At 61.1% G+C, this 55,574-nt stretch carries 55 protein-coding genes (1 of these 55 running past the window's edge); 36 read left to right on the forward strand and 19 right to left on the reverse strand.

Annotated elements, in window-relative coordinates:
• Positions 1-36 precede the first annotated feature (36 nt).
• From CDE01S_RS11620 to CDE01S_RS18200, 4 genes are all read left to right on the forward strand, one after another.
• Complete coding sequence (locus CDE01S_RS11620; protein ID WP_066707435.1) at positions 37-1,242, forward strand: PLP-dependent transferase; 1,206 nt, start codon at positions 37-39, stop codon at positions 1,240-1,242.
• Between the two features lie 70 nt (positions 1,243-1,312).
• Entirely contained in the window at positions 1,313-2,137 is an 825-nt protein-coding gene (locus CDE01S_RS11625; RefSeq protein WP_066707438.1) for a DUF2189 domain-containing protein, read from the forward strand.
• A gap of 127 nt (positions 2,138-2,264) precedes the next feature.
• Positions 2,265-2,891 (forward strand): hypothetical protein, encoded by a 627-nt coding sequence (locus CDE01S_RS11630; protein ID WP_066707440.1) that lies wholly within the window; start codon positions 2,265-2,267, stop codon positions 2,889-2,891.
• 62 nt (positions 2,892-2,953) lie between these two features.
• On the forward strand, positions 2,954-3,142 hold the full coding sequence (locus tag CDE01S_RS18200; RefSeq protein ID WP_084382857.1) for a hypothetical protein: 189 nt from the start codon (positions 2,954-2,956) through the stop codon (positions 3,140-3,142).
• 139 nt (positions 3,143-3,281) lie between these two features.
• Here the strand turns inward: CDE01S_RS18200 and CDE01S_RS11640 are convergent, their stop codons facing one another.
• Genes CDE01S_RS11640 through CDE01S_RS11650 form a run of 3 tightly spaced genes read right to left on the reverse strand, consistent with a single transcriptional unit; the run spans position 3,282 to position 5,505 of the window.
• The gene (locus CDE01S_RS11640) at positions 3,282-3,791 is read right to left on the reverse strand and encodes a DUF1993 domain-containing protein (protein ID WP_066707444.1); all 510 of its coding nucleotides are present in this window, start codon (positions 3,789-3,791) and stop codon (positions 3,282-3,284) included.
• Complete coding sequence (gene mnmH / locus CDE01S_RS11645) at positions 3,788-4,864, reverse strand: tRNA 2-selenouridine(34) synthase MnmH (RefSeq protein WP_066707446.1); 1,077 nt, start codon at positions 4,862-4,864, stop codon at positions 3,788-3,790. The genes CDE01S_RS11640 and mnmH overlap by 4 nt, the downstream gene beginning before the upstream one ends.
• Positions 4,861-5,505, reverse strand: coding sequence for an arylesterase (locus CDE01S_RS11650; protein WP_066707448.1), 645 nt, complete (start codon positions 5,503-5,505; stop codon positions 4,861-4,863). The genes mnmH and CDE01S_RS11650 overlap by 4 nt, the downstream gene beginning before the upstream one ends.
• Here CDE01S_RS11650 and CDE01S_RS11655 point away from each other — a divergent pair.
• Both CDE01S_RS11655 and rlmB read left to right on the forward strand, forming a co-directional pair.
• Positions 5,504-6,184, forward strand: a complete 681-nt coding sequence (locus CDE01S_RS11655) for an ABC transporter ATP-binding protein (protein WP_066707450.1) — start codon at positions 5,504-5,506, stop codon at positions 6,182-6,184. The genes CDE01S_RS11650 and CDE01S_RS11655 overlap by 2 nt on opposite strands.
• 34 nt (positions 6,185-6,218) lie before the next feature.
• Positions 6,219-6,953 (forward strand): 23S rRNA (guanosine(2251)-2'-O)-methyltransferase RlmB, encoded by a 735-nt coding sequence (gene rlmB, locus CDE01S_RS11660; RefSeq protein ID WP_066707452.1) that lies wholly within the window; start codon positions 6,219-6,221, stop codon positions 6,951-6,953.
• A gap of 23 nt (positions 6,954-6,976) precedes the next feature.
• Here the strand turns inward: rlmB and CDE01S_RS11665 are convergent, their stop codons facing one another.
• Together CDE01S_RS11665 and CDE01S_RS11670 are read right to left on the reverse strand one after the other, a co-directional pair.
• Positions 6,977-7,249, reverse strand: a complete 273-nt coding sequence (locus CDE01S_RS11665) for a hypothetical protein (RefSeq protein WP_066707462.1) — start codon at positions 7,247-7,249, stop codon at positions 6,977-6,979.
• Positions 7,250-7,262: 13 nt separating this feature from the next.
• Positions 7,263-7,466, reverse strand: coding sequence for a hypothetical protein (locus CDE01S_RS11670; RefSeq protein WP_066707464.1), 204 nt, complete (start codon positions 7,464-7,466; stop codon positions 7,263-7,265).
• A gap of 125 nt (positions 7,467-7,591) precedes the next feature.
• Between CDE01S_RS11670 and CDE01S_RS11675 the strand changes: the two genes are divergently transcribed.
• Positions 7,592-9,181, forward strand: a complete 1,590-nt coding sequence (locus tag CDE01S_RS11675) for an alkaline phosphatase D family protein (RefSeq protein WP_066707467.1) — start codon at positions 7,592-7,594, stop codon at positions 9,179-9,181.
• A gap of 3 nt (positions 9,182-9,184) precedes the next feature.
• Here CDE01S_RS11675 and CDE01S_RS11680 read toward each other — a convergent pair whose 3' ends face one another.
• From CDE01S_RS11680 to mfd, 4 genes are all read right to left on the reverse strand, one after another.
• Complete coding sequence (locus CDE01S_RS11680; RefSeq protein WP_066707470.1) at positions 9,185-9,997, reverse strand: phosphate/phosphite/phosphonate ABC transporter substrate-binding protein; 813 nt, start codon at positions 9,995-9,997, stop codon at positions 9,185-9,187.
• A 211-nt stretch (positions 9,998-10,208) separates the two neighbouring features.
• The gene (serB, locus tag CDE01S_RS11685) at positions 10,209-10,934 is read right to left on the reverse strand and encodes a phosphoserine phosphatase SerB (protein WP_066707472.1); all 726 of its coding nucleotides are present in this window, start codon (positions 10,932-10,934) and stop codon (positions 10,209-10,211) included.
• Positions 10,935-10,946: 12 nt separating this feature from the next.
• Positions 10,947-11,447: a DUF4405 domain-containing protein gene (locus CDE01S_RS11690; RefSeq protein WP_066707475.1), complete on the reverse strand. Its 501-nt coding sequence runs from the start codon at positions 11,445-11,447 to the stop codon at positions 10,947-10,949.
• A gap of 126 nt (positions 11,448-11,573) precedes the next feature.
• On the reverse strand, positions 11,574-15,083 hold the full coding sequence (gene mfd / locus CDE01S_RS11695; RefSeq protein ID WP_066707478.1) for a transcription-repair coupling factor: 3,510 nt from the start codon (positions 15,081-15,083) through the stop codon (positions 11,574-11,576).
• 203 nt (positions 15,084-15,286) lie between these two features.
• Between mfd and CDE01S_RS11700 the strand changes: the two genes are divergently transcribed.
• From CDE01S_RS11700 to ispF, 3 genes are read left to right on the forward strand one after another with little or no spacing between them, the layout of a single operon-like run.
• Positions 15,287-18,748, forward strand: a complete 3,462-nt coding sequence (locus CDE01S_RS11700; RefSeq protein WP_066707481.1) for an MASE3 domain-containing protein — start codon at positions 15,287-15,289, stop codon at positions 18,746-18,748.
• Between the two features lie 51 nt (positions 18,749-18,799).
• A complete protein-coding gene (ispD, locus tag CDE01S_RS11705) occupies positions 18,800-19,534 on the forward strand; it encodes a 2-C-methyl-D-erythritol 4-phosphate cytidylyltransferase (RefSeq protein WP_066707484.1) in 735 nt (244 codons plus the stop codon).
• Positions 19,531-20,007: a 2-C-methyl-D-erythritol 2,4-cyclodiphosphate synthase gene (gene ispF / locus CDE01S_RS11710; protein WP_066707487.1), complete on the forward strand. Its 477-nt coding sequence runs from the start codon at positions 19,531-19,533 to the stop codon at positions 20,005-20,007. Before ispD ends, ispF begins: the two co-directional genes overlap by 4 nt.
• A 31-nt stretch (positions 20,008-20,038) precedes the next feature.
• On the opposite strand, the gene CDE01S_RS11715 is transcribed toward ispF, so the two are convergent.
• Both CDE01S_RS11715 and ompR read right to left on the reverse strand, forming a co-directional pair.
• A complete protein-coding gene (locus tag CDE01S_RS11715; protein ID WP_084382862.1) occupies positions 20,039-21,394 on the reverse strand; it encodes a sensor histidine kinase family protein in 1,356 nt (451 codons plus the stop codon).
• 86 nt (positions 21,395-21,480) lie between these two features.
• Positions 21,481-22,215, reverse strand: a complete 735-nt coding sequence (gene ompR, locus CDE01S_RS11720) for an osmolarity response regulator transcription factor OmpR (protein WP_066707493.1) — start codon at positions 22,213-22,215, stop codon at positions 21,481-21,483.
• Positions 22,216-22,390: 175 nt separating this feature from the next.
• Between ompR and CDE01S_RS11725 the strand changes: the two genes are divergently transcribed.
• A complete protein-coding gene (locus tag CDE01S_RS11725; protein ID WP_066707495.1) occupies positions 22,391-22,675 on the forward strand; it encodes a hypothetical protein in 285 nt (94 codons plus the stop codon).
• A 48-nt stretch (positions 22,676-22,723) separates the two neighbouring features.
• Positions 22,724-23,431 (forward strand): SIMPL domain-containing protein, encoded by a 708-nt coding sequence (locus tag CDE01S_RS11730; protein WP_066707497.1) that lies wholly within the window; start codon positions 22,724-22,726, stop codon positions 23,429-23,431.
• Positions 23,432-23,481: 50 nt separating this feature from the next.
• Here CDE01S_RS11730 and CDE01S_RS11735 read toward each other — a convergent pair whose 3' ends face one another.
• Together CDE01S_RS11735 and CDE01S_RS11740 are read right to left on the reverse strand one after the other, a co-directional pair.
• Positions 23,482-25,710: a RelA/SpoT family protein gene (locus CDE01S_RS11735; protein WP_066707499.1), complete on the reverse strand. Its 2,229-nt coding sequence runs from the start codon at positions 25,708-25,710 to the stop codon at positions 23,482-23,484.
• A 7-nt stretch (positions 25,711-25,717) separates the two neighbouring features.
• A complete protein-coding gene (locus tag CDE01S_RS11740) occupies positions 25,718-26,620 on the reverse strand; it encodes an alpha/beta fold hydrolase (protein WP_066707501.1) in 903 nt (300 codons plus the stop codon).
• Between the two features lie 81 nt (positions 26,621-26,701).
• On the opposite strand from CDE01S_RS11740, the gene CDE01S_RS11745 reads away from it, so the two are divergent.
• Complete coding sequence (locus CDE01S_RS11745; RefSeq protein WP_066707504.1) at positions 26,702-27,478, forward strand: 3-hydroxybutyrate dehydrogenase; 777 nt, start codon at positions 26,702-26,704, stop codon at positions 27,476-27,478.
• 42 nt (positions 27,479-27,520) lie between these two features.
• Here CDE01S_RS11745 and CDE01S_RS11750 read toward each other — a convergent pair whose 3' ends face one another.
• A complete protein-coding gene (locus CDE01S_RS11750; RefSeq protein ID WP_066707508.1) occupies positions 27,521-29,023 on the reverse strand; it encodes a helicase HerA-like domain-containing protein in 1,503 nt (500 codons plus the stop codon).
• A gap of 59 nt (positions 29,024-29,082) precedes the next feature.
• On the opposite strand from CDE01S_RS11750, the gene CDE01S_RS11755 reads away from it, so the two are divergent.
• The 17 genes from CDE01S_RS11755 (at position 29,083) to CDE01S_RS18210 (ending at position 45,087) form a co-directional block, all read left to right on the forward strand.
• Entirely contained in the window at positions 29,083-29,802 is a 720-nt protein-coding gene (locus tag CDE01S_RS11755) for a YebC/PmpR family DNA-binding transcriptional regulator (RefSeq protein WP_066707512.1), read from the forward strand.
• Positions 29,803-29,957: 155 nt separating this feature from the next.
• Positions 29,958-31,238: a phosphoribosylamine--glycine ligase gene (gene purD, locus CDE01S_RS11760; RefSeq protein WP_066707515.1), complete on the forward strand. Its 1,281-nt coding sequence runs from the start codon at positions 29,958-29,960 to the stop codon at positions 31,236-31,238.
• On the forward strand, positions 31,238-31,885 hold the full coding sequence (locus CDE01S_RS11765; protein WP_066707517.1) for a 1-acyl-sn-glycerol-3-phosphate acyltransferase: 648 nt from the start codon (positions 31,238-31,240) through the stop codon (positions 31,883-31,885). Before purD ends, CDE01S_RS11765 begins: the two co-directional genes overlap by 1 nt.
• Before the next feature lie 2 nt (positions 31,886-31,887).
• A complete protein-coding gene (gene hemF, locus CDE01S_RS11770) occupies positions 31,888-32,811 on the forward strand; it encodes an oxygen-dependent coproporphyrinogen oxidase (protein ID WP_066707519.1) in 924 nt (307 codons plus the stop codon).
• Positions 32,802-33,416 (forward strand): nicotinate-nucleotide adenylyltransferase, encoded by a 615-nt coding sequence (nadD, locus tag CDE01S_RS11775; RefSeq protein WP_439648675.1) that lies wholly within the window; start codon positions 32,802-32,804, stop codon positions 33,414-33,416. Before hemF ends, nadD begins: the two co-directional genes overlap by 10 nt.
• Positions 33,416-34,096 carry a ribosome silencing factor gene (gene rsfS, locus CDE01S_RS11780; protein WP_066707521.1) on the forward strand — a complete coding sequence of 227 codons (681 nt, stop codon included), beginning with the start codon at positions 33,416-33,418 and terminating at the stop codon, positions 34,094-34,096. The genes nadD and rsfS overlap by 1 nt, the downstream gene beginning before the upstream one ends.
• Positions 34,097-34,128: 32 nt before the next feature.
• Positions 34,129-34,596 carry a 23S rRNA (pseudouridine(1915)-N(3))-methyltransferase RlmH gene (rlmH, locus tag CDE01S_RS11785; RefSeq protein WP_066707523.1) on the forward strand — a complete coding sequence of 156 codons (468 nt, stop codon included), beginning with the start codon at positions 34,129-34,131 and terminating at the stop codon, positions 34,594-34,596.
• Between the two features lie 14 nt (positions 34,597-34,610).
• Entirely contained in the window at positions 34,611-35,213 is a 603-nt protein-coding gene (locus tag CDE01S_RS11790) for a Maf family protein (protein ID WP_066707525.1), read from the forward strand.
• A 28-nt stretch (positions 35,214-35,241) separates the two neighbouring features.
• Positions 35,242-36,717, forward strand: coding sequence for a ribonuclease G (rng, locus tag CDE01S_RS11795; protein ID WP_066707527.1), 1,476 nt, complete (start codon positions 35,242-35,244; stop codon positions 36,715-36,717).
• Between the two features lie 3 nt (positions 36,718-36,720).
• The gene (locus CDE01S_RS11800) at positions 36,721-37,857 is read left to right on the forward strand and encodes a glycosyltransferase family 4 protein (protein ID WP_066707529.1); all 1,137 of its coding nucleotides are present in this window, start codon (positions 36,721-36,723) and stop codon (positions 37,855-37,857) included.
• Positions 37,854-39,185, forward strand: coding sequence for a glycosyltransferase (locus CDE01S_RS11805; protein ID WP_066707531.1), 1,332 nt, complete (start codon positions 37,854-37,856; stop codon positions 39,183-39,185). Before CDE01S_RS11800 ends, CDE01S_RS11805 begins: the two co-directional genes overlap by 4 nt.
• A 48-nt stretch (positions 39,186-39,233) precedes the next feature.
• Positions 39,234-40,364, forward strand: a complete 1,131-nt coding sequence (gene gmd / locus CDE01S_RS11810; RefSeq protein WP_066707533.1) for a GDP-mannose 4,6-dehydratase — start codon at positions 39,234-39,236, stop codon at positions 40,362-40,364.
• A gap of 5 nt (positions 40,365-40,369) precedes the next feature.
• The gene (gene fcl, locus CDE01S_RS11815; protein ID WP_066707536.1) at positions 40,370-41,335 is read left to right on the forward strand and encodes a GDP-L-fucose synthase; all 966 of its coding nucleotides are present in this window, start codon (positions 40,370-40,372) and stop codon (positions 41,333-41,335) included.
• A 51-nt stretch (positions 41,336-41,386) separates the two neighbouring features.
• Positions 41,387-42,061, forward strand: coding sequence for a DUF268 domain-containing protein (locus CDE01S_RS11820; RefSeq protein WP_218016517.1), 675 nt, complete (start codon positions 41,387-41,389; stop codon positions 42,059-42,061).
• Positions 42,062-42,104: 43 nt separating this feature from the next.
• Complete coding sequence (locus CDE01S_RS18205) at positions 42,105-42,992, forward strand: alpha-1,2-fucosyltransferase (RefSeq protein WP_084382858.1); 888 nt, start codon at positions 42,105-42,107, stop codon at positions 42,990-42,992.
• A complete protein-coding gene (locus CDE01S_RS11825) occupies positions 42,989-44,020 on the forward strand; it encodes a glycosyltransferase family 2 protein (protein ID WP_066707542.1) in 1,032 nt (343 codons plus the stop codon). Before CDE01S_RS18205 ends, CDE01S_RS11825 begins: the two co-directional genes overlap by 4 nt.
• Positions 44,021-44,040: 20 nt before the next feature.
• Positions 44,041-45,087, forward strand: a complete 1,047-nt coding sequence (locus tag CDE01S_RS18210) for a glycosyltransferase family 10 domain-containing protein (protein WP_084382859.1) — start codon at positions 44,041-44,043, stop codon at positions 45,085-45,087.
• On the opposite strand, the gene CDE01S_RS11830 is transcribed toward CDE01S_RS18210, so the two are convergent.
• Genes CDE01S_RS11830 through CDE01S_RS11850 form a run of 5 tightly spaced genes read right to left on the reverse strand, consistent with a single transcriptional unit; the run spans position 45,050 to position 50,547 of the window.
• A complete protein-coding gene (locus CDE01S_RS11830; RefSeq protein WP_157077112.1) occupies positions 45,050-46,411 on the reverse strand; it encodes an O-antigen ligase family protein in 1,362 nt (453 codons plus the stop codon). The two genes, CDE01S_RS18210 and CDE01S_RS11830, sit on opposite strands and share 38 nt — an antisense overlap.
• 14 nt (positions 46,412-46,425) lie before the next feature.
• Positions 46,426-47,313 (reverse strand): DUF6492 family protein, encoded by an 888-nt coding sequence (locus CDE01S_RS11835; protein ID WP_066707547.1) that lies wholly within the window; start codon positions 47,311-47,313, stop codon positions 46,426-46,428.
• Positions 47,310-48,029: a polysaccharide deacetylase family protein gene (locus tag CDE01S_RS11840; protein WP_066707550.1), complete on the reverse strand. Its 720-nt coding sequence runs from the start codon at positions 48,027-48,029 to the stop codon at positions 47,310-47,312. Before CDE01S_RS11840 ends, CDE01S_RS11835 begins: the two co-directional genes overlap by 4 nt.
• The gene (gene msbA / locus CDE01S_RS11845) at positions 48,026-49,795 is read right to left on the reverse strand and encodes a lipid A export permease/ATP-binding protein MsbA (RefSeq protein WP_245636166.1); all 1,770 of its coding nucleotides are present in this window, start codon (positions 49,793-49,795) and stop codon (positions 48,026-48,028) included. The genes CDE01S_RS11840 and msbA overlap by 4 nt, the downstream gene beginning before the upstream one ends.
• Positions 49,759-50,547, reverse strand: a complete 789-nt coding sequence (locus CDE01S_RS11850; RefSeq protein WP_066707553.1) for a glycosyltransferase family 2 protein — start codon at positions 50,545-50,547, stop codon at positions 49,759-49,761. The genes msbA and CDE01S_RS11850 overlap by 37 nt, the downstream gene beginning before the upstream one ends.
• A gap of 105 nt (positions 50,548-50,652) precedes the next feature.
• Between CDE01S_RS11850 and CDE01S_RS11855 the strand changes: the two genes are divergently transcribed.
• The 6 genes in view from CDE01S_RS11855 to CDE01S_RS11880 are tightly spaced (at most 37 nt apart) and all read left to right on the forward strand, a layout consistent with a single transcriptional unit that may run on beyond the window.
• The gene (locus CDE01S_RS11855) at positions 50,653-51,483 is read left to right on the forward strand and encodes a glycosyltransferase family 2 protein (RefSeq protein WP_245636167.1); all 831 of its coding nucleotides are present in this window, start codon (positions 50,653-50,655) and stop codon (positions 51,481-51,483) included.
• Between the two features lie 7 nt (positions 51,484-51,490).
• Positions 51,491-52,765: a Tol-Pal system beta propeller repeat protein TolB gene (tolB, locus tag CDE01S_RS11860; protein WP_066707559.1), complete on the forward strand. Its 1,275-nt coding sequence runs from the start codon at positions 51,491-51,493 to the stop codon at positions 52,763-52,765.
• 34 nt (positions 52,766-52,799) lie between these two features.
• A complete protein-coding gene (pal, locus tag CDE01S_RS11865) occupies positions 52,800-53,324 on the forward strand; it encodes a peptidoglycan-associated lipoprotein Pal (RefSeq protein WP_066707570.1) in 525 nt (174 codons plus the stop codon).
• A gap of 20 nt (positions 53,325-53,344) precedes the next feature.
• Positions 53,345-54,076: a tol-pal system protein YbgF gene (ybgF, locus tag CDE01S_RS11870; protein WP_066707572.1), complete on the forward strand. Its 732-nt coding sequence runs from the start codon at positions 53,345-53,347 to the stop codon at positions 54,074-54,076.
• Between the two features lie 37 nt (positions 54,077-54,113).
• Positions 54,114-55,229, forward strand: a complete 1,116-nt coding sequence (locus CDE01S_RS11875; protein WP_066707574.1) for a YeeE/YedE family protein — start codon at positions 54,114-54,116, stop codon at positions 55,227-55,229.
• A 9-nt stretch (positions 55,230-55,238) separates the two neighbouring features.
• Positions 55,239-55,574, forward strand: partial view of a tRNA threonylcarbamoyladenosine dehydratase gene (locus tag CDE01S_RS11880; RefSeq protein ID WP_066707622.1) — the 5' end (the start) only. Its footprint extends 414 nt past the window's final position; 336 of the gene's 750 nt are visible here — the first part of the coding sequence; its start codon is at positions 55,239-55,241; its stop codon lies off the right edge, out of view.

Genomic DNA, 55,574 nt, shown 5'->3' on the forward strand with positions numbered 1-55,574 from the left:
CCTTAAGCTCTGTCTGGCTATTTCCAAGACAAAGACATGAGCGACAAAAGTACCGAGCTGATCCACCATCCCTACCTGCCGCCAGAAGGTTTTGCCGCGCCGCAGCCGGGCGTGTTCAAGGCGTCGACGGTGATCTTTCCCAACGTGGCGGCGATGCGCAGCCGGGAGTGGAAAGACAAGACCGGCTACACCTATGGCCTGCATGGCACACCCACCACCTACCTGCTGGAGGAGCGCCTGTGTGCGCTGGAAGGTGGTACGCAATGTGTGCTGGTGCCCAGCGGCTTGGCGGCAATTGCCAATGTCGCTCTGGCGCTGCTCAAGCAGGGCGATGAACTGCTGATTCCCGATAACGCCTACGGCCCCAACAAGGCGCTGGCCGAGGGCGAACTCAAGGACTGGGGCATCACGCATCAGTTCTATGACCCGATGGACCTGCAGGACCTGGCGCGCCGCATCAGCCGCAGGACCAAACTGGTCTGGCTGGAAGCGGCTGGCTCGGTCACGCTGGAGTTTCCCGATCTGCGCGAACAGGTGCGTGTCTGCCGGAATGCGAATGGTGGGGCCGGCGTGCTGACGGCGCTGGACAACACCTGGGGCGCCGGCCTGGCCTTCAACCCGTTCGAGTTGGGCGATGGCCTGGGGGTCGATATCTCCGCCCACGCCCTGACCAAATACCCGAGCGGCGGTGGTGATGTGCTGATGGGCAGCGTGATCACGCGCAACGAGGCGCTGCACATCCGCATCAAGCTCACCCATATGCGGCTCGGCCTGGGCGTGGGGGCCAACGACGTGGAAGCGGTGCTGCGCTCATTGCCCAGCCTGCCGCTGCGCTACTGCGCCCACGACCAGACGGCACGCGCCCTGGCCCGCTGGTGCCAGACGCGGCCCGAATTCGCCCAAGTGCTGCACCCGGCGCTGCCCGACTCGCCCGGCCATGCCCAGTGGCTGGCACTGTGCGGTGACGAGGCAGGCCGCGCGGCGGGCCTGTTCAGCGTGCTGTTTGATGCCCGATACAGCCAGGCGCAGGTCGACGCTTTTTGCGACGCATTGCGCCTGTTCAAGCTCGGGTACAGCTGGGGCGGCCCGATGAGTCTGGTGGTGCCTTACGAGCTGGCCAGCATGCGCCAGGCCTGGCCGGCGCATCTGGCGCCAGGTCATCTGGTGCGTTTTTCGGTCGGACTGGAAGCCGCGACTGCATTGCAGGCCGACCTGGTGCAGGCGCTGGCCGTCTTGGACTGATCGATAACCCTCTGCGGGTTGGTGTTTTCCTGAGTAGCCAAGTCATCGGGTGCTGGGTAGCCTAACAGGCATGACCGAGATCAATTCCTTGCCCGAAGCCGCCGACCTGCCGGTCAATCCCGTCCCTTATGTGCCGCCGCCGCCCGAAGGGCCCAGGCGCCAGATCGCGGTGCTTGGGTTTGCGGAGCCGTTCCGTTGGCTGGCGCGTGGCGCTCAGGACCTGTGGGCCGCCAAGGGAATTGCCCTGTTCTACGGAATCTGCTTCTGGGCCATGGCCATGCTGCTGCAGGCGGTCTTCTTTCGCCTGCCCGAGTACACCATGTCCATCGCTTCGGGCTGCCTGCTGGTCGGCCCCTTCCTGGCCATGGGTTTGTACGACGTCAGCCGTCGGCGTGAGCGGGGCGAGAAGCCCGACATTGTCTATTCCCTGACCTGCTGGGACTCGCACCTCGGCAGCATGGCCATGCTGGTGCTGGTGCTCATCGTTCTGGAACTGCTCTGGGGACGGGCCTCCCTGGTGGTGTTTGCCGTTTTCTTCAACACCGGCATGCCCTCAACGGCTGGCGTGCTGCAGGCCGTCTTCAGCCCAGAGAACTGGGAGTTCGTGATGGTGTACATGGTGGTGGGCGGCGTGTTTGCCGGCCTGGTTTTCGCCACGTCGGTGGTGTCCATCCCCATGATCCTGGACCGCGACACTGACGCCATCTCAGCCTCGATCACCAGCCTGCAGGTCTTCTTCAACAACCTGCCGGTGCTGCTGCTGTGGGGGGCACTGATCAGTGGGCTGGTGCTTGTGGCGCTGATTCCCTGGGGCCTGGGCCTGCTGCTGGTGGGACCTTGGCTCGGACATGCGACCTGGCACGCCTACCGGGGGGCGGTGCGCTGGGAGGCTTGAGGGCCTAGGGCGGCGGACTTTCATGGTGCCTCCATTGAAGGAGGACAAGGCAGATATTGCATCTTGAGCTTGTCTATCGCGCGATTTCGGTGCATCCTGAGGCTGTCGATTTTGAAGGGGTCCCATCATGAGTGATTTGCTCTTCGATCAGTTTCTGCTTCCGTTCTTCGTCCGGTTTTTCTTCGTGTTCAGCCTGATCGGCTTGGCGACGGGGGCTGGGCTGGTTTTCTTTCCCGGGCGCATGCGTGAGGTATTTGAACAGGGGAATCGCTGGCTATCGGTACGGCGCCACATGAAGTGGCTGGAAGTACCGTACGACATCGACACGGCCCTGTACCGCTTCGCGCGCCAGTTGGGGGGCGTTCTGATTGCACTTGCGGTGTACTCGACGTTTGTCCTGGCCACGCAAGTCAATGCCGCTGGCTTGGTGTCTGCCATGGGGGCTGACAAGACGGGCGACCCCATGCTGGCGCTGATCGTCGCTGACACGGTACGCTGGTCGCTTGTCGCGGGGGGCGTATTGGGCATCGTCGTCATGCTTCTGGTGCTTTTTTCTCCGAACCTGATGGGAGGCATAGAGAAACCCGCGGACCGGTGGTACTCCACCCGGAACTGGCTTCGTGGACTCGATCAGATGCGCATGGGCTTTGACACCTGGGTTCAAGGACATCCCCGCGCCATGGGCAGCCTGATGCTGCTGGGATCTCTGGTGGTGAGCCTCCATTTCGGCATCAGATGGTTTGTCCAGGGCTGAAACAACGCGGGATGGTTTGTGAAATGTTAGAGTCTCGCCATTAACTTGAGGGCACTCATACTTTGGCTACACCCAACTACGGATACGAAAAGCGTCAGAAAGAACTCGCCAAAAAGCGAAAGAAGGAAGAAAAACTCAAGAACAAGGCCGAGCGCAAGCTGGGCGGCGGTTCTGAGGATGGTGCGGAGCAGTCCGATGGCCAGCTGTCCGAGCCAGATACGCCGTCGCCGGACCAGCCCGCGCAACCCTGACGCACCGGCCTTGGCCATGCCTGTGGCCAAGGGCTGTCAAGTCCGCCCGCTGCTGGGCCGCGGGCAGCTTTCAAACAATCCCGACACGACATTCGCGCACTGCGCATTCTGATGGTGCCGCATCAGGAGCACAACACGGTCAGTCGTCCGGTCCATACAGGTAGTCGTGCTTGTTCAGCGGAACACCGTTGTGCCTCAAGATGGCATATGCCGTGGTGATGTGAAAAAACAGATTGGGCAAGGCCCACTGCTGCAGATAGTCCTCGCCGCATAACGTCCTGGTTTGGCCAAGACCGGCTGGCATGGTGATGTCCTGATCCGCCATGCCATCCAGTCCGTCTGGCGGCAGGGTGGATAACCAGCTCAAGGTCTGATCAATGCGGGTCTGCAACTGCTCCAGGGCCGTTTCGTCATTGGGGTACTTGGGAGGTTCCAGGCCCTGCATGCGGTGGCCCCAGATCTTGACCACATCACAGGCCACCGTGACCTGCCGTGAGAAAGGCAGCATGTCCGGCGCCAACCGGGCCTGCATCAGAACCTGCGGGGCGTAGCCGCGCGCCTTGGCATCGTTGATGCCTTTTTGCACGATGTGCCGCAGATTGCCCAAGGCCTTGCGGAATACCGGCAGGCTGGCCGAGGACAGCCTCATGCGGCAACCAAAGCCTGCTGCTGGACGGCCAGCTCATCGGCCAGCACCCGCATCGCTTGCACCGATCGGTCCCGTGGGCTGATGGCAAAGGCCTGGGCATACTGCTTGAAGTTGCGTTGCATCGACTGCAAATACACCGGGTCATAGTGATTCAGCAACAGGTCGCGCACCACCGGTTCAATCTGGCCGGCACGAACCTGGGCTTTCCAGCCCTCAACGACCTGCTTGCCGCGCAATTGGGTCAGCGCATCGAGCCGTTCGCAAAAGGCTTCACGGTCGCGCACGAAGAAGTCGTAGTCTTCCAGCAGCAGTGCCACCCGTTGGTCATCGGGCAGCAACAGGTTGAGGCATTGGCCGGCGCGCATGGCGTCGATCAGGGCCGCCGGCACCGCCACATTGCCGACTTTCTTGCTTTCACTTTCCACGAACACCGGGCGTGCCGGGTCAAGCCGGCGCAGCGCATGCCAGATGCGGGTGTCAAAGTGCTTTTGCGACGGCTGCGGCACGCCCGGGATGGCACCCAGGACGGAGCTACGGTGGTTCGCCAGCGCTTCCAGGTCCAGCACCTGGGCACCGGCCTGTTCCAATGCCTGCAGCAGCCGTGTCTTGCCGGAGCCGGTGGTGCCGCAGATCACGCGCCAGTCGAATTTCGGCGCCAGGCGCGGAATGTCTTCCAGCAGCGCGTTGCGGAAGGCCTTGTAGCCGCCCTCAAGCAGGGTGATGCGAAAGCCGATCTGGCTCAGCACCAGCGAGAGCGAGCCGCTGCGCTTGCCGCCGCGCCAGCAGTAGGCCAGCGGTTTCCAGCTTTTGGGCTTGTCCAGCACTTCGCGCTCGATGTGATTGGCAATGTTGCGCGCTGCCATGGCTGCACCACGCTTGCTGGCTTCGAAGGCGTTGACCTGCTTGTACATCGTGCCCACCAGCTTGCGCTCTTCGTTGTTGAGCGTGGGCCAGTTGACGGCGCCCGGCAGATGGTCTTCGGCGTATTCGTCTTCGCTGCGGGCGTCGATGAGGGTATCGAACTCGTCGAGCCGGCGCAGTGCCTCTTCGGCGGAGATGGTGGTCAAACTCATGAAATCAGTTTCTTCAGTTCCGGCCAGACGTTGTCCAGCAGGATGGGTTGCGCTTGCTCGTTCGGGTGGATGCGGTCCGCCTGGAACAGCCGCGCGGCATCCGGTACATCTCCCACGCCCTTGAGCAGGAAAGGCACCAGCAGCGCCTTGTGCGTGCGAGCCACGTTGCGGTACAGCGCAGAAAAGCGGTTGGCGTAATCCTGGCCGTAGTTGGGCGGCATCTGCATGCCCAGCAGCAGTACCCGGGCGCCAGCTTTCTGTGCCGCCTGTGTCATCCAAGCCAGATTGTCCTCGGTATTGGCCAGAGCCAGACCGCGCAAGGCATCATTGCCGCCGAGTTCGATCACCACGATGCCGGGACGGTGCTGTGCCAGCAGGGCCGGCAGGCGAGATCGGCCGCCAAAGGTGGTGTCGCCGCTGATGCTGGCATTGACGACAGTGAACGGCTTCTTCTCGCGTGTCAGCCGCTGTTCCATCTGGGCCACCCAGCCGCTGCCGCGCTTGAGGCCATATTCGGCACTGAGTGAGTCACCCAGCACCAGCACGGTGCGTGAGGTGGGTTCCGCCGCCTGGCAAAACCCTGTAGCAGCGGCCAGCAGGCCGATCGCGATAAAGTAGCGTCGAAACAAAGAAAGCCTCATGTCTGAATCCATCATCTCCGTGGAGCATGTGTACAAGTCGGTCACCGACTCCACCGGCACCCTCGACATTTTGCGCGATATCGACTTCCGCGTGCCGGCACAGCAGACGGTGGCCATTGTCGGCGCCTCCGGCTCGGGCAAGAGCACGCTGCTGTCCATCATTGCCGGGCTGGACACGCCGTCGCGCGGCACGGTGCGCCTGGCCGGTCAGGACCTGTTCGCGCTGGATGAGGACGCGCGTGCCGCGCTGCGGGCGCACAAGCTGGGTTTCGTGTTCCAGAGCTTCCAGCTTCTGGGTCATCTGACCGCACTGGAGAACGTGATGTTGCCACTGGAGTTGGCCGGTCGCCGCGATGCGCGCCAGGCGGCGGCCGACATGCTGGCCCGTGTCGGGCTGGCGCAGCGCCTGGGCCATTACCCCAAGGTGCTGTCCGGTGGCGAGCAGCAGCGCGTCGCGCTGGCTCGCGCTTTTGTCGTGCAGCCGGCGGTTCTGCTGGCTGATGAGCCGACTGGCAGCCTGGACTTTGCCACCGGGGAGAAAGTGATGGAGTTGATGTTCGAACTCAACCGCGAGCAGGGCACCACGCTGCTGCTGGTGACGCATGACGCCGGCATTGCGCGGCGTTGCGAGCGGCGCATCACCATCGAGGCCGGACGCATGGCCGCAGACGCGGCATAAGGACACCGCAGGACAAGGGGGATAATCCATCCCCATGTCCTCGCCCAAAGTCCTGTTCGGCTTCCACGCCGTGGGTGTCCGTCTGAAGACGGCACCGAAATCCATCATCGAAATCTATTACGAGACGACGCGGCGCGATGCGCGCATGCGTCAGTTCCTCGAGAAAGCCCAGGAAGCCGGGGTACGCCTGATCGAGGCGGATGGCCTGCGTCTGGCCAAGCTGGCCGGCAGCCATGGCCACCAGGGGGTGGCTGCACGGGTGGAGCCGGTGGCCCAGGTCCATTCGCTGGATGACCTGCTGGACAGCCTGACCGAGCCGCCGCTGTTGCTGGTGCTCGACGGTGTGACCGATCCGCACAACCTGGGTGCCTGCCTGCGGGTGGCCGACGGCGCCGGGGCCCATGCCGTGATCGCCCCCAAGGACCATGCGGTGGGCATCAATGCCACAGTGGCCAAGGTGGCCAGTGGTGCGGCTGAGACCGTGCCGTACTTCATGGTGACCAACCTGGCGCGGACCCTGAACGAACTCAAGGAGCGCAACATCTGGTGCATCGGTACCAGTGACGATGCACCCAAGACCCTGTACCAGGTGGACCTGAAGGGGCCGGTGGCGCTGGTGCTGGGCGCCGAAGGGCAGGGCATGCGGCAACTCACGCGCAAGACCTGCGATGAGCTGATCAGCATTCCGATGAAGGGTGGTGTGGAGAGCCTGAATGTGTCGGTGGCCAGCGGCGTGTGCCTGTACGAGGCGCTGCGCCAGCGCGGCTGAGACCCGCGAAGGATACCGGCGCGTCAGGCCTGCGTGTTGAGCAGGCGGCCGGTGGTTTCGCCCTGGCTGTTCAGCGTGGTTTGGGTGTCGCTGCGCGGCGCCCCCTTGCCTTCGAGACTGCGAACCTCGTTCTGCGCCTGAGCCGCTTGCTGGCGCGCGCTTTCGGTTTGCGCTTCCAGCGATTGCACCTGAGCCTGAGCCTGTGCCGCCTCGCGCCGCGCCTGCTGCAGTTTGGCCTGGTACAGGCTCAGCTGCGCACTGGGCAGGCCGCTGGAGGTGGGGGCAAGGCCAAACACGGAAACTCCCGATTCACGCCGTGGTGTTGATGATGCGGCCCGTGGTCTGGCCTTGGGTGTTCACCACCGGTTGTGCGTTGCGCCGAGCTTCCTCCTGTGCCCGCTCGGCCGCTTTCTGCTGCTCGGCACGGTATTCCTGTGCGCGGACCTCCTCAGCCTGACGCGCCTTGGGCGGCGGCGGGGTGCTGATGGCTTGGGTGGCGGAGGAAACGGCCATGCGGGACTCCTGAAACTCCAACGATGTTGCTTTTGACTCTAGGGCGGCGGAGCGGCCCTGTCAATGGTGGCTTTGTAACCGGATCCAGTGGCATGATGAGCCGATACCGCCGTTTTCTGAGCTCAATGTTGCCTACCCAGTCTCGCGCTACCGCCCCCGACCGTCGCAAACTGCTCAAGCTGGCGGCTGCCGCGGCCGGCACCTTGTGGCTACCCCGTAGCGCCTGGAGCCAGCCGCGCTGGCCGCGCGATCCCTTTGCGCTGGGCGTGGCCAGCGGTTCGCCGGCGCACGATTCGGTGGTGCTGTGGACGCGCCTGTTGCCGGGTGAACCCTTGCATGGCCCGGTCACGCTGCGCTGGGAAGTGGCGCATGACGAGGGTTTCAGCCGGCTGGCCCGCAGTGGCCAGGTGCAGGCACTGCCGGAGCTGGCCCATGCGGTACACGCCGAAGTCACGGGGCTGGCGCCGGACCGCTGGTATTTCTACCGGTTCATGGCCGGTGATGCCGTCAGCCCCACAGGCCGGACACGAACTTTCCCGGCCCCTGACGCCAACCCCGGCCGGCTGCGGCTGGGTTATGCCTCCTGCCAACGCTGGGAGCATGGTTTCTACAGCGCTTGGCACCACATGCGCGCCGAGGACCTGGACGCCGTGCTGTTCCTGGGCGACTACATCTACGAGTACCCGGGGGCTGTCAATGCCGTGCGTTCCGTGACAGGAGGCTGGGTGCTGACGCTGGATGACTACCGCCAGCGTTATGCCTTGCACAAGAGCGACGCCAATCTGCAGGCCATGCATGCGGTATGTCCTTGGCTCGTGACCTGGGATGATCATGAGGTGCAGAACGATTACGCGGGCCTGCAAGAGGGCAATGGTGTTCTCGGCATGGGTACGGTGCCGGACTTCGCGGCCCGCCGTGCAGCGGCCTACCAGGCCTATTACGAGCACATGCCGCTCAGGGCTTCGGTGCTGACGCAGGCGCTGGCCGGGCTGGCGAGAGGGGCTGAGATGCGCATCTACCGGCAGGTGCCGTTTGGCCGGCTGGCCTCCCTTTATTTGCTCGACGCACGGCAGTACCGCGATCGCCAGCCCTGCCTGAAAGACGGCAAACCAGGCGGCAGCCTGGTCGATCCGGCGCACTGCGCCGACTGGGGCGATCCGCAGCGCAGCTACCTGGGGCGTGAACAAGAGCTGTGGCTCAATGACGCACTGGCCCGTTCCGGCGGCCGCTGGAACGTGATCGGGCAGCAGACGCTGTTGGGCATGCGCGACGCACGTCCTGGGCCGGGACAACGCCTGTGGAACGATGGCTGGGACGGTTATGCGGCTGCCCGTACCCGCTTGACCGATACGTTACGCCACAAGCATGTGGCCAACCCGGTGGTGTTGGGCGGTGATGTGCACGAGAACTGGGTCGGCCACATCAAGGCGGACTACGCCGACGCCGCCAGTCCGAGTGTGGGTGTGGAGTTCTGCGGCACCAGCATTACTTCGCGCGCGGGCGGCGTGGCCCAGGTGGCCGAACGCCTGGCTGAGAATCCGCATTTCGTTTTTGCCGATGCGCAGTACCGCGGCTACGGCGTGGTGGAATTCACACCGGCCCAACTCAGCACCACACTGCGCGCCGTGGAGGATGTAACCAACCCGGCCTCAGGCGTCAAAACCCTTGCGCGTTTTGCCGTGGCGTCCGGGCGCCCGGTGATCGAGCGTGCTTAGGGCTCAGAGACCGAGCCAGAGGATGAGCTTTTTTTCCTGCTCGTCGGACGGCGCGACAAAGCCTTTGTAGCCCGAGGCGGCCAGGGCCCGGCGGCCAGGCTCGGTCTGGTCAAGCCCCAGCAGGGCATCACGCAGCACATTGGCAACAGAGGGGTCGAGTCGGGGGGAGGCAATCCACTGCTTGATGGGCATGGGGCGCGATTCGGCGCAGGTCTTGCCCCCTTTGTCTTTCCATGCCTTGATCACGCTGCCGGAGGCGGTGGCGCCATAGGCCGCAAAGCCGTTTTCGACATAGAAGGGCACGGCATCCTGGTAGCGCGTGGTCTGCAGTTTCACGTCGCTTGGTTTCAGCCTGTGCTCGGCCAGCATGGCGCGCGTCATGACGGCCGTGATGGAGTCTGGATCCGGTGTGACGAAAGCCTTGCCGCTCACCATGGCCCAGTCCTGGATCGGCTGCGGCTCCTTGCACAGCAGGGAAACCTTGTACTCGGTATAGCCGCTGGTCCAGGCCACGGCCTTGAAGCCGTTGCCCTTGATGGCTTCGAAGGCGATGTGGGAGGGGTGGATGAACGCCAGGTCCAGCTGACCTTTCTTCAGGGCGTCGCGCAGACCGTTGTAGCTGCTGATGACCTGCACCTTGACGGGCTGACGGGTCGCAGTACCCAGTACCTTGGCAATGGCGTCAAAGCGGGCTTCGATTTCGTTGTCGGTGGCGCGATAGGTCACGCCCTCCGTAACCCCAATGACCAGGGCCTGGGCTGAAATCAAAGCGCCACAGGCCAGAACTGCTGCAACGATACGCGCAAACAACTTCATCACGAACTCCCCAGAATCAAGAGGTTTGGAAACGCAAGATGGTTTGCAGGACAGTGTAGCTTCAGAAGTTCCGGGCCCCCACAGACGCAGGCGCATGCGGGCTTCGGAGATGTAACCAGCTTCGGCAAAGCGGATGCGACCCTGCGCCTCCAGCGCGATGAAGGCGGAGGTCAGGCCAGAGCCGCCGCCCGCACATGGCAGGGCGCCCGTCTTACCTCAGGATCTCGAGCAGGCGGTCGAGACCGCCGCTGTTGATGGCAACCATGGCCTGTTCGCGCACCTTGGGTTTGGCATGGTAGGCCACCGAGAGGCCGGCTTCGCCCATCATGGGCAGGTCGTTCGCGCCATCGCCCATGGCAATGGCCTGCTGCGGGCTGATGCCCATCTGCTCGCAGGTCTGCAGCAGCATGCGGCGCTTTTCAGCGCCGTCGCAGATGTCGCCCCAGGACTGGTCGACCAGGCGGCCGGTCAGCATGCCGCAGTTCGGGCCGCTCTCGATCTCCAGGACGTTGGAGCGGGTGAAATCGATGCCCAACCGGTCGCGCACGCGGTCGGTGAAAAAGGTGAAGCCGCCGCTGACCAGCAGCACCTTCATGCCGACGGCCTTGCAGGCAGCAATCAGCTCGGCTGCGCCGGGGTTGAGCTGCAGACGCTCGCGGTACACCGACTCCATGTCGGCCACCGTCACACCCTTGAGCAAGGCAACACGGCGGCGCAGGCTTTCCTTGAAGTCGCTTATCTCGCCGCGCATGGCGGCTTCGGTGATGGCCGCCACTTCGGTCTTGCGGCCGACGGTATCGGCAATTTCATCCACACATTCGATGTTGATGAGAGTGGAGTCCATGTCGAAGGCGATCAGCTTGAAGTCCTGGAGCTTCAGCGGAGGCGTGAAGCCCCGGACCGTGAGGCCGGAAGCGAATTCGGTGGCAGGGGTCATGGTGGTAATAAGTCAGGGTTGGTTGGGAGGGATGAGTCGGTTGAGGATCTGCATTTGACGACGTGTGTCGCTACCCACAAGATCCTGCAGGGACTGCTGGTCGCTGGAGGTGGTGAACCCGGCGGCCGAGAGCTTGCTGTGCAGTTCTTCGGTGCTGATGCCGGCTACCTGGGCCAGCACCGGCAAGGGCGCGCGCGCCAGTGCCTGCACAGGGCCGACGAACGGCGGTTTGGACGTCTTGGTGGCCGGGATAAAGCTCAGGACCAGCAGGGCCACGAAAGCCAGAATGACCCAGCGGCCGGTGGCCGTGAGGAAATAACGTTTGAACGCTGTCAGGTTGAGCAAGACATGCAGGCACACGCCAGCCAGCATGGCCCAGCTCAGCCATTCGTGGGCAAGCTTGTTCAGTCCGGTGTCGAGATGGAAGAACATCAGCACGCCGGTGACAGCGGACAGCAGGAAGGCGCCGATGACGAGCGGCGTGATCCAGGGGCGATGCGGGTTGAGGTTCATGAGTGGTGTCCTTCAAGGGTTGATAGCCGTCTTAGTGTCTCGAAGGCAGTTGAAGAAAACCATGGTTTGCATGAACGGTGGGTAAAGCAGATGCGCTGGGGGCATGGGGCTTGATCTGGCGCAAACTCAGGCTGCTTGTTTGTCCGCGAGCGGCTGGCCCAGGGATCGCAGCACGTCGCGCACCAGGTGCGCACGTGATTTCGGGTCGGGCAGCTCGCGCTCGATGCGCAGCTTTTCGTTGCCGGCCAGTTTGATGTGGCGGTTCTTCTGGATCAGTTCGATCACGCGCATGCCGTCGATTGGCGCATCCTTCCGGAAGGTGATGGTGATCAGGTGCGGTGCGGCATCGACCTTGACCACGCCATAGGGCTTGGCAATCACGCGCAGGCGGTGCACGTCGATTAGCGTCTGCGTCTGGGCAGGCAGTTTGCCGAAACGGTCGACGATTTCCTCCATCAGGGCATCAATCTGCTCGGTGGTCTTGGCGGTGGCCAGCTTCTTGTAGAAACTCAGGCGCATGTGCACGTCGCCGCAGTAGTCGTCGGGCAGCAGGGCCGGCGCATGCAGGTTGATGTCGGTGGTGGCGCTCATCGGCGCCAGCAAATCGGGCTCCTTGCCGTCCTTCAGGCTGCGCACGGCCTCGCTCAGCATCTCGTTGTAGAGCTGGAATCCCACTTCCAGCATGTTGCCGCTCTGGTTTTCGCCCAGCACCTCGCCAGCGCCGCGGATTTCCAGGTCGTGCATGGCGAGGTAGAAGCCGGAGCCGAGTTCCTCCATCTGCTGGATCGCGTCCAGTCGCTGCGCCGCCTGCTTGGTCAGGCCATCCTTGTCGGGCACCATCAGGTAGGCATAGGCCTGGTGGTGGCTGCGGCCGACACGACCGCGCAGCTGGTGCAGCTGTGCCAGGCCGAACTTGTCGGCACGGCTCATGACGATGGTGTTGGCTGTCGGCACGTCGATGCCGGTCTCAATGATGGTGGAGCACAGCAGCAGGTTGTAGCGCTGGGCCACGAAGTCGCGCATCACGGCCTCCAGCTGGCGCTCGGGCATCTGGCCGTGTGCCACGGCAATGCGTGCTTCCGGCAGCAATTCTTCCAGCTTGGCGCGGCGGTTTTCGATCGTTTCCACCTCGTTGTGCAGGAAGTAGACCTGGCCGCCGCGCTTCAATTCGCGCAGCACGGCCTCGCGGATGACGCCATTGCCTTCGGTCCGCACAAAGGTCTTGATGGCCAGGCGCCGCTGCGGTGCGGTCGCGATCACACTCAGGTCGCGCAGCCCCTCCAGTGCCATGCCCAGCGTGCGCGGGATGGGGGTGGCGGTTAGCGTCAGCACATCCACCTCGGCGCGCAGTGCCTTCATGGCTTCCTTGTGACGCACGCCAAAGCGGTGCTCCTCGTCGATGATGAGCAGGCCCAGGTTCTTGAAATGCGTGTCGGGGCTCAGCAGCTTGTGGGTGCCGACGACGATGTCGATGGTGCCGTCGGCGATGCCCTTCATGGCGGCCGTGATTTCCTTGGCCGAACGAAAACGGCTCATCTCCGCCACCTTCACCGGCCATTTGCTGAAGCGGTCTGCCAGCGTCTGGTAGTGCTGTTCAGCCAGCAGCGTGGTCGGCGCCAGGAAGGCCACCTGCCGCCCGCCGGTGACGGCGATGAAGGCGGCGCGCAGCGCCACCTCGGTCTTGCCGAAGCCGACGTCGCCGCATACGAGCCGGTCCATCGGGCGCGGCGAAATCATGTCCTGGATCACCGCGTGGATGGCGGCGCGCTGATCGGCTGTTTCTTCGAAGCCGAAATCGTTGGCGAACACCTCGTAGTCCTTGGCCGAGAAGCGGAACGGGTGGCCTTCGCGCGCGGCACGGCGGGCGTAGATGTTGAGCAGCTCGGCTGCGGCGTCGCGGATCTGCTCGGCCGCGCGGCGCTTGGCCTTTTCCCACTGGCCGGAGCCCAGCCGGTGCAGCGGCGCCTCGTCGGCGCTGACGCCGGTGTAGCGGCTGATCAACTGCAGCTGGCTGACCGGCACGTAGAGCACGGCCTTGTCGGCGTATTCGAGGTGCAGGAACTCCTGCATCTCGGGTGTGCCATCGTCCTGCAATTGGCCCACGCTCATGTTGACCAGGCCACGGTAGCGGCCGATGCCGTGCGCAGAATGCACCACCGGGTCGCCCACATTGAGTTCGGACAGGTCCTTGATCAGCGCCTCGACGTCGCTGACCTGTTCCTGCTTCTTGCGCCGGCGCGTGGTGGGGCCGGCGGCGAACAGCTCGGTCTCGGTGATGAAGTCCAGCCCTTCATCGAGCCAGCCAAAGCCGCTGGTCAGGGCCGCGGTGGCGATGCCGACCTTTTCCTCGCTGGCCAGGAATTCCTGCAGTGAATCGAAGGCTGGCGGAATCAGGCTGCTGGCGCGCAGGAAGTCGAGCAGGCTTTCGCGCCGGCCGTCGCTTTCAGCCAGCAGCAGCACGCGGTGCTGCGTGTTGCGGATGTGCGCTTTCAGGCGGGCCAAGGGGTCTTCGGCGCCGCGCACCACCGCCAGTTCCTCCAGTTTCTGGAAGGTCGCGTCCCAGGCGTGACCCTCGCCGTCGGGCTGTTCGCCGGTGCGCAAGGCCAACTGGGCATGGCTGTTGGCCTGGGCGTAGAACTGCTCGGCATTGAGGAACAGGGTTTCGGGCGGCAGGGCAGGGCGGTCCGGGTCGCCCTGGGCCAGGCGAAAGCGCTCCTTGGCATCCTGCGAGAAACGCTGGAAGGCCGGTTCCAGATCGCCATGCAACACCACGGTGGCGTCCGCACCCAGGTAGTCGAACACCGTGGCCGTCTGTTCGAAGAACAGCGGCAGGTAGTACTCGATGCCGGCAGAGGCCACGCCGTTGCCGATGTCCTTGTAGATGCGGCTCTTGGTCGGGTCGCCTTCGAGCAGCTCGCGCCAACGCTGGCGAAACAGCTTGCGCGCGGCGTCGTCCATCGGGAATTCGCGTCCGGGCAGCAGGCGCACTTCCGGCACCGGGTAGAGGCTGCGCTGGCTGTCAGGGTCGAAGGTGCGGATGGAGTCGACCTCGTTGTCGAACAGGTCTACCCGGTAAGGCACGGCTGAGCCCATGGGAAAGAGGTCGATCAGGCCGCCGCGCACCGCGTATTCGCCGGGGCTGACCACCTGGGTCACATGGTTGTAGCCTGCCAGCGTCAGCTGGGCCTTGAGCTGCGCTTCATCGAGTGTCTGCTTGACCTTGAACTCGAAGGTGTAGGCGGCCAGAAAGCTCGGCGGCGCCAGCCGGTACAGCGCGGTGGTGGCCGGGATGACGACCACGTCCGCCGTCTCGTGGCTGTCACCGGAGCGTTTGCCGTGGTTGTACAGGCGCCAGAGCGTGGCCAGGCGTTCGCTGATCAGGTCCTGATGTGGCGAAAAGGTATCGTAGGGCAGGGTTTCCCAGTCCGGAAACAGCGCACAACGCAGATCGGGTGCGAAGAAGGCGATTTCCTCAATCAGGCGCTGCGCGTCGGTGGCGTCGGCCGTGACAAGGGCCATGAGCCTGCCGGCGGTTTTTTCGCGTCGTCCCAGCGAGGCCAGCAGCAAGGCGTCGGCCGAGCCTGCCGGGCGGGTCAGGGTAAAGCGTTTGCCGGTCTGGAGTTTGGGCAGGTCCATCAGGGATACAAATAGAAAACACCCCCCGGTGCATGGAGCGGGGGGTGTTGAAAGACGATCTGGCAAGATTTTACTTGGAGCTTGCTCGGCAGTTCGGTTGTTCTCCGGGCTTGATCCAAAGATAAAATGATAAAAATGGCAGACTGCGATAAAGCGCTATAAAGACATTGGCCCAGGCGGACAATGACGGAGCAGGATTTGATATGAGCCATCAAGACATCGACGATCAGGGTGATTTCCTTTCGACCGAGCGCATGCCTTCCTTGGCAACTGTGGCAAGGGTTTTTGTCCCCCCGATTCTCATCTCGGCCATCAGCGTTGCGGCGGGTCAGTTGAACTACCTGCTGTTCCATACCCTGGCGGAGGTGTTCTCCATCGTCATCGCCTTCACGGCGCTGGTGGTTGCGACGACGTCCCGCCGCTTTACGCACAACCATTTCACAGTCTATCTGGCCGTGCTCATCGGCTGGTGTGCTGCGCTGGACCTGATCCACGCCGTGTCCTACAGGGGGATGGATCTTCTGAGGGTGGATGAAGCCAACGTCGCCACCCAGCTATGGATAGCCGCACGTTTCATCCAAGCCGTGGGGCTGCTGAGTTCTCCGCTGTTTTTGAGCCGCCGCGTGAGCATTGATTACCTGCATCTTGGTTACGGGTTGGCGGCACTGGGTGTCACCATCTGGATTTTCTCGGGGTATTTCCCCACCGCCTTTGTCCAGGGCCAAGGACTGACGCCGTTCAAGATTTATGCCGAGTACGTGATCATCGCCATGCTGACGGCGACCGGCGTTCTGTATTGGAGGCAGAGGCGCCTGATGTCTCCCATTCTGTTCGGGAGCATGCTGGTGGCCTTGGTGGCCATGATCCTGTCCGAGTTTGCTTTCACGCGTTATGCCAATGTCTATGGCCTGTCGAACGAGATGGGGCATGTCGCCAAGATTTTTGCCTACTGGTTTGTTTATCTGGCGCTGGTGCAAAGCACCCTGCGCGAGCCGTTCAGCATGCTGTCGCGCACGGCCAGCACCTACGATGCGGTCCCCGATCCGGCGATCGTGATTCACCAGGATGGCCTGATTCATCAGGCCAATCTGGCGGCAGCTGCTTACGCTGGCATGAAGGCGGAAGAGTTGATCGGCCTGTCTTCGCATGCCATTTTCCATGCGCCGACCGTACCGGTCGGTGATTGTCCGGTGTGCGCCCGTCTGGCGGGGGGAGAGTCCCGCTTTTCGGTCGAGATCGATCGTGGTGGCTCTGCGGGCATCGTCGAATGCCAGATCGCTCCGTTCATCGTCGAGGACCGTGAGCGCAGCTATGTCCAGGTGGTACGTGACATCACCGATGAAAAGCAGCTGCTGGCCGAACGCGAGTTGCTGGTGCATGACCTGGGTGAGCGCGTCAAGGAGTTGCGTTGCCAGTATGCAATTTCCAACATTCTGGAAAAAGTGGATATCGAGGTCCCCAGTTTGCTGACACAGGTGGTGGATGTCTTGCCGGCCGGATTCCTGTTTCCTGCGCACGCGAGGGCTGCCTTCGTGAGTGATTGGGGGACGTTTGGCAGTCAAGGCGCTGAACAGGCCAAGCTCAGCCTTGTGCATGAGCTGTACGTCAATCAGCGAAGCGTTGGCTCTCTGAGCGTCTTTTATTCGGCTGAACTGGTGCAGAACGCCGATCCCTTCATTCCCGAGGAGCGTGAACTGCTGAGAACCGTGGCGCTGCGGGTGGGACAGGCGATCGAACGGATTCAGGCGGGTGTGCAGGTCAAGCGCCTGACGTATCTGTATGACATGCTCAGCGCCACCAACCGGGCCATCGTGCGTTGCCGCAGCAGTGACGAATTGCTGGCGCGCGTGTTTGAGACGCTGATCCAGCACAGTACGTTTCCGCTGCTGTTTGTCGCCATGTCCGATGCGGGGAAGATGCCTTTGCGTATCGTCCATGCCCATGGCATTGACGAGGCTGCACGGGAAGAACTCCATGCCATCCTGGCCGACCCGCAAAGCACGTTCGGTTTGGCGTTCGATGAAGAAACCAGCAAGGGCAAGGTGTACGCGATCGGCATGCAGACACTGGACACCCACACCCGGTGGCATGACTACCTGCGTCGGCATGCGGTCACCGAAAGGGCCATTCTGCCGATCATGCGCGAGGGGCAGCTGTTCGGTGTCATCGGGTTGTACGCGCAAGGGCCGGGCGCTTTTGACCAGGCGCAACTCAATCTGCTTCACGAGATGGCAGAGGACCTGGAGTTTGCCCTGAATGGCATGGCGCAGAATGAGCGGCGGCGCTTGGCCGAGGAACGCGCTGAGATGTCAGAGTTCCGTTTCCGTGAAGTGTTCGAAGCCTCGCCGACGCCGATGCAGATTCAATCGCTCTCGACTGGGGCTATGCGGGCTGTCAACCGCGCGCACAGAGAGTGGTTGGGTTATGCGCCGGAGGACATCGCCACATCGGAGCGTTGGTTCGCGCAGGCCTATACCGATCCTGGGGTTCGGGAGGTCCTCCAGAAGAGCTGGCTCCAGTCCGTGGAGGAAGCCAGGAAGTCCGGCAACATGGTTCGCTCACCCGAACTCAGTCTGTATGGCAAGGATGGCCGCGAGCGTATTGCCGTCGGCACCATGACGGTGGTGGGTGATGACGCGATCGTCGCCTGGGAGGACCTGACAGAGATCAGGCACAGCGAGCAGGCGCTGCGCGAGAGCGAACAGCACTTCCGCACCATGATCGAAGAAACCATGCTGGGCATCTATGTGCGGCGCGACGGTCGTTATGTCTATGTCAACCCGCGTTATTGCGAGATGACGGGCTGGCCGCGCGAGCATTTGCTCGGCCAGGAGGTCTGGCGCTTCACCACCGCCGACCCAGAGAACGTCCGGCATATCCACGACGCCTGGGACCGGCTGGCGGCAGGGGAGCACAGCGTGCACTACAACGTGCCGCTGCTGTGCAAGAGCGGCGAGATCCGGGAGTTGGCACTGCATGCCAGCAGCATCCGCTGGGATGATGCGCCGGCCACCATCGTGATGGCGGAGGACGTCACCGAGCGCCAGCAGGCGGAGGCGAAGCTGGCCGACTATGTGAAGCAGTTGGAAGCCTCGATGCGCGGCACCTTGCAAGCGGTTTCCAACATGATTGACCAGCGTGATCCGTATACCGCAGGCCATGAACGGCGCGTCGGCCTGATTGCCGGCGCCATCGGGCGCGAGATGGGCTGGCCCGAGGAGCGCTGCACCCGGATGGAACTGGTGGGGCTGGTGCACGATATCGGCAAGATCAGCGTGCCGGCTGAAATCCTGACCAAGCCCGGGCGTCTGACCGACCTGGAGATGCGGCTGGTGCGCGAACATGCCCAGATCGGCTACGAGATCCTGAAAGACATTCCGTTTCCGTTCCCGGTGGCAGACATCATCCGTCAGCATCATGAGCGTCTCGACGGCAGCGGCTATCCTCAGGGCCTCAAGGGGGATGCCATCCTGCCGGAGTCGAAGGTGCTGGCGGTGGCCGATGTGATCGAATCCATTGCTTCCCATCGTCCCTATCGGCCAGCCCGGGGACTGGATGCAGCGCTTGACGAGCTGGAGCGCGGGCGCAACACACACTACGATCCGGATGTGATTGACGCATTTTCCCGCCTGTTGCACGACAGGGGCTATACCTTGCCGCAGTAGTGCATCAGCGCCGGGGCCGGGCGGCCGGGTCTTAGAATGGCGGCAGTTCGCATGACCGCTTCTTCTTCATCACCGTCGCCTTCACCGCGCTTCTGGGCCCTGATTCCGTGTGCCGGCACCGGTTCGCGGGCGGGTGCCGATGGCCCCAAGCAGTACCGGCCTTTGGCCGGCCAGCCGCTGGTCATGCACACGCTGGCGGCCTTTGCTGCCGTGCCGGGCCTGCACCGCACGCTGGTGGTGCTGGCACCCGGTGATGGTTTCCTGGATGCGCTGGGGCTTCCCTTTGTGGTTGCGAAGTGTGGCGGTGCCACGCGGGCGCAAAGCGTCCTGAACGGCCTGGATGCGCTGCTGGCACTGGGGGCCCAGGAGGCTGACTGGGTGCTGGTGCACGATGCGGCACGCTGCCTCATCACGCCGGCGCAGATCGAAGGACTCATGGCGGCCCTTGCACAGGATGAGGTCGGGGGGCTGTTGGCCCACAAGTTGCCTGACACCCTCAAGCGCGAGGCCAATGGGCGCGTGGCGGCCACGCTTGATCGCAGCGACAAGTGGCTGGCGCAGACGCCGCAGATGTTCCCGCTCGGCCTGTTGCGCCGGGCCTTGGTGCAGGCGGGTGATCAGGTGACCGATGAGTCCAGCGCCGTGGAAGCGCTGGGTCTGGCGCCGCGTCTGGTGGCCGGCAGTGCGCAGAATTTCAAGGTGACCTATCCGGAGGACTTTGCGCTGGCCGAAGCAGTGCTGCGCGGGCGCGCGGCCGGTGTGGCGACCGACAGGAGCAAAAGATGAATATTCGTGTGGGCGAGGGCTGGGACGTGCATGCCCTGGTGGCGGGGCGCAAGCTCATCATCGGTGGCGTGGAGATTCCGTTTCACCTCGGCCTCTTGGGCCACTCGGACGCCGACGTGCTGCTGCATGCCATGACCGATGCCCTGCTGGGGGCCGCCGGCTTAGGTGACATTGGCCAGCATTTCCCGGACACCGACCCCCAGTTCCGCGGTGCCGACTCGGTGGCGCTGCTGCGCGAAGCTGCCCGGCGCGTGCGCGAGCAAGGCTGGCAGATCGGCAATGTGGACAGCACCATCATTGCGCAAGCTCCGAAGATGGCACCGCACATTGCCGCCATGCGCGAGTGCATCGCCGCGGCGCTTGCCGTGGATGCCACGCAGGTCAACGTCAAAGCCAAGACGGCAGAGAAGCTCGGGCCGGTGGGGCAGGGGCAAAGCATTGAGGCGCGTGCCGTAACGCTCCTTTTTCGATAGCTGTTGGCGCATATCCCATAAGGGCTAGAGCCTATTTTTGCTTGAACTGGGGCGCGCGCGGCAGTTTGATGTGGGCTGCCAGGCCGCCCGAGCTGGTGTTGGCCAGCGCAAACCTGCCGCCCATGCGGCGGATGGTTTTTTCCACGATGGACAAGCCCAGGCCAGCGCCGGTTGCCTCGGTGCGGGCGGCATCGCCACGGAAGAAGGGCTTGGTCAGGTTGGGCAGGTGTTCGGGGTCGACACCCGGCCCATGGTCGCGTACCTTGAGCAGCACCGACTGTTCACGTGCGCGCGCTGCGATGTCAACCGTGGTCACGCCGGTGGCCGGTGTCTTGCCGTAGCGGCGCGCATTTTCCAGCAGGTTGGAAATCACGCGGCCGAGCTCGACATCGTCGGCCAGCACCCAGAGCCCGTCTTCCAGGTCGAGCCGGACACGCATGTCGCTACGGTTCTTGAAACCGTAGATGCAGCTGCGGATCACCTCATTGAGGCTGACCGGGCTGAGCTGCACACGGTCTGGGCGGGCGTAGTCCAGGAATTTGTCGATGATGGCGTCCAGCTGTTCGATGTCGGCTGCCATGTGCGCACGGGCATTGCTGTCGCCGACGCTCATTTCGGTTTCCAGCCGCAGCCGTGCCAGCGGTGTGCGAAGGTCGTGCGAAATGCCGGCCAGCATGACCGCGCGGTCCTGCTCGATCTTGGCCAGACGCTGGGCCATGCGGTTGAAGCCGATGTTGACCTGCCGGATTTCGCTGGTGACGACCTTTTCATCCAGGCGGCTGGCGGCGAAGTCACCCTCGCGCACGCGGCTGGCGGCAAACGACAGCTCTTTGAGCGGCCGGTTGATCAGGCGTGCGATCAAGGCGGCACCGGCCAGCGAGAGGGCTGCAGCCGTGAGCAGCCAGATCAGCCAGGTCTTGCCGCCGGTGCGATCGAAGCGGGCGCGGTCGGTCAGCATCCAGTAGTTGTCGCCGTCGATGACGAAGCCGACCCAGAGCCCGGGTTGCTGGTTGACGCTGTCGGCCACCACCGTGCCGGGCCCCAGGCGTGCCATGAGTTCCAGCGCAATGCGCCGGTCCAGCTTGTCATCGTCGAACGGGGCGAAGGTGTCGCCAGGTTCGCGCGGCAGGATGTGCACGCCTTCCTCGTCGCTCATGGTCTTGAGCAGCGAGACCCGGGCAATGGCGTCCGAGTGGACCAGCGCGGCACGACTGAGATTGACCAGCGAGGCGATCTGCTGCGCGGTCTGGATGGCGCGGGGCTCGATCTCCAGGGTGCGCAACGTCTGCAGCCAGGCCACGATGCTGCCCAGCAACAACACGGCGAGCAGGAAAAAGGTGCGCCAGAACAGGCTCAGGCCACGACGCTGGCGCTCCAGATCGGCCATGTCGGGTTCGCTGGCCTCCAGCGGCGTCGGGCTGCTGAGGTCAACGTCTGCGGAGGCCCCCCCCTTGGCTTTGGCAAAGGGAAGCTTCAACCCGCACCGTCCGGAACGAAAACGTAACCCACGCCCCAGACGGTCTGGATATAACGCGGCGAGGCAGGATCGACCTCGATCAGTTTGCGCAGGCGCGAGACCTGCACGTCCAAGCTGCGGTCAAACGGTTCGAACTCGCGGCCACGCGCCAGCTGGGCCAGTTTCTCGCGCGACATGGGTTGACGAGGGTGGCGCACCAGCGCCTTGAGCATGGCGAATTCGCCCGTGGTCAGCGGCAGTTCCTCGCCTTCCTTGCGCAGCGTGCGGGCACCCAGATCGAAGTTGAAGGGGCCGAAGTTCACCACTTCGTTGTCGCTCGAGGGGGCGCCCGGGGCCTCCTGTGTCGGCCGGCGGCGCAGCACGGCATTGATGCGGGCGAGCAACTCGCGCGGGTTGAAGGGCTTGCCGAGGTAGTCGTCGGCGCCGACCTCCAGCCCCACAATGCGGTCCACATCCTCGACCTTGGCGGTCAGCATGATGATGGGCGTCTTGTCGTTGGCAGCACGCAGACGGCGGCAGATCGACAGGCCATCTTCGCCCGGCATCATGAGGTCGAGCACGATCAGGTCCACCGTTTCGCGCAGCAGAATGCGGGTGAGCGCCTTGCCGTCTTCGGCCTGGAAGACCTCAAACCCTTCCTGGGTCAGGTAGCGGCGCAGCAGGTCGCGGATGCGGGCATCGTCATCCACGACCAGGATTTTGTCGGTACGGCTGGTGCTTGAAGTGGCCATGATCTCTCGGCGAATTTGTAACAAGCCCGATTTTGCAGGCCCAAACCGAGATTTCGTGCGATGGAGGGCTGACTTTGACAGTCTGTTACAAATATGCGGGGCCGGGGCCGACCACGCTTGGAACAATGCCTGTGTGGACTGAACCAGAGCCCCAAAGAGTCTTACATTGCAAACCATGAAGATCCAGCGTTACCTGAGCTACCTCCTGTTGTTCAGCAGTTGTGCAATGGCGCAGCCGGGCGAGAACGTCCAGGGGGAGGGCGTGACCGACCCTCAGACACTGCGCGAGCAGCGGCGGACCGAATTGCGCCAAACCCTGCAATCCCAGCGCCATTCGGGTGAGCCGATGCACCCGGCTCCAGTGCAAGGCGGCAGGCAGTTGTCGCCGCAGGAGCGTCAGGCCTTGCGCGAGCAGCTGCGTCAACAGCAGCAGCGGGATGCAGGCCGGCCGCAGCCGTGACGGCTGCGGCCATGGCCTTATGGCAACGTTGATGAATTTGGAGACCACATGAAACCCATTGTGAAAATCTACGCGTCATGCATTCTGTTGACCTTGGCAACGGTCAGTTTCGCCCAGCCCAGCGTCGTACCGCCGCCCCAGAACGTGGTGCAACTGTCGGCCTCGGCGGCGCTCGAGGTGCCGCACGACTGGTTGGCGCTGGCCATGAGCACCAGCCGCGATGGCACCGATGCCCAAGCGGTGCAGGCCCAGCTGAAGACAGCGTTGGATGCCGCCCTGACCGAGGCGCGTTCAAGCGCTCAGCCGGGCGCACTGCAGGTACGCACGGGAAATTTCACCCTCACGCCGCGTCGCGGCCGGGACGGCCACATCAACGGCTGGCAGGGCTCGGCAGAGCTTTTGCTGGAAGGGCGCGACTTCGCCCGCATCAGTGCCGCAGCGGGCCGCATCCAGACCCTGACCGTGGCCAGCGCAGCGTTCGGCCTGAGCCGGGAGCAGCAGGCGGCGGTGGAGTCGCAGGTGCAGGCGCAGGCGATTGAACGCTTCAAACTGCGGGCGACCGATATTGCCAAGGCGTTTGGTTTCGCGGGTTATTCCCTGCGGGAGGTCAATGTCAGCAGCAGCGAACCGAACCAGCCGCGTCCGCGTTTTCTGGCCATGGCGGCCAGCAATGCCTCGATGGACGCGGCGTTACCGGTGGAAGCCGGCAAAGCTACCGTGCAAGTGACCGTGAGTGGTGCGGTGCAGTTGAAGTGAAGCGGCCGCCGGGAATTCCAGGCGGCTGGCGACGGGTCAAGCGTTCGGGTTCAACGCCGGCGGGCTGACCGCACGCCACTCAAACCCGCCACGCTGCCCAAGACCTTGGTCAGCCGGCTGGAATCGGCGACTTCCACCGTCAACGTCATCCAGGCAATGCCTTTGACGGTCTGGGTCTGGGCACCAATGACGTTGAGTTTTTCCTTCGCAAAGACCTCCAGCACATCGCGCAGCAGGCCTTGGCGGTCCAGCGCTTCCACCGAGACGTCCACCGGGTACAGCGGCAGCTCGCCGGCCTTGGAAACACCCCACTCGACGTCGATCACCCGCTCCGCGTTGCGGGCCGCCATTTCGCGCAGATTGGCGCAGTCTGCCCGGTGCACGCTGACGCCCTTGCCGCGCGTGACAAAGCCGCGAATCTCGTCCGGCGGCGCCGGCTTGCAGCATTTGGCAAGCTGGGTGAGCAGCGAGTCGACACCCACCACCAGGACGCCGCCGCGCGAAGTGCCGTCGCTCTTGGACTTCTTGAGATGTGGCTGTTCGTCCTGCGTGGCCGGTGGTGCCGGAGGGCGCAGCAGGATCTCGATGTTGCGCAGCGAAAACTCATCCTTGCCGACCACTTCAAACAGGGCATCCGCCGAACCGAAGCCGAGCTGGGAGGCCAGATCCTCCAGCTTGATCGCGGTCTTGCCTTCGCGCTGCAGCAGTTTTTTCACGGCATCCCGGCCGCGCGCCACGGTTTCGTGCACGGCCAGTGCATTGAACCAGGCCCGTACCTTGGCCCGGGCGCGCGGGCTGACCAGGAAGCCGAGTTCGGGGTTGAGCCAGTCACGTGAAGGGCCGCCTTCCTTGGCTGCCGTGATCTCCACCGTCTGGCCGTTTTTCAGGGGCGTGCTGAGCGGCACCATGGCGCCATCGACGCGGGCACCGCGGCAACGGTGGCCCAGGTTGGTGTGGACGCTGTAGGCGAAGTCGATCGGTGTTGCCCCTTGCGGCAATTCGACAATCGCCGCATCGGGCGTCAGCACATAGATGCGGTCGTCGAAAAAGCCCTGGCCCTGCTGCGGTCCCGACAGGTCACGCTCCCAGGCCAGCAGCTGGCGCAGCACGGCAATCTTGGCATCGTAGGAACTGTTGGCCGAGACGCCGGCATAACCTTTGGAGCCTGCTTCCTTGTAGGCCCAGTGGGCTGCCACGCCATGCTCCGAATGCTCATGCATGGCCTGGGTCCGGATCTGGATCTCGATCGGCCGGCCCTCGGCATCGCGCACGATGGTGTGCAGGGACTGGTAGCCGTTGGGCTTGGGTTTGGCAATGTAGTCGTCGAATTCCTCGGTGACAGGCGTGAACTGGCTGTGCACCCAGCTCAGGGCAGCGTAGCAGTCGGGGATGGTGTTCACCACGATGCGCAGCGCCCGCACGTCATAGACCTGGTCAAAATTGAGCGCCTTGCCGCGCATCTTCTTGACGATGCTGTAGATGTGCTTGGGCCGGCCCTGCACGCGGGCCTGGATGCCCTGGGCACGCAGTTCCGACTCCAGACGGCTGCGCAGATGCTCGACGTAGGCCTCGCGTTCGATGCGTTTCTCGTCAAGCAGCCGCGCCACTTGCCGGTAGGTGTCGGGCTCCAGGAAACGGAAGGACAGGTCTTCCATCTCCCATTTGATCTCCCAGATGCCCAGCCGGTTGGCCAACGGGGCGAACACCTGCAGCGATTCGGCGGCCAATGCCGGCGGCACCGGCAGTTTGGTGACGGCGAAATGGCGCAAGGTCTGCAGGCGCGAGGCCAGGCGCAGCATGACCACGCGCAGGTCGCGCGAGAAGGCCAGCAGCATCTTGCGCACGTTCTCGGTCTGCATCGCTGTCGTCTGCGCCATGGGCACCGGTGTGCCCGAGCGGGCCGCTGCGACCTGGGCGGCACGCGCCTGGCGCTGCACCTGCACCAGTTTGGTCGTTTCGACCGCCAGTTCGGCAAAGCTGTCGCCGAAGGCCTTGGCAATGACTTCCTGTGGCTTGTTCAGGTGGGCGCAGGCATAAACCAGGTAGCTGGCGGCCTGCATGGCTTCCGAGCCGCCGATGGATTTGAGGATGGCTGCGACCGCATCGGCGTGGGCCAGCATGTTTTCGCCGGTGTCCAGGGTCTCGCCGGCCAGCAGCGGTTCGGCAAAAGCCCGTGCCCGCGTGAGCGCGTGGTCCTGCTCCGGCAGGCTGTTTGCCGTGGCGGCAATGACTTGCGGCAGCGGCTCTGCCCCTTGGTATTCGGCTGCGTGGCTTTTCATGGAGGGCTCATGCTTCAGCGAACAGGAAGTCGCTGACCACCTGGACCTGATCCGGGGCGATCAGGGTCGGGGCGTGCCCGACGCCGGCAAATTCCACCAACCGGGCTTTCGGTCCGCGCTGCGTCATGGCGGCCGCGGTTTCAGTCGACAGCAGGTCGGACTGGGCGCCGCGGATGAGCAGCGTCCTGGCGCGGATGGCGTCATACAGGCGCCACAGCACGGCTTCGCCCTGAGTGGCGGCTTCTTGCGTCAAGGCCTTGAAGGGCAGGGCAATGGCCGGGTCGTAGTGCAGCACGAAGCCGCCCGCGGCATCCGTGGCCGGTTTGATCATGGGACGCGTCAGGGCCAGCCACTGTTCACGTGTGTGCGGCCCGAAGCTCGACGAGATGACCCACAGGGCGTCGGCCGCCTGTTCCAGCGACTGGAAGCGAACCGGTTGTCCCAGGTAGCTGCCGATGCGCTGCAGCGCCTGCCACTGGACCACCGGACCGACATCGTTGAGCACCAGGCGCCGGATTGGCGCCGGCAACGGCAGCTCGGGTTGGCCGCTCAGTCCCAGACCGATCAATCCGCCCATGCTGGTGCCGACCCAATCGAGCGTGGCCGGCTGCAATTGCTGGAGCAGCACCAGCATGTCGGCGGCATAGGCCGGCAACTGGTAACCCATCGGGTCCTTGAGCCAGTCGCTGCGGCCGCGCCCCACCACGTCGGGGCAGACCACGCGCACATCGTCCCTGCCGCGGGCGCACAGGGCCTGCGCCAGCACATCGAAGTCGCGGCCCTGGCGCGCCAGACCGTGTACGCACATCACCACATGGCCGGCCTGGGGTTTGCCCCACTGCCAGTACGCCATGCGATGGCCGCCATGGGCATCAGGGCAGGATACGTAGTTCAGCGTAGGCTCGGGCATGGTGAAATCTTGTGGCTGAAGATAATGACAGCAGTACCGTGATCCTAATTCATCAATCGCACCCCTGATCGGAGAAACACCATGCTCAAAGGCAAAACCGCCCTCGTGACCGGCTCCACCAGCGGCATCGGCCTTGGCATTGCCAAGGCGCTGGCACGCCAAGGCGCTGACATCGTGCTCAATGGCTTTGGCGATGTCGAAGGCCCGAAGGCCGAGATCGCTGCGCTCGGTGTCAAAGTGGCCTACCACGGGGCCGACATGAGCAAGCCGACCGACATCGAGGACATGATGACGTTCGCCGCCGGCCAGTTCGGCCGTCACCGGGTGGATGTGCTGGTGAACAACGCGGGTATCCAGTACGTGGCGCGCGTCGAGGACTTCCCCCCCGAGCGCTGGGACGCCATCCTGGCGATCAATCTCACCAGCGCCTTCCACACCTCGCGCCTGGCATTGCCGGCGATGCGTGCCGCCAACTGGGGACGCATCATCAACGTGGCCTCGGTGCACGGTCTGGTGGCCTCAGCCGAAAAATCGGCCTATGTGGCGGCCAAACACGGCATCGTCGGGCTGACCAAAGTGACTGCGCTGGAAAACGCGACCAGCGGTGTGACCTGCAATGCCATTTGCCCGGGTTGGGTGTTGACGCCGCTGGTGCAAAAACAGGTGGATGCCAAGGCTGCGGCGCTGGGGCTGTCCAACGACGAAGCCAAGAAATTGCTGCTGGGCGAGAAAGAGCCTTCGCTGCAGTTCACCACCCCCGATGAACTGGGCGAACTGGCCGTGTTCTTCTGCTCGCCGGCGGCCAACAATGTGCGTGGGGTGGCGTGGAATATGGACGGGGGCTGGGCCGCCCAGTAAGCGCTGAGTGGGCAGATGCCGGGGTGCCTGCCGGTGGCGGAGCTACTTCCGCTTTGAGCCACCCAGGATACTGCCCAGAACCCCGCGGATGATCTGTCGCCCGACCTCCCGGCCGATGGAGCTGGCGGCACTCTTGATCAACTGCTCTCCAGCACTGGCGCGTGTCCGTTTGGCGCCACCGCCGAGCAGGCCGCCCAAGGTGTCGAGCAGGCCGCCACCAGTGGATTCATGTGCGGGTGTTTCGGCCTGGCCTTTGCCCATGCGCGTTTGTGTGCGGCCCGACAGCAATTCGAAAGCCGACTCGCGGTCCACCGTTTTTTCATAAACACCGGCCACCACCGAGTTGGCGATCAGGGCCTTGCGCTGTTCCGGTGTGATGGGGCCGATCTGGCTGCCCGGCGGCAGCACATACACGCGTTCGGTGATGCCGGGGCGGCCTTTGTCGTCCAGGAAACTCACCAGCGCCTCGCCCACGGCCAGCTCCGTGATGGCGGTGGCGATGTCGAGCTTGGGGTTCTGCCGCATGGTTTCGGCCGCGGACTTAACGGCCTTCTGGTCGCGTGGCGTGAAGGCACGCAGGGCGTGCTGCACGCGGTTGCCGAGCTGGCCCAGCACGCTGTCGGGGATGTCGAGCGGGTTCTGGGTGACGAAATAAACCCCCACGCCCTTGCTGCGCACCAGCCGCACCACCAGTTCGATGCGTTCCAGCAGGGCCTTGGGGGCGTCGTTGAAGAGCAGGTGGGCCTCGTCAAAGAAGAACACCAGCTTCGGCTTGTCCAGATCACCGACTTCGGGCAGGTGCTCGAACAGCTCGCTCAGCAGCCAGAGCAGGAAGGTGGCGTACAGGCGTGGCGCGTTCATCAGTTTGTCGGCCGCCAGGATGTTGACGACACCCCGGCCTTGGCCATCGGTCTGCATGAAATCGGCGATGTTGAGCATGGGCTCGCCGAAGAACTTGTCGCCGCCCTGGGCCTCGATCTGCAGCAGGCCGCGCTGGATGGCGCCAATGCTGGCGGCACTGATGTTGCCGTACTGGGTGGTGAATTGCGAGGCGTTGTCACCCACGTGCTGACACATGGCGCGCAGGTCCTTCATGTCGAGCAGCAGCAGGCCCTGGTCGTCGGCGATTTTGAACACCAGCTGCAGCACGCCTTCCTGCGTCTCGTTCAGGTTGAGCATGCGGCCCAGCAGCAGAGGGCCGAGGTCGCTCACCGTGGCGCGCACCGGATGGCCCTGTTCGCCGAAAACGTCCCACAGGGTGGTCGGGCATGCTATCGATTCAGGAGCGGCCAGCGCACGTTCCGTGAGGACTTTGGCCAGTTTTTCGCCGATAACGCCGGCCTGCGAGATGCCGGTGAGGTCGCCTTTCACATCGGCCATGAAGACCGGGACGCCGATGCGCGAGAAACCTTCGGCCAGCGTTTGCAGCGTGATGCTCTTGCCGGTGCCGGTGGCCCCGGTGATCAGGCCGTGGCGATTGGCCTTGTCGGGCCGGATGAAGCACTGTGTGTCGTTGTGCTGGGCAATCAGGATCGGATCAGCCATGGCATTCCCAAAAAGTACAATTCACTCCCCATAGCGTAACGAACTTTTAAGGAATCCCCATGGCTGGACACAGTAAATGGGCCAATATTCAGCACCGTAAAGGCCGCCAGGACGAGAAGCGCGGCAAGATCTGGACCCGCATCATCCGCGAAATCATGGTGGCGGCACGCCAGGGCGGCGGCGATCCGAATGCGAACCCGCGCCTGCGTCTGGCGATTGACAAGGCCAAGGCAGCCAACATGCCGGCCGATAACATCAAGCGCAACGTCGACAAGGCCACCGGCAACCTTGAAGGCGTGACCTACGAGGAAATCCGCTACGAAGGCTACGGCATCGGTGGCGCGGCCATCATCGTCGACACCATGACCGACAACCGGGTGCGTACCGTGGCCGAGGTGCGCCACGCCTTCAGCAAGCACGGCGGCAACATGGGGACCGAGGGTTCGGTGGCTTTCCAGTTCAAGCATTGCGGCCAGATGATCTTTGCGCCGGGTACTTCTGAAGACAAGGTGATGGAGGTGGCGCTGGAGGCTGGCGCCGAGGACGTGGTCACGGATGAGGACGGCGCCATCGAGGTGCTGACGTCGCCGGGTGACTTCGAAGCCGTGAAGAACGCGCTGGAAGCTGCCGGCCTCAAGCCCGAGGTGGCGGAAGTCACCATGCGGCCGGAGAACACGATTGAACTTGGCGGCGATGATGCGGCCAAGATGCAAAAACTGCTGGACGCGCTGGAAGACCTGGACGATGTGCAAGAGGTCTACCACAACGCAGGGCTGTAAGGCTCACCCCCAGGCTGCGCGCACTGCGTGTCGCTTCGCCACCCCCCTTGCAGGGGGCGGGCACCAGCGGCCCGGCGAAGCCGGTTCCGCGGTGTCCCTTGGGCTTGTCATGTTTGCACGCGTAGATTCAGTGCGAAGGCGAAATAAGGATTGATATGAAAGTACTCGTGATTGGTGGCGGCGGCCGGGAACACGCGCTGGCTTGGAAACTGGCCCAGTCTCCCAAGGTGCAGGTGGTCTATGTGGCGCCTGGCAACGGGGGTACGGCGCGTGATGCGCGCCTGCAGAACGTGCCCATCACGGATGTGAAGGAACTGCGGGCTTGGGCTTTGGCCGAGAAGATCGGCCTCGCGGTGGTGGGGCCGGAGGCACCGCTGGCCGCTGGCGTGGTGGACGAGTTCCGTGCCCATGGGCTACGCGTCTTCGGTCCGACCCAGGCCGCAGCCCAGTTGGAGAGTTCCAAGGCCTTTTCCAAGGCCTTCATGAAGCGCCATGCGATTCCGACGGCCGCGTACGACACATTCACCGACCCAGTGGCCGCCCATGCCTATGTGGAGAAGATGGGCGCTCCTATCGTGGTCAAGGCCGACGGCCTGGCGGCCGGCAAGGGCGTGGTGGTGGCCATGAGCCTGGCCGAGGCGCACGAGGCGATTGACTTCATGCTGCTGGACAACAAACTCGGTGTCAGCCACAACGAGGGCGGTGCACGTGTGGTGATCGAGGAATTCCTGCAGGGCGAGGAAGCCAGCTTCATCGTGCTGTGCGACGGCAAGAACGTCACGGCACTGGCCACCAGCCAGGACCACAAACGCCTGCTGGATGCCGACCAGGGCCCCAATACCGGTGGCATGGGCGCCTATTCGCCGGCACCGGTGGTCACGCCCGAGGTGCATGCGCGCGCCATGCGCGAGATCATCCTGCCCACCATCAAGGGTATGGAAAAAGACGGCATCCCCTACACCGGTTTCCTCTACGCCGGCCTGATGATCGATGCCTCGGGTGCACCGAAGACGCTGGAGTTCAACTGCCGCATGGGTGACCCGGAGACCCAGCCCATCATGATGCGCTTGAAGAGCGATCTGGTGGATGTGATGCAGGCCGCCACCGATGGCAGGCTGGACCAGATCGAGCTGGAGTGGGACCGCCGCGTTGCGTTGGGTGTGGTGATGGCCGCGTATGGCTACCCGATGAACCCGCGCAAGGGTGATGCCATCACCGGCTTGCCGGCGGATGCGGACGACGCCATGGTGTTCCATGCCGGCACGACCATGAAGGACGGCCAGGTGCTCACCTCCGGTGGCCGCGTGCTGTGCGTCACGGCCCTGGCCGACAGCGTGAAGCAGGCGCAGCAACGGGCCTACGAGGTGATCAAGGGCATCCACTTCGACGGCATGCAGTACCGCGGCGACATCGGCTACCGCGCCATCAAGGGCTGATGTCCCACGGCGACTTTCCCCGCCCGTTCCCGGTGCAGTTTGCCGGCAGCGCTGTGGCGCGCTGGCTGCTGCGCCGCATGGGCTGGACGGTCCATTTCGACGGCTTGCCGGGCCTGCAGGGTGTGCTGGCGGTCTACCCGCACACCAGCAACTGGGATTTTGTGGTGCTGGTGATCGTGAAGTGGGCGGTGGGCATCCCGGTGCACTTCTGGGGCAAGGACAGCCTGTTCCGCATCCCGCTGTTCGGCCGCTGGCTGCGTTGGCTTGGCGGGATTCCGGTGGAACGCACGTCGTCCAAGGGCGTGGTGGGCGATACGGCGTCCCGCATGCAGGCTGCGCGTGCGCAGGGTGAGTATTTCTGGCTGGCGCTGGCCCCGGAGGGTACCCGCAAGCACATCCCGGGTTGGCGCAGCGGCTTCTACCGTACCGCGGTGCAGGCCGGGGTGCCACTGGGCCTGGTGAAGGTCAACTATCCTCGACGCGAAGTGACGGTGCAGGCGTTCCTGATTCTCAGTGGCGACGAGGCGGCCGATTTTTCGCGCATTGCCGCCGCCCTGGACGGCGCCGTCGGCTGTAGGCCAGGCAATGCGGCGCCGATCCGTCTGCTGGACACCTCGGTGCCGCGCACTGAAACCATCGTGAAATAACCATGAACGCAAACACATCCCATGTCAGCACCGTGCGCGACTACCTGCAAGGTCTGCAGCAGCGCATCACCGACGCCATCTCCGCGGTCGATGGCAGCACTTTTCTGGCCGATGCCTGGGAGAAGGCGCCGGGCGAGCCGCTGCAGGGCAGCGGCCTGACCAAGATCATGGAGGGTGGCCGGGTGTTCGAGCGCGCCGGTTGCGGCTTTTCGCATGTGCAGGGGCCGAAGCTGCCGCCGTCGGCCACTCAGCACCGGCCGGAGCTGGCTGGTGCGCCCTTCGAGGCCATGGGCGTCTCGCTGGTGTTCCACCCGCGCAACCCTTATGTGCCCACGGTGCACATGAACGTGCGCATGCTGGCGGCCAAGGGCAAAGACGGGCAGGAGGTCTGCTGGTTCGGCGGCGGCATGGACCTGACGCCGTACTACGGTTTCGAGGAAGATGCGGTGCATTTCCACACGGTGTGCCGCGATGCGCTCAAGCCCTTTGGCGACGACAAGTACCCGCGCTTCAAGGCTTGGTGCGACGACTACTTCTTTCTCAAGCACCGCAACGAGCAACGCGGCATCGGTGGCGTGTTCTTCGACGATTTCTCCGAGCTTGGCTTCGACGGCAGTTTTGCCATGACGCAGGCCGTGGGTGACGCCTTCCTGGGGGCTTACCTGCCGATCGTGGAGCGCCGGCAGCAGCTGCCCTACGGTGAACGTGAGCGTGCCTTCCAGCTCTACCGGCGCGGTCGTTACGTCGAGTTCAACCTGGTGTGGGACCGCGGCACGCACTTTGGCCTGCAGTCGGGTGGACGTACCGAGTCCATCCTGCTGTCCATGCCGCCGCTGGTGAGCTGGGCCTACCAGCAGCAGCCGGAGCCGGGTTCGCCGGAAGCGGCGCTGTACACGAAGTTCCTACCGCGGTGGGACTGGGTTTGAACGCGCCCTCGAAACGACTAGGTGTCTTTGGTGGCGCGTTTGACCCGCCGCATCTGGCACACCGGGCCTTGGCTGAGGTGGCGCTGTCACAACTTGCACTTGACGAGTTGCGGGTGCTGCCGACCGGGCACGCCTGGCACAAAAGCCGGCAGCTCACGCCGGCACAGCATCGCCTGGCGATGGCGCAGCTGACCTTTGCCGGGTTGCCCGGGCTGGTGCTGGATGATCGCGAGATCCGGCGTGCCGGGCCGTCCTACACACTCGATACCTTGCGGGAGCTACATGCCGAGCAACCGGAGGCGGAATTGTTCCTGGTGATGGGCAAAGACCAGGCCGATGTGCTGCCCAGCTGGCGCGACTGGCAGGAGATCGTCCGTCTTGCTATAATTTGTGTAGCTGATCGCGATGGATTGACGGGCCAAGAGACCCGATTTGTACCCCCGCCCGAGATGGCGGCGCGCTTTCGCAAGCTGCACATGCCCGCCATGGACATCAGCGCCACAGGCATCCGTACCCGAGTGGCGAGCCAACAGGGCATTGCCCCTCTGGTTTGCGAGTCCGTTGCGCGCTATATTGAACACCATCACCTTTACACGACCTCTTGATGACTACCGAAACCGCTGCCAAAAAAGACATTCAGAAACTCCAGCGAGCCATCGTTGATGGACTGGAGGACGTGAAGGCCCAGGACATCCAGGTGTTCAACACCGAGCACCTGTCACCGCTGTTCGAGCGCGTGATGATTGCCTCCGGTACGTCCAACCGCCAGACGAAGGCGCTGGCCGCCAGCGTGCGCGATGCGGTCCGCGACGCGGGTTTTGCCAAGCCCCGCATGGAGGGGGAAGACAACGGCGAGTGGATCATCGTGGATTGCGGCCAGGCCGTGGTGCACATCATGCAACCCAATATCCGCCAGTACTACCATCTGGAAGATCTGTGGGGTGACAAGCCGGTGCGGCTGAAGTTCGGCGCTGACAAGCCGGCGGTCAAGGCACCAGCCAAAACGGCGGCCAAAACCAGCGCGGAGGCCAAGCCGGCCACCCTCAAGCGCTCGAGCGCGGCCAAGAAGGGCGTGAGCGAGGTTTTCCCGTCCAAGGCGCAGGAAAAGAAGGCCGCCGCCAAGAAAGCTGCTGCCAAGACGGCTGCAAAAACACCCGCCAAGAAGACGGTTGCCAGCAAATCTGCTGGCGCCGCCAAGGTGGCGACCAAGGCACCGGCCAAGAAAAGTAGCCAACCCTCTGGCACCAAGCCTGCGGCGAAGAAGACGGCAGTCCGCAAGGCCTGAGGCCAGATAGACACGAGGACGTAGAGGCCTGCATGAGGCTGCTGATCGTGGCCGTTGGCCAGCGGGTGCCTGATTGGGCCCAGACGGCATGGGACGACTATGCCAAGCGCTTCCCGCCAGAGTTGCGGGTGGAGCTCAAGGCCGTCAAGACGGAGCCGCGCGGCTCCAAGACGCTGGAGCAGCTGTATGCGGCGGAGCGAACCCGCATCGAGGCTGCCATTCCCAAGGGGACCCGCATCGTGGCGCTGGACGAGCGCGGTACGGCATTGACCACCGTGGCACTGGCGTCCAAGCTCAAGGCCTGGCAGCTCGAGGGCGATGATGTGGCGCTGGTCATCGGCGGGCCGGACGGTCTCGATCCTGCCTTTCGCCAGGCGGCGCACGAGCGCATTCGCTTGTCGGACCTCACGTTGCCGCATGCCATGGTGCGCGTGCTGCTGGTCGAGCAGCTCTATCGCGCCTGGTCGATCAATGCCAACCATCCTTACCACCGTGAGTGACCAGGGTTTGATGCATGTCTGATTTCATTTATCTGGCCTCTCAAAGTCCACGCCGGCGTCAGTTGCTGGAGCAGTTGGGAGTACGCCATGAATTGCTGCTACCGGATGCGCACGAGGATGCGGAAAGCCTGGAGGCCGTGCTGCCGGGTGAAGCGCCTACGGCCTATGTGCAGCGTGTCACGCAGCTCAAGCTGGAGGCGTCTCTGGCGCGTCTCAAGCGACGCGGTTTGCCGTCGGCACCGGTGCTGTGTTCAGACACCACGGTGGCATTGGGGCGCACCATTTATGGGAAACCAGCCAATGCCGGCGATGCCGCCCGCATGCTGGGTGAACTGGCCGGGCGCACCCACCGTGTGCTGACCGCCGTGGCCGTGGGTACAGCACGGCGGCGTGAGCAGGCATTGTGTGTGTCGCGCGTGACCTTTGTTCCCATGAACCGGCACCAGATCCAGGCTTACGTTGACGGGGGCGAGCCCATGGGCAAGGCCGGTGCCTATGCGGTGCAGGGCCGGGCGGCAGCCTTCATTTCGCATATTTCAGGCAGCTACTCTGGCATCATGGGCTTGCCCATGTACGAGACGGCACAATTGCTGCATACATTCGGCTTCAAGCTCTGAGACATCAAGTTCCGAAACAGGCAAGCCCATGCAAGAAGACATCCTGATCAACTGGTCACCGCAGGAAACGCGTGTCGCCGTGGTGGAAAACGGGGCGGTGCAGGAGTTGCACGTCGAGCGCACTTACGAGCGTGGTCTGGTGGGCAATATCTATCTGGGCAAGGTGGCGCGTGTGCTGCCGGGCATGCAATCCGCCTTCATCGACATCGGTCTGGAACGGGCCGCTTTTCTGCACGTGGCCGACGTCTGGCATCCGCCGGCTGAAGGTGAGTCGCTCAGTGCCTCACGTGCGGCGCAGCCGCAGATCCCGATCGAGAAACAGGTGTTCGAGGGACAGGCGCTGATGGTGCAGGTGATCAAGGATCCGATTGGCACCAAAGGGGCTCGCCTGTCGACCCAGATCAGCATTGCCGGGCGTCTGCTGGTGTTTCTGCCGCAAGACGATCATGTGGGGGTATCGCAGAAGATTCCTCTGGAACAGCGCGATGAACTGCGAACGCGGCTGCAGACGCTGGTCGGAGAGCAGGGCGGCGGTTTCATCCTGCGTACCAATGGTGAGGATGCATCAGACGCCGAACTGGTCGACGACATCGCCTACCTGCGCAAGACCTGGACGCGCATCAAGGAGGCGTCCCTGCGTCTGGCGCCGAAGTCGCTGCTGCACCTCGACCTGAACCTGCTGCAACGTGTGCTGCGCGATCTGGTGGGAGAGTCGACACAATCGATCCGGGTCGATTCAGGGGAACAGTTCGAGGCATTGCGTGCTTTCGGCCGTGAGTTCATGCCGGCCGCCGCAGGGAAACTTCAGCATTACAGGGGTGAGCGCCCGATCTTCGACCTGTTTTCGATTGACGAGGAAATTGCCAAGGCCTTGGGCCGCCGTGTCGACCTCAAGTCCGGTGGTTACCTGATCGTTGACCAGACCGAGGCTCTGACGACGATTGACGTCAATACTGGCGGTTTCGTCGGCGCGCGCAATTTCGATGACACCATCTTCAAGACCAATCTGGAGGCGGCGCAGGCGATCGCGCGACAACTGCGCCTGCGCAACCTGGGCGGCATTGTCATCGTCGATTTCATCGACATGGCACGTGAAGACCATCGCGAGGCGGTGCTGGCCGAGTTCCGCAAGCAGCTGGCGCGTGATCGCGTCAAGACCATGGTCGGCGGTTTTTCTCAGCTCGGTCTGTTGGAGATGACGCGCAAACGCACGCGCGAGTCATTGGCACACATGCTGTGCGAACCCTGCCCGACCTGTGAGGGCAAAGGTATCGTTAAGACGGCACGTAGCGTGGCTTATGACATCCTGCGTGAGATCCTGCGGGAGGCGCGCCAGTTCAACCCGCGTGAGTTCCGTGTTGTTGCCTCGCCCAAGGTGATCGAGCTGCTGCTGGACGAGGAAAGCCAGCACCTGGCCGGATTGAGTGAATTCATCGGCAAACCTGTGTCGTTGCAGAGCGAAACGGCCATGGGGCAGGAACAGTACGACATCGTGCTTCTTTGAGTCATGCGGATTGCCGTTATCAGTCGGGTATTTGCCAAATCTGGCGGCGGGGCCGAAAGCTATTCGGTGGCGCTGGTGCAGCAGTTGGCGGCTCGACACGAGATCCATGTGTTTGCGCAGGAGTCGGATCAGCCGGTGCCAGGCGTGACCTACCACCGGATTTTCTGCCTGGGTCGCAAGCCGCGCTGGATCAACCAATTGTTGTTTGCCATGGCCACCTGGTGGCGTACGCGCACAGGTTTCGATGTGGTTCACTCGCACGAGAACACCTGGCACGGCCAGATCCAGACCATCCATGTGCGGCCGACGCGCTACAACCTGTTCCAGGGGCGAGCGGGTCTGCGCCTGGTGCTGCGTTGGATCAAGGTGCTGCTGAGTCCGCGCTTGATCACCTATGTCTGGCTGGAAGGTGCACGCTTTCGGCCAGAACCAACGCGTCGTGTGGTGGCGACCTCCGACACCCTCAAGGACGAATGTGAGGCGGCCTATCCGGCCAGCCGTCCATGCATGTCGGTCGTGACGCCTGGTACCCAGCTGCCACAGGGGGCTTTGACGAAGGCAGAAGCGCGCCGCCAGCTTGATCTGCCACTTGAGGCACCACTCCTGCTCTTTGTGGCCAATGACTACGCGCGCAAGGGGCTCGACACCTTGTTGCAGGCCTTGGCGAAACTGCCTGCTGACGTGCATCTGGCTGTGGCGGGTCATCCCGCGTCCATTCCGCGTTACCGCCAGCTGGCAGAGCGGCTGGGGCTGTTGGGGCAGGTGCATTTTCTTGGTTCACGAAACGACCTGAACCCTGTCTATCGGGCCGCCGACGGTCTGGTCCACCCCACACTGGAAGACAGCTTTGCCATGGTGGTGCTTGAAGCCATGGCACACGGGTTACCCGTGGTGGTGAGTGGTCCGGCCCATTGCGGTATTTCACGCCAGTTGCAGGATGGCGTGCAGGCCTTGTTGCTGGGCAATCCACGTGACGCCACCGGTCTGGCCGATCGCATCAATTCCGTGTTGACAAACACATTGCTGGCGCAACAGTTGGGGCAGCAGGCACGGGTGTTTGCGCTGGCGCATTCCTGGGAGAGTGCCGCCCTACAATACGAGCGCCTGTATCAGCAGGTTGCTTCCTCTGTCTCTTCATGACCGCACCATTCCAGCAACGCTGGCTGATTCTCGCCCATGCCTTCAACATGGATGGCCGGGCGGCCAGCCAGACGATCACCGACAAATTGCCTCATCTGCGGCGAGCCGGGATTGAGGTGGTGGTGCTCAGTGGTGTTTCTGGCACACACGATACCGTGGTCGAACACCACCAGCTCTGGCCCGCCGGGCCGGCTGGTTTGCGTTTTGAATTGCGGCATGTGCTGCGTCGACGTTTTGGCAGCGGCGTGCTGTACCGTGCCCTGATGGTCCTGGCGTCGTTGCTGCTGTTGCCAGGCATATTGGTCGAGAAGTTGCTGCGGCCGGTGGAAAGCTCCTGGTCCTGGTGGCTCAGTGCCTATCTGAAGGGGCGGGCGCTGGCGCGTCGCCAGCCTTTTGACCTGATTTACTCCACCGGGGGCGCCTTTGCCGCGCACTTGGCCGGCCGGGCGTTGAAGCGTGCCACCGGCATGCCCTGGCTGGCCGAGGTGCACGACCCCTTGGTGATGCCGGGTACCGAGCCCGCAACGCCGCAGCAGAAGATGCAGGCCGAGGTTGAGCGGCTCATTTGCACCGACGCGGACATTGCCATCTGGTTTACCGAGCAGGCCTTGGCGAGCGCACGTCGGCGCCATCCGCAGTTGGGCGAGCGTGGCAAGATGATGCTGCCCGGCATTGATCCGCCGTTCCAGGTGTTGCCGCCTTATCAGCCTGGGGCGAAATTCATCATCGGACATTTTGGATCGCTTTCGGCCACGCGCCATCTGGGTCCGATCGTGGATGCATTGGAATTGTTGCAGGCGCGACGGCCAGATCTGGTGGCGATGACGGAACTGCATGTCTACGGTGGACCGCTCGATCCTGTTTCCAGCGACAAAATTGCATCCTCTTCTGTCCGTGCATGCGTGCGGCATTTCGGCCGGGTTGAGGCAGATCCTCAAACGGGGCTGAGTGGGCGCGAGCAGATATTGCGACGTATGCGCGCCGTTGATGTGCTGTTGCTGCTTCACGGGGAGGAGCCGATTTGTGCAGAGTACATCCCCTCCAAGCTCTACGAGTACTTGTGGATGCAGCGCCCGATTCTGGCCGTGGTGCACAAGAATCCGCAAATGGTCGGCATGTTGCGTGGGCAGGGGCATCCGGCAATACGGACAGGCGAAGATCACAATGCAGCTGGCGCGGCGATTCTTGAACTTGCCAATGCGCTGGAGGAAATGTTTGATCGTTGGCGTGTTGATGGCTTGCCTGACAACCACCGGCTCAGCCCCTATACCACCCAAGCGGCAGTAGGCCAACTGCTTGGGTGGGCCGGAACGCTCACTCGGAACTGACTTCAAAACTGACCGACAATCCTACTATTTCGCGAAACGCAAGAATTCATGACGACCCAACCCAAAGTTGCACTCATCACCGGCATCACTGGCCAGGATGGCTCGTACCTGGCAGAGCTGCTGCTGGAAAAAGGTTATATCGTGCATGGCATCAAGCGTCGTGCCAGCCTTTTCAACACCGCCCGTGTGGACCATTTGTATCAGGATCCGCACATTGATCATCGCAACTTTGTGTTGCATTACGGCGATCTCTCTGACACAAGCAACCTGGTTCGTATCGTTCAGCAGGTCCAGCCTGACGAGGTCTACAACCTGGGTGCCCAAAGCCATGTCGCGGTGAGCTTCGAAAGCCCGGAGTACACCGCAGATGTGGATGCAATCGGCACCCTTCGTCTGCTAGAGGCCATTCGCATCCTGGGGTTGGAAAAAAAGACGCGTTTCTATCAGGCGTCTACTTCCGAGCTGTATGGCCTGGTACAGGAAATTCCGCAGAAGGAGACGACGCCTTTCTATCCGCGCAGCCCGTATGGTGTAGCCAAGCTTTATGCCTACTGGATCACGGTGAACTACCGCGAGGCCTACGGCATGTATGCCTGCAATGGCATCCTCTTCAACCACGAAAGCCCGCGTCGTGGTGAAACCTTTGTCACGCGCAAAATCACACGAGGCTTGGCGAACATCGCCCTTGGACTGGACAAGTGCCTCTATATGGGCAACCTCGATGCGCTACGCGATTGGGGGCATGCAAAAGACTACGTGCGCATGCAGTGGATGATGCTGCAGCAGGAATCTCCCAAAGATTATGTGATTGCCACTGGCATCCAATACAGCGTGCGCAGCTTTATCGAAAAGGCGGCTGCTCAACTTGGCATTGTGCTGCGTTTTGAGGGACAGGGCGTCAATGAGCAGGCCGTTGTCAGCGCTATCCAAGGCGACAAAGCCCCGGCACTCAAGATCGGTGATGTGATTGTGCGTGTCGATCCACATTATTTCCGTCCGGCTGAAGTGGAAACCTTGCTGGGTGATCCCAGTCTGGCGAAGAAGGACTTGGGCTGGATTCCACAAATCACCTTGGACGAAATGGTGCAAGAAATGGTGGCATACGATTTGGAGCAGGCTCGTCAGCACGCGTTGCTCAAACACCATGGCTATACGGTTCCAGTCTCTCGGGAGAAATAAACGTCATGGAACGCAATGCCAGGATTTTTGTGGCGGGTCACCGTGGCATGGTCGGCAGTGCCATTGTGCGGACCCTGTTGACACAGGGTGTCGACGGCAAGTGCATCATCACTCGAGCGCATGCAGAGCTGGATCTGACGGATCAGTGCGCAGTGAATGAGTTTTTCGCCAAAGAAACCCCCGATCAGGTCTACCTCGCTGCAGCCAAAGTCGGGGGCATCCACGCCAATAATACCTATCCGGCCGAATTCATCTACCAGAACCTGATGATGCAGGCCAATGTGATTCATGCGGCGCATGTCCATGGCGTGCAAAAGCTGCTGTTTCTCGGCTCCAGCTGTATTTATCCCAAATTGGCTGCCCAGCCGATGAGCGAGGATGCGCTGCTCAGTGGCAAGCTTGAACCGACCAATGAACCTTATGCGGTGGCTAAAATCGCCGGCATCAAGCTGTGCGAGAGCTATAACCGCCAGTATGGCCGCGATTACCGCAGCGTGATGCCGACCAATCTGTATGGCCCGGGCGATAACTACCATCCGGAAAACAGTCACGTCATTCCTGCACTGCTACGCCGCTTTCATGAGGCAAAAGTGGCTCACGCACCTGAAGTCGCCATTTGGGGCTCGGGTACGCCGCGCCGGGAATTCCTCTACGTGGACGATATGGCTGCCGCCAGTGTTTTTGTCATGCAATTGGCACCACATGAATACGCAGCACAGGTGCAACCGCAACTCAGCCACATCAATGTGGGGTACGGCTCTGATGTGACGATTGCTGAACTGGCAGCTACCGTGGCGCGCGTGGTTAATTATCAAGGGCGTATTACCTTTGATGCCAGCAAGCCGGATGGTGCCCCTCGTAAGCTGATGGACTCCGGTCGACTCATTGCCATGGGTTGGCGTGCCAGGGTTGATTTGGAGCAGGGCCTGCAGCAGGCATATGAAGACATGTTGGCAAGTCAACGTGCTTAAGCAGATGAACAGCAAGGAATGTCCGTGTCATTGAAGTACAAAATCAGATTCTTGAAGGAATACCTGACATTTAAAAAAGCCGGCGGTAAAGTCGATAAGTTTTTTCCAATTTACTCTGACTACAAAGAGCAGGCAGGTTCTGCAACCGGACACTACTTTCACCAAGATCTGTTGGTCGCGAGCTATATCAGTAAAAATAACCCGACTCGACACATTGACATCGGTTCTCGGATAGACGGTTTTGTCGCTCACGTTGCTTCATTCAGACCGATTGAGGTGATTGATGTCCGTGAACTCCATAACACTGGGCATGACAATATCCGCTTTAAACGCATGGATCTGATGAATGCCGATGAAATTGAGCCGGCCATCTGTGATTCTTTATCGTGTCTTCATGCGATTGAGCATTTTGGCTTGGGACGTTATGGCGATCCGATCAACCCCTCGGGGCATCTGACGGGTTTCAAAAACCTCCTGAAAATGCTCAAGCCTGGGGGGACGCTGTACATCAGTTTTCCTATCAGTCATTCTGATCAGCTGCATTTCAACGCCCATAGAGTTTTTAGGCCCGACAGCATCTTGAACTGGCAGAACGAGACGGCCCTAGAGATGTTGAGCTTTTCCTTTGTTGATGATGCGGGTAACTTGCACAGGGAGGTTCCAATTTCTGCCGTTCCGGTTGAAACTGAATATGGCTGTGGAATCTACACATTCAAAAAGATCTGATCGCCATCGTGAATGGTCAAAAATCAAGTCATTGTGATGCGCCATGTGGCCTAAGCAAGTTATTGCAAGAATAGAAGGTGGTCTGGGTAACCAGCTTTTTCAGTATGCTGCGGCTCGGTCCCTGGCTGATCGGCTGGGTTGCGAACTGGCACTGGACTTGCGCGGGCTCGATCACAACGGTGATCGTCCATTTCAGCTTGACCTTTATCGTGTTCGTGCGTCAGTTGCCACTCCGGAGTTATTGGAAGGCTTGCCAGACTGGCGCTCGTCCCGTCTGGGGCGTTTCAAAGCCAATTTGTCACAACTCGCGCCCTCTGTTTTTTCGTTTCCTGTATTCTGGCCAGTCAGCTTCGCGTTTGATGCAAGGTTTGGCAGGATATCTCGGCCAGCTTATCTGGTCGGCTATTGGCAGTCAGAGAAATACTTTGCTTGGAATCGTGAACGTTTGTTGCAAGATATCCAACTGATCGCGCCACTGTCAGCGGATATTCAGCTGCTGGATCTGATTCGTAGCACACCTAGCGTGGCACTCCACATACGACGGGGGGACTACGTTCATAATGCGGCTGCAGCGCAGTTTCATGGACTGTGCGGTATGGATTATTATCAAGCCGCTATCGCGGCTCTCAAGGCGCGCATCCCTGAGATTCATGTTTTCGTCTTTTCAGATGAACCTTCTTGGGCGCGGGCCAACTTTAAGCTTGATGTTCCAACCCACTATGTAGATGCCAATCCGGTGGACATGGGTTATATCGATATGGAGTTGATGTCCCTATGCCGACATCACGTCATTGCTAACAGCTCATTTAGTTGGTGGGGTGCCTGGCGTTGCCAGAGTCCTGAACAATCCGTTTATGCTCCCAGCCGCTGGTTCGCTGATTCTTCCACCGATACGACTGATGTGGTACCGAGCCATTGGATCAAGATATGAATTTCGGTGTTGGTGTCGACGATCAGCCACTCATTTCAATCGTCATTCCAGTCCACAACGGCGCCAAATGGCTAGGTCAGACGCTTCAGTCTTTGTACGCACAAAGTTACCCGCATTTCGAGATTGTCTTGATCGATGATGCCTCGTCTGATGGACTCGAGGATGTCCTGAATGACAGCAAGGATGAGCGTCTACGAGTCGTTCATCTCACGACCAATGTCGGTGTCAGTGCAGCCCGCAATCATGGTATTGACCTGGCCAAAGGCAGTTATATCGCCTTTTGCGATGCGGATGATCTCAGCTTGCCTCAGCGGCTTGAGTTGCAACTGTCCTTTCTCATGCAGCATCCTGATATCGGCCTGTGCGGCAGCGGTTTTACCTGTTTCGATACACAAGACCGAGAAACTATTCAAAATCCGGAGACGGACGAACAGATTCGCAAGGCTTTGATGCGAGGCAATTGCTTTGGCTTATCCACGGTCATGGCGCGAGCGACGGCTCTCAAAGCGCACCATTTCGACCCAAACCTTCAGGTTGCCGAAGATTATGATCTCTGGACCCGGTTGGCATCGACGGGCGTTCGCTTGGCGAATTTGCCGGAGAGTCTTGTGCGTTATCGACTGCACCAGCAACAAGCAAGTCGGGCCAAAAGTGAGAGACTGGACCTCGCGTCACGTCGCATTCGGGGTCTGTATTGTGCAAGCCTTTTAAAGGATGAGCCCTTTTTAAGGCGTCTCAGCAGCGGGACAATTGGTCTGAATGATTTGACGCAGGCGGCTCGTAAAGTTGCAGATTTTTCCAAGTGCCATTCACAGTACACCGTCCAAGACTTTCGTTTCATGTTGGCTTGGTTGTACCAGCAGTTGCCTCATCACGGTTTGATGTCATGGTGGTGCTGGACCCGTATACAGAAACAGATAGGACTTGATCTGGATCGCAATTACAGGGTCAACATCGGACTGCTGGCCATTCTTCCGCATAAGCTGGCGCGTCAGTACTTTGATACGTTGATCAAACTTAAGCGATAGGCGTTTCATTTCACGGTTGCATGTACTGGTTCTTGTTTTTTTGCCGTAAATACATGGTTAAACGAATTGTTCAATTCATAAGTAGTTCTGGACCAGCGTGGCCCTGGCAAAGACAGCTCCCTGATGACACCTGCATTTGGGGGAGTACGCAGTATGAAATTGAGCGCGAGCCAGACAAGCCAATGGACTGGCTGGTCATTTATGAAGGGTGGACGCAGAAGAGTCTGTTTACCCGGATTCCTCGTGAACGGCGTATCTTCATCACGGGTGAACCAGAGAGTTTTTACCAATACCAGCCCAAATTTCTCGACCAGTTTGGGCATGTCATAACAACACAGCGGAAGATACATCACCCCGGTGCCATTTACACCCAAGTCGCCATCAATTGGTTTGTTGGAGTTCGATTTGAGGGAGCAGGTGGTCCTTATGTGCCGGTTTTGCGTTTTGCCGATTTTGAAAAAGGCAATCCGCCAAAATCCAAACTGTGCTCAGTTGTTTGCTCCAATAAGGCGGTGACGCGAGGTCATAGACAAAGATTGGCTTTTGTTCAGAGGCTTCAAGAGGAGTTTGGAGACCAAATTGATGTCTATGGCCGGGGATTTCGTGAAATCTCCGATAAGGACGAAGCACTTGCCGACTATCGCTTTCATATTGCTTTGGAGAATTCGGTGCATCCAGACTACTGGACTGAGAAATTGGCCGACCCTCTTCTGCGTGGCTGTTTTCCGATTTACAGCGGGTGCCAAAATCTAGAGGATTACTTTCCAGCCGGCAGTTATGTCCGAATTGACCTGAACAAACCGGACCAAGCTATCGCAATCATTACGGACGTATTGCAAGGAGAGTTGGACCAATCTAGCGCAAATCAGCGACAGGAAGCAAAACGCCGAGTCTTGTACGAGCACAATATCTTTGCGGTGCTTGAACGGCTATATACTCAATTTGAGCACGGTCGGGGGAAGGATGTTGCTTTAAAGGCAGGATCTTTGGTCCGCCTGTATTCAGATCATGAGGCAAAAGACTTCAAGTTCAGTCGACGTTTGCGCCGCTGGCTTCGTGGCCGCTAGAGAGCGTCAAACCACTGAACATGGCGGTCATGAAAAATAGCAGTTCAATGAAGTGGTCGCTACAGACCTCAGTGGTCAAATAGCTAATGGCGATCACAGGGATTGTCCAGACGGCGTACACACTCCAGAAGTCGGTACGCTGCCTAGCACGCCAGTAACTTACTAAAAGCGGTATCCAAAGTAATAGTAAGCCGGGTATGCCAAATCCAAGAGCGAAATCTAGCCAGCCGCTGTGGGTCGCACCCCGGTTTTTGCCGTTTGGTTTGCGAAAATCTGTCCATTTCTGGATGGCCAGAGCACCGAACGAGTGGTTGATCAGTCCGTAACCCCACGGATTTTCCTGAAGAAGCTTGAGTCCAGCGTAGCCCCACGCAACACGTTCATAAGTGCTTCCATTCACGGGAATGCCGTATTCATTCGATGGAACTGGTGAAATTTGATTTTTCCAATTGGAATGTTTTTCAATTTGAGAACTGATCTTATAGTCGGCAAGAAGGTTGGGCCAAGCAGGATTGTTGTCCAAATGCTTTTTAACTACGTAACCAAAGATGAGCAGGCATGCCAACAGCAGGATATAAATGCCAGTGCGGTGTGTCTTGATATGAGTGTTGCTGGTCAGGACATGAAACAAAAAATAGCCAAAAAGCAGTACGAACATCGCGAAACCATTTTTGGTGTTGGCAAAGTAATACGTTAGCACTGTGGCTAATAAGCCAAGCACGCCATACAGATACCAAATTGGGTGTTCACTTCTTCGAAGTGCTGATAGGATTTTGATGAACATGACGGGCAGAAACAAGCTGCCGAAGATAACAAGAGGTGTTTTCCCTAAGTATGGTGTCATGAAGAAATTTGCATGAATCCACTGACCGGTCTGAATGACTTCATAGGCGTATCGGATGCAAAATATGGTGATTGTTCCGCCGAGGCCCCAAATTAGTATGGTTTGCTGGACTCGCTGTACGCGAGAGGGCAAGTGATGAGCGGGGTCGGAGAGTACGAGACCTAAGGCGAGGCCTATGCTGGCAGCCAAGAAGTTCCGAAGCCAGTCGCCTGTCAATTCGTACCATTGTTCCTCGTGGTTGCCTGACAAGAAGAGAAAGTGAAAGACAAGCCAGATGAAGAATGAAAAAAATATGTAGACGGGCCAAGCAAAAAGGTGTTTCAGCTGCCAAGCATTCTTGGTCAGTATCATCAAAGATGCGAGGAAGCCGATCAGCAATAAAAGATGACGAACACCTATGGTGTTAGGCAATGGCCATATTGCAAGCAGACCAGCAGCTGCAAATAGAAGCACTGCTGCATAAAATTTTTTCTCTGTCATGTGATTTCGAATGATCAAATGCGGCCAGCGGCTCGTCTCAGTTTTCGGCCCAAGCGGGAGAAGAAGTGACCGCCTTCATTTGGCCAATCCATCTCACGTTCCCAAGCTGATTGATATATCGCGCCGCAATAGAATCGCGCTAATTTTTGCGAGGTGATTCCGGCGCGTCGGTCATGATCAAACTGCCAGGCGTAGTGATAGACCTTGAACAGAGCTTGGCAGGGCAGGAGTGGCACGGCACGGTAGGCAAGCAGGGCTTCGCCGTACCAGCGAGACTCAATGGGGGCCAAGGCAATTGCGTCGGCAAAGTTCATGCTTCGTGGCTGCAAAAAAAGTCTATCCAGGCTTTCCCAAACAGCGCGATGCCATACTAACGGGAAGGGGCCAAAGCTGTAGCGTCGACCAGCACGTCCAAAGAGCTGCTGCACTTGGTCGGCTTCTTTTGTGAAGGCTGTTACTACACGTTCTCGCTTATGACGCATAGCATCTTCTAGCAAGTCGTGCGCCTCATCGAGCATCGTATAGGGTGTGCCGTCTGGGGTCATGAAGTCGGCCAGGCCGAACGGCCGAATCAGGACGGCATCCGAATCCAGACACAGGTAAGCCGTAGAGAGCCCCAGGCGCCAAAATTCGGATTTCACAACCTGCTGGGAGACACTGCCGAGCATGCTTTGTACTTGAATCGGATCTATGCGCGGTGAGGCCTTGATGATCTCCTCGTCCGCCAGCAATTCTGCATCCAGCCCGGCGAGGTGCTCGCGAAACAGGGCCAACTCGGCTTGCGGCACCGAAACGTAGAAAGGAAGTTGCTCCACGTTGTAACGCTGGATGGATTGCGCCAGGCGAATCAGCCGCCGGAGGTCGGTGCTGTAGCTTTTGCAATAAAGCGCAAAAGGCTTCATGCCCGCCGATCTTCGTAACAGGTCATCACCTTGGCGGCAAACAGGCCAAGGTGCGTGGCGCGGGCCACCATGATGCGACGCAAAGTGTAGCGATCGTCACCGGCATGCACGCGTCCACGCTGTGTGGTGGTTGCGGTGACGTAGCCGGCTTCTTGCACCATGTGGCGATGTTCTGGTGCGAACCAGCCATAGGGGTAGCAGAAATGGCGAACCTCACAGCCCACGATCTGCTCCAGTTCGTGTTTGGATGAGGCAATCTGCTCACGTGCTTCGTCTGGTGGCAGTTTGGTCAGAGCGGCATGTGTGCGCGTATGGGAGCCGATATCCATGCCTGCATCACGCCAGGTGCGCCAGTCGTCCACGGTCATCAGCGGTTTCTCGGCAATGCCAAGGTGACGGTCCCAGCTATTGGTGCCGCCAATCATGCTGCTGACGCCATAACAGGTGGCGGTGAACCCATGTTGGCTGAGGACGGGCAGTGCATGGTGTACGTTGTTCTGGTAGCCATCGTCAAAGGTCAGTCCGACAACTTTGCCCGATTTTTCCCCTGTCAGGTAAGGTTCCAGGGCCGTCATGGAGAGGCCTTTGTAACCCATCAACTTGAGCAGCATCATCTGGCGCGAGAACGAACGCGGAGATACCACCAGCCCCCGCAATGGGGCGCCCCGTGCAGGTGGCTCGTCAATCTGGTGGTACATGAGGATGGGGATGTTCATGTCTGCATCCGGCTGAGGTTGGCGTAGTAGCCGCCTGCGGCTTGTAGTTCAGCGTGTGTGCCGCTCTCCACGATACGGCCATGATCCAGCACCAAGATTTTGTCGGCATGCTCGATGGTGCTGAGCCGGTGGGCAATCACCAGCGTGGTGCGGTTTTTCATGAGTGTGGCCAGGGCGGCTTGTACTTGGCGTTCGCTTTCTGTATCCAGTGCTGAAGTGGCCTCGTCGAGGATCAAGATGGGGGCATTCTTGAGCAGGGCTCGTGCGATGGCGATACGTTGACGCTGTCCCCCAGAGAGTTTGGCCCCGTCTTCGCCGATCAAGGTGTCCAATCCCTCAGGCATCTGCTGAATGAAGTCCCATGCGTTGGCTGCTTTGGCCGCTGCGATGACGTCTTCACGGCTGCAGATCTCACGTGCGCCGAAAGCGATATTCGCATTCACTGTATCGTTAAATAAAACGATGTCTTGACTTACGAGTGCGATGTTGTGGCGGAGGCTGGTCAGGGTCACGTCATTGATGTCGATACCGTCAATGCGAATTTGACCTGTTGTCGGCCTGTAGAAACGGGGTATCAGCGCGCTGATGGTTGTTTTGCCGCCGCCGGAGGCGCCAACCAAAGCGACTGTCTGTCCAGCTAAAGCGCGAAAGCTGATGTCAATCAGCGCCCGCCGTTCAGAGCCTGGATAGTTGAAACTGACATGGTTGAATTCGATTTCACCGTGGACTTGGCGCAATTCACCTTTCCCCGCATCTTGTTCTGCAGGGGTGTCAAGCAGTTCGAATACGCCTTCGCAAGCGGCCAGCCCACGTTGCATGAGCGGGCTGATGGTGGTCAGTTGCTTGATAGGGGATATCAGCAGCAGCATTGCGGTAATGAATGAAACAAAACCACCCGCCGAAGCGCCGGCCTGTCCTGTGCTTTGACTCAAGGCCAGAAATGTAATGATGGCGATGGCCAGTGATGCCGCAATGTGGGTAATCGGAGTGATGGCAGAGGACGGGACGGCCTCGCGCATCATGGATCGCCGGAAGCGCTCGGTATCCTTGTAAAACCGTTCGGTCTGTTGCGCTTGGCCACCATAGACTTTGATCACCTTGTGTGCGGCGACAGATTCTTCAATGGTGTGTGAAATGGTGCGCATGGCCTCCAGGCTATTGCGGCTTGCGGCACGCATCCGTTGACCGAATCCCTTCACAATGAGTGCAATCAGTGGTGCGATGGCAAGCGTGATCAGCGTGAGTTTCCAGTCGAGATAAATCAGGTAGGCAAGTAAGGCGACTGCGGTCAGACTTTCGCGTACGGCAGACACAAGAACATTGGTAGCGGCCTGATTGACGTTGTCAGCGTCATACAGGAGCCGTGAGATCAACTTGCCAGATGAATGCTCGTGAAACGTCTGTGTCGGCAACACCAATATTTTTGCGAACATCTGTCGACGTAGATCAGCCACAAGACGTGTTGATATCCAAGTCATCAGATAACTGGTGCAGAACGACAAAATGCCCCTGACAAAGAACAGAATCACGATGCCCAACGGAATCAGCCAGATCATGCGGGCATCTTGTGTTTTGAACCCGTTGTCCAGCAGGTACTTCATGATGGCGGGAAACACGGGCTCTGTTGCGGCGGTGCCGGCCATGCCCACAACAGCCAAGGCAAATGCCTTCCAGTACGGCCGCACATAAGACAGCAGCCGAAAATAAAGCGCGCTGTTGCCGGTTTGCATCAGGACCTGGTCGCCGGGGAAGCCGGCGCTTTCCACTCATCGCCTTTTTGAATTTCCAAGGCCTTCACATAGCGATAAAAGGTACCTTCGAAATTGCCCAGCGCAATCATGAATCCGGCCCAGCCATCAAGAAAACCCAGTTTGAAGATGTAATGCTTCACGAAAGACCAGAGACCATGGGCGAGCGCGGTGCCCATGGAAATTTTCTTGTGCTTGATTTTTTCGGCCCCGAGAGTCGAGTAGCGGTTCGCCTTGTGCAGAACCTCGCCCATGTTCTTGAACGGGAACTGCCAGATGGCGTTTTGCAGGGTGCCGATGGGTTTTGTGCTGTGCAGGACGTAGCCCTCGTGAACGGGCTTGAGGTCGTAGCTCATGCAGCCTTTGCGGAACAGCTGCGGCTGTCGGAAGTTCGGATGCCAGCCTGAGTGCCTGATCCACCGACCCATGAAATAGTTACGACGGGGAACGCGATAGACGTCCAGCGATTCTGGATTGTCTGCAATGGCGCGCGCCTCTTGCGCTACTTCGGGTGTGCAGCGCTCGTCGGCGTCAATGCTGAAGATCCATTCGTGGGTGCAGGCGGCAATGGCCTGGTTGCGCAGGTCGCCAAAGCCCTTGAATTCAACCTGGACCACTTTGGCCCCCAGTCGGGTGGCGATTTCAGGTGTGCCGTCCGTGCTCCAGGAGTCGACCACGATCACTTCATCGGCCCAGCGGGCGCTTTCGATGGTGGCCGTGACTTTCTCGGCCTCGTTGTAGGCGATGATGTAGACGGAAATTTTGCTCATCAGGGATGGTAGTATTCGGCGGCCTGTGCGGGTGATGCAGGGCGCTGCGAGCGCGTTGCCAGCCTCGTAGTCTAGTTCAAAATGGATGCTTCTGACCTGATTTCCGTGGTGATCACGACCTACAACCGCTGCGACGCCTTGCTCGCGGTGCTTGACGGATTGTCACGTCAGACGGATCGACGCTTCGAGGTGATCGTCGCCGACGATGGCTCTCGTGACGCGCATCGACAGCCGATTCTTGATGCCGCCGTGGCGCAGGATCTGCATGTCGTGCATGTATGGCATCCCGATGTCGGCTTTACCGCGTCACGTGTTCGCAACCGTGGCGTCGCTGCTGCCCGTGGCCAATACATTGTTTTCCTTGACGGTGATTGCGTGCCTGAGGTTGATTTCATCGCTCGGCATAAATGGCTGGCCCAACCCGGTTTTTTCGTCAACGGCAGCCGCGTGCTGCTTTCGCCCGAGCTGACGCAGCAGGTGGTCAGTGGCCGTGAGCGGGTCAGTGGACGCGGGTGGCGTTATTGGTTCAGGCAGCGCCTGGCAGGGCACGCCAGCAAGCTGACCGGCTTGTTGCGCTTGCCCGACTGGTCGGGGCGGGTGCAGCGCGACTTCACCTGGAAGGGCATCCGTAGTTGCAACATGGGCGTCTGGCGTACGGATTTCGAGCGGGTCGACGGCTTTGACGAGTCCTTTGTCGGCTGGGGGCATGAGGATGCCGACTTCGTGCTGCGTCTTCACCACAGCGGCGTTGCGCGCAAGAATGGCTTTTGTGCCACGGAGGTGTATCACCTCTGGCACAAGGAGGCAGCGCGTGACCATGAGTCGCAGAATGCCCAAACCGTACGAGAGAGAGAGAAGTCCGATGTGGTACGGGCTGCCTTGGGTTATTCGCAGCAGCGTATCCATGACGATGCCGTGATCACAAGATTGGGATAATAGACAAATGTTGAAACGCTCCTTGTTGTGTTTGATGGCCGGCATGATCGCTCTGCCGGCTCTGGCCCAGTTCCGTGTCGAGGTGTCCGGCATCGGTCTGACCCAATTGCCAATTGCCATTGCGCCTTTCCGTGGCGATGACACCTCGCCGCAGAAGGTGGGTGCCATCGTGCAGGCCGATCTGGAGCGCAGTGGTCAATTCCGCCTGATCGATGCCGCGGGCAGTGGTCTGGACGAGAATGCTCGGCCCGACATGTCCCCCTGGCGCCAGAAAGGGGCGGACTCCCTGGCAGCCGGCAGTGTGACGCGCTTGGCTGACGGACGCTACGACGTCCGTTTCCGCCTCTGGGATGCGGTCCGTGGTCAGGACCTGGGCGGCCAGAGCTATGCCGTGACCGTGGGGGACCTGCGGCTGGCTGCGCACCGGATTGCCGACTTCATCTACGAGAAGCTGACAGGCGACAAGGGCGCCTTCTCGACCCGCATTGCCTATGTGACCAAGGCCGGGGCACGCTACAGCCTGTGGGTTGCCGACGCCGATGGTGAGAATGCCCAGGCAGCATTGACCAGCCCTGAGCCGATCATTTCGCCGGCCTGGTCACCGAATGGCGCGCAGCTGGCTTACGTATCCTTCGAGTCGCGCAAGCCGGTGGTCTATGTTCATGACATCGCGACTGGCCGGCGTCGGCTGGTGGCCAATTTCCGTGGCTCCAACAGTGCGCCCGCCTGGTCGCCTGATGGCCGCACACTGGCCGTGACCTTGAGTCGTGATGGCGTGTCACAGATCTATGGTCTTGATGCTGCTGCAGGTGGTGAGCCACGGCGTCTGTCACAGTCGTCCAGCATCGACACCGAGCCGGTCTACTCGCCCGATGGCAAAAGCATCTACTTTGTCAGTGACCGGGGGGGCAGCCCGCAGATTTACCGCATGCCGGCCTCGGGCGGTGCAGCTGATCGCGTGACTTTTACCGGCACTTACAACATTTCGCCCTCCATCAGCCAGGACGGCCGCTGGCTGGCTTACATTTCCCGCGTGAGCGGCGCCTTCAAGCTGCATGTGATGGAACTTGCCAGCGGCAGCACGACTCCCATCACGGAAACCAGTGCCGATGAAAGCCCCAGCTTTGCTCCCAACAGCCGCTTGATCGTCTATGCGACCAAACAGCACGACCGGGAAGCACTGATGACCACGACGCTGGACGGCAAGCTCAAGGCCCGATTGGCCGGGCAGGGCGGGGACATTCGGGAGCCGGACTGGGGCCCGTTCCAGAAGCAGAATTAACCGATTGATCCAACATACTTACAGGAGTTTTTAGATGTCGATGAAAAAATATGCCTTGATCTTGGGCGCAGCCTTGTTGATGGTTGGTTGCGGCTCTTCTGTCAAGCTTGACGATGTGCCCGTTGAAAACCGCTCCGGTGCTTCCGTTGACGGCGCTGATGCCAATGCTGCCGGCAAGAACGGCGTTGCCTCCGTCGATCTCGACAAAAGCAAGCTCGGCGTTGCTCCGGCGGGGCCGCGTGTCGTCTATTTCGACTATGATAGTTATGTCGTCAAGCCGGAATTCCAATCCGTGATCGAAGCCCATGCCCGCCACATCAAGGCGGACAAGAATCGCAAGGTGGCCATTGAGGGCCATACCGACGAACGTGGTGGTCGTGAATACAACCTGGCTCTGGGGCAAAAGCGTGCCGAGGCCGTGCGCCGTGCGCTGGTGCTGCTTGGCGCAGCAGACAGCCAGGTCGAGGCCGTGAGCTTTGGCAAGGAGAAGCCTGCTGTCCAAGGCAGCGACGAAGCGGCCTGGTCCAAGAACCGTCGCGCTGAAATCAGCTACCGCTGAAACTGGCAGGAGATTCGGCTGTGACCCGATATACGCGACTGACAGGCGCGCTGCTGCTGGGCTGGGCCGCCTGCACGGCCCAGGCCGGCTTGTTTGAGGACGATGAGGCCCGGCGCGCCATTGTTGATCTGCGCAGCAGCCAGGAAGACGCGCGCCGCTCCAGCGAGGAAATGCGGCGCAGCATGCTGGATCTGCAAAACCAGATCGAGGCCCTGCGCGCCGATCTGGCCCGGATGCAGGGGCAGAACGAGCAGCTTGCACGCAGTGTGTCGGAGTTGCAGCGCCAGCAGCGTGACGTGATGCAAGGGGTGGACGAACGCCTGCGCAAGTTCGAACCTATCAAGGTCTCGCTGGATGGTCGTGAATTCATGGCCGAGCCGGCCGAAAAACGCGATTTCGAAGCTGCACTTGGCATCTTCCGCAAGGGGGATTTCGCCGCGGCCCAGACGGCCTTCGTTGACTTCACTAAGCGCTATGCCCAAAGCGGCTATGCGCCATCAGCGTACTTTTGGCTTGGCAATGCCCGCTACGCGACACGCGACTACAAGGAAGCAGTGCAGAACTTCCGCACACTGCTGACGCAGGCGCCGGATCACTTGCGTGCGCCAGAAGCCGTGCTGTCGATTGCCAACTGCCAAGTGGAGCTGAAAGACCTGCGCGGGGCACGCAAGACCTTGGACGAGCTGGTCAAGGCCTATCCGCAATCCGAGGCCGCGGCCGCCGCCAAAGACCGTCTGGCCCGACTCAAGTAGGGCGCGCCCAGGAAGCAAGATCGCCTAAAATTCTGGGATGCAAGTCTCTGAATTGTCCGCGCTCAACGCGCAGGTGTTGATCGCCGCTTTTGTTCTTTCCATCATCTTTGGCGCCATCACGCAGCGCACCCATTTTTGCACCATGGGGGCCATCAGCGATGTCGTCAACATGGGCGACTGGACGCGCATGCGCCAGTGGGGTCTGGCAGCCGGTGTCGCCATGGCTGGTTTTGCCCTCTTGGCCTACGCCGGCATCATCGATCCGACCAAGACCCTGCATGCGTCGAACCGCTGGCTCTGGCTCTCCGCGGCCGTTGGCGGTGCGTTGTTCGGCTTCGGCATGGTGCTGGCCTCTGGTTGTGGCAGCAAGACACTGGTTCGTGTCGGTGGCGGCAGCCTGAAGTCGCTGGTGGTCCTGCTGGTCATGGGGTTGGCGGCTTTTGCCACCATGAAAGGCATCACGGCCGTCGTGCGCGTGGCGAGCGTAGACCAAGCCTTCATCGAGTTTGCTTCCATCGCCAACCTGCCGCATCTCGCCGCGGCAGCTTTCGGTGTGTCGCCCGCATTGATGACTTTGGCGCTGGGCCTGCTCATCGGCGGTGCGCTGATCATCTGGGCTTTGCTCGGACGCGAGTTCTGCCGTTTGGACAACCTGCTGGGTGGCCTGGGTATCGGTGCCATCATTGTCGCGATGTGGTGGGTCAGCGGGCATCTGGGTTTTGTTGCCGAACATCCGGAGACGCTTGATGAGGTCTTTCTGGCCACCAACTCCGGCCGTTCCGAATCCATGAGCTTTGTGGCGCCGATTGCCTATGCGCTGGACTGGCTGATGTTATTCAGTGACAAGAGCAAGGTCCTGTCAGTGGGGATTGTTTCGGTGGCGGGTGTCATCGTCGGTTCCGCCATCATGGCGCTGGCCAGCCGCAGCTTTCGCTGGGAAGGATTCCGCGGCACCGAAGATCTGGCCAACCACCTGGTCGGCGCTGTGCTCATGGGCATTGGCGGCGTTACCGCGATGGGATGCACGATTGGCCAGGGCTTGACGGGTATCTCCACCTTGGGTGCTACAAGTTTTGTAGCTGTCGCCGCCATCATGGCGGGCGCAATCGCCGCATTCAAGTATCAGATGTGGCGGCTTGAGCGCGTCGCCTGATTGGGCGCCATGGATGCAGAGCGACGCTTCGGCGGGCTGGCGCGTCTGTACGGCCTCGCCGGCGCGCAGCGCATCCGCGCCGCACACGTTGCGGTCATTGGCATCGGCGGAGTCGGCTCCTGGGCGGCAGAGGCCTTGGCGCGCAGCGGGGTCGGGCGTCTGACGCTGATCGACCTCGATCATGTGGCCGAATCGAACATCAACCGTCAGATTCACGCGCTGGAAAGCACACTCGGTCAAGCCAAGGTACTGGCCATGCGCGACCGCATCGCCCAGATCAACCCGGATTGTGTGGTTCAGTGCATTGAGGAGTTTGTCGAGCCTGACAACTGGCCTGGCTTGCTG

This window comes from Curvibacter delicatus NBRC 14919, from assembly GCF_001592265.1.
Taxonomy (GTDB): Bacteria; Pseudomonadota; Gammaproteobacteria; order Burkholderiales; family Burkholderiaceae_C; genus Hylemonella; species Hylemonella delicata.

Bases quoted from the DNA above. Each gene is read 5' to 3' on its own strand.
- CDE01S_RS11755 (WP_066707512.1), top strand. From the start codon at position 29,083: ATGGCTGGACACAGTAAATGGGCCAATATTCAGCACCGTAAAGGCCGC.
- CDE01S_RS11835 (WP_066707547.1), bottom strand. From the start codon at position 47,313: ATGAAGCCTTTTGCGCTTTATTGCAAAAGCTACAGCACCGACCTCCGG.
- CDE01S_RS11740 (WP_066707501.1), bottom strand. From the start codon at position 26,620: ATGCCCGAGCCTACGCTGAACTACGTATCCTGCCCTGATGCCCATGGC.
- CDE01S_RS18210 (WP_084382859.1), top strand. From the start codon at position 44,041: ATGTACTGGTTCTTGTTTTTTTGCCGTAAATACATGGTTAAACGAATT.
- CDE01S_RS11630 (WP_066707440.1), top strand. From the start codon at position 2,265: ATGAGTGATTTGCTCTTCGATCAGTTTCTGCTTCCGTTCTTCGTCCGG.
- CDE01S_RS11730 (WP_066707497.1), top strand. From the start codon at position 22,724: ATGAAACCCATTGTGAAAATCTACGCGTCATGCATTCTGTTGACCTTG.
- purD (WP_066707515.1), top strand. From the start codon at position 29,958: ATGAAAGTACTCGTGATTGGTGGCGGCGGCCGGGAACACGCGCTGGCT.
- CDE01S_RS11825 (WP_066707542.1), top strand. From the start codon at position 42,989: ATGAATTTCGGTGTTGGTGTCGACGATCAGCCACTCATTTCAATCGTC.
- CDE01S_RS11725 (WP_066707495.1), top strand. From the start codon at position 22,391: ATGAAGATCCAGCGTTACCTGAGCTACCTCCTGTTGTTCAGCAGTTGT.
- CDE01S_RS11800 (WP_066707529.1), top strand. From the start codon at position 36,721: ATGCGGATTGCCGTTATCAGTCGGGTATTTGCCAAATCTGGCGGCGGG.
- CDE01S_RS11790 (WP_066707525.1), top strand. From the start codon at position 34,611: ATGTCTGATTTCATTTATCTGGCCTCTCAAAGTCCACGCCGGCGTCAG.
- CDE01S_RS11680 (WP_066707470.1), bottom strand. From the start codon at position 9,997: ATGAAGTTGTTTGCGCGTATCGTTGCAGCAGTTCTGGCCTGTGGCGCT.
- rlmB (WP_066707452.1), top strand. From the start codon at position 6,219: ATGTCCTCGCCCAAAGTCCTGTTCGGCTTCCACGCCGTGGGTGTCCGT.
- CDE01S_RS11875 (WP_066707574.1), top strand. From the start codon at position 54,114: ATGCAAGTCTCTGAATTGTCCGCGCTCAACGCGCAGGTGTTGATCGCC.
- CDE01S_RS11625 (WP_066707438.1), top strand. From the start codon at position 1,313: ATGACCGAGATCAATTCCTTGCCCGAAGCCGCCGACCTGCCGGTCAAT.
- tolB (WP_066707559.1), top strand. From the start codon at position 51,491: ATGTTGAAACGCTCCTTGTTGTGTTTGATGGCCGGCATGATCGCTCTG.
- ispD (WP_066707484.1), top strand. From the start codon at position 18,800: ATGACCGCTTCTTCTTCATCACCGTCGCCTTCACCGCGCTTCTGGGCC.
- ompR (WP_066707493.1), bottom strand. From the start codon at position 22,215: ATGGCCACTTCAAGCACCAGCCGTACCGACAAAATCCTGGTCGTGGAT.
- CDE01S_RS11750 (WP_066707508.1), bottom strand. From the start codon at position 29,023: ATGGCTGATCCGATCCTGATTGCCCAGCACAACGACACACAGTGCTTC.
- CDE01S_RS11735 (WP_066707499.1), bottom strand. From the start codon at position 25,710: ATGAAAAGCCACGCAGCCGAATACCAAGGGGCAGAGCCGCTGCCGCAA.
- CDE01S_RS11650 (WP_066707448.1), bottom strand. From the start codon at position 5,505: ATGAGGCTTTCTTTGTTTCGACGCTACTTTATCGCGATCGGCCTGCTG.
- mnmH (WP_066707446.1), bottom strand. From the start codon at position 4,864: ATGAGTTTGACCACCATCTCCGCCGAAGAGGCACTGCGCCGGCTCGAC.
- CDE01S_RS11620 (WP_066707435.1), top strand. From the start codon at position 37: ATGAGCGACAAAAGTACCGAGCTGATCCACCATCCCTACCTGCCGCCA.
- rng (WP_066707527.1), top strand. From the start codon at position 35,242: ATGCAAGAAGACATCCTGATCAACTGGTCACCGCAGGAAACGCGTGTC.
- mfd (WP_066707478.1), bottom strand. From the start codon at position 15,083: ATGGACCTGCCCAAACTCCAGACCGGCAAACGCTTTACCCTGACCCGC.
- CDE01S_RS11655 (WP_066707450.1), top strand. From the start codon at position 5,504: ATGTCTGAATCCATCATCTCCGTGGAGCATGTGTACAAGTCGGTCACC.
- rlmH (WP_066707523.1), top strand. From the start codon at position 34,129: ATGAGGCTGCTGATCGTGGCCGTTGGCCAGCGGGTGCCTGATTGGGCC.
- CDE01S_RS18205 (WP_084382858.1), top strand. From the start codon at position 42,105: ATGTGGCCTAAGCAAGTTATTGCAAGAATAGAAGGTGGTCTGGGTAAC.
- CDE01S_RS11805 (WP_066707531.1), top strand. From the start codon at position 37,854: ATGACCGCACCATTCCAGCAACGCTGGCTGATTCTCGCCCATGCCTTC.
- CDE01S_RS11640 (WP_066707444.1), bottom strand. From the start codon at position 3,791: ATGAGGCTGTCCTCGGCCAGCCTGCCGGTATTCCGCAAGGCCTTGGGC.
- CDE01S_RS11700 (WP_066707481.1), top strand. From the start codon at position 15,287: ATGAGCCATCAAGACATCGACGATCAGGGTGATTTCCTTTCGACCGAG.
- CDE01S_RS11830 (WP_157077112.1), bottom strand. From the start codon at position 46,411: ATGACAGAGAAAAAATTTTATGCAGCAGTGCTTCTATTTGCAGCTGCT.
- CDE01S_RS11675 (WP_066707467.1), top strand. From the start codon at position 7,592: ATGTTGCCTACCCAGTCTCGCGCTACCGCCCCCGACCGTCGCAAACTG.
- serB (WP_066707472.1), bottom strand. From the start codon at position 10,934: ATGACCCCTGCCACCGAATTCGCTTCCGGCCTCACGGTCCGGGGCTTC.
- hemF (WP_066707519.1), top strand. From the start codon at position 31,888: ATGAACGCAAACACATCCCATGTCAGCACCGTGCGCGACTACCTGCAA.
- CDE01S_RS11765 (WP_066707517.1), top strand. From the start codon at position 31,238: ATGTCCCACGGCGACTTTCCCCGCCCGTTCCCGGTGCAGTTTGCCGGC.
- gmd (WP_066707533.1), top strand. From the start codon at position 39,234: ATGACGACCCAACCCAAAGTTGCACTCATCACCGGCATCACTGGCCAG.
- pal (WP_066707570.1), top strand. From the start codon at position 52,800: ATGTCGATGAAAAAATATGCCTTGATCTTGGGCGCAGCCTTGTTGATG.
- CDE01S_RS11670 (WP_066707464.1), bottom strand. From the start codon at position 7,466: ATGGCCGTTTCCTCCGCCACCCAAGCCATCAGCACCCCGCCGCCGCCC.
- CDE01S_RS11850 (WP_066707553.1), bottom strand. From the start codon at position 50,547: ATGAGCAAAATTTCCGTCTACATCATCGCCTACAACGAGGCCGAGAAA.
- CDE01S_RS11690 (WP_066707475.1), bottom strand. From the start codon at position 11,447: ATGAACCTCAACCCGCATCGCCCCTGGATCACGCCGCTCGTCATCGGC.
- CDE01S_RS11840 (WP_066707550.1), bottom strand. From the start codon at position 48,029: ATGAACATCCCCATCCTCATGTACCACCAGATTGACGAGCCACCTGCA.
- CDE01S_RS11745 (WP_066707504.1), top strand. From the start codon at position 26,702: ATGCTCAAAGGCAAAACCGCCCTCGTGACCGGCTCCACCAGCGGCATC.
- rsfS (WP_066707521.1), top strand. From the start codon at position 33,416: ATGACTACCGAAACCGCTGCCAAAAAAGACATTCAGAAACTCCAGCGA.
- CDE01S_RS11715 (WP_084382862.1), bottom strand. From the start codon at position 21,394: ATGGCCGATCTGGAGCGCCAGCGTCGTGGCCTGAGCCTGTTCTGGCGC.
- ispF (WP_066707487.1), top strand. From the start codon at position 19,531: ATGAATATTCGTGTGGGCGAGGGCTGGGACGTGCATGCCCTGGTGGCG.
- fcl (WP_066707536.1), top strand. From the start codon at position 40,370: ATGGAACGCAATGCCAGGATTTTTGTGGCGGGTCACCGTGGCATGGTC.